Consider the following 57,671-nt stretch of genomic DNA (forward strand, 5'->3'; position numbering starts at 1 on the left):
CGGTTATAGCCCCAGTTTTTGCCAATGGTTAAGCACGATTCCCATGCTTTTTTTGATGATGGTGTTAAAGATTGCTCTGAAATCGAAAAATCGCCTAAACCATTTCCAATGCGGTTGTTTACCAAACAATTGGGTTGTAATTTATGAACAAGTGCTTTTAGTTCGGCACTTTCGCTTTTACTGATTAACTCTGGCGTATCAAACCAAAGTACGCCAATGGGACCATAATTATTCAATAGCTCTGTAATTTGCGGTTTAACCTTTCTTTCAAAATAACGGTTAAAAACCTTTCCGTCTTCATTCGGATAATCCCAGGTGTTGCTTCTTCCGGCCTTTACCGGCCAGTTGGTTGGTACATCAGGATCTTGCCAATCTCTGCCCAAAGAGTAATACAGGCAAAGCATTAAATTATATTTTTTGCAGGCTTTGGCCAGCTCTGCAACCGGGTCGCGTTTAAACGGACTCCGTTTTACAATATTGTAATCGCTGCTGGCCGAATTGTACATCGCAAAACCATCGTGGTGTTTTGCTGTAAACACAACATATTTCATTCCGGCAGCTTTAGCCTGTTTAACCCAGGCATCGGCATCGAATTTTATTGGATTGAATTGATTGGCAATAGTAGCATACTCGTTTACCGGAATACGCTCGTACAGCATAAAATGTTCACCTCCTTTTACGATATGGTTTTTCCAGTCGCCGGCAGTTTGGGCATACAATCCCCAATGCAGGAACATGCCAAATTTATAGGCCCTAAACTGATCAATCGGACCGGATTGTGCCAATAGTCTCAAGGTCTGGCACAACATGAATAAAGTAAACAGATATATTTTTTTCATTTGTAATATTTTACACTCCGGAAAACGCTTCCAGAGTGTAAGGTATTAAATTTTAATCTCTTAAAGTTGTCAAATCAGTTGCTGGTGCAGGTAATCCCAAGGCAGTTATTTCATCATATACAGACTGTGTTACTGGAAGCCCCCATTTCTTAAAAAAGTCGCTCAAATCCTTACCACTGATTGAACAGGCTTTCAACATAAAATAACGCATTTTTGCCGCATCAGTTGTTAGCGAAGGGTTTTCGGTACGGGTTTGTTTATGCAGGGCAATATAAAAACTATCGCCATAGGCCATCCATAACTGATAAAACATGCCCAGCCTCACATCATTGGCATTGGTAATGGTGCCGTTAAAATTACGGCTAGCCTGTGCAATAGCAAAATAATTATCAACAGAAGTCCATTTCCCATCGCGGTTCATCCGGGATGGCGTAACGGCAAAATACCTTTCAGCAGCCAAAGCATACAGGTTAACTGTAACCTCAGTTAAGCCGGTCCAGGTCCACGGGCCTTGTTGATGAATGTGCCCAACTTCGTGCCATAAGCCCCAGCCCGAAACACCACTTACATTGGCATTTTGCAAAATGCGGTAGGTTAAAGAACGGATGTAAAAAATACCGATTCCCGCTGCCATATAATCGCCCGGATTTGCCGGATCTTTAATGGTAATGAGGTATTTATAAGGTCCTTTAGTGTGCAATGCGGTCGATCCGTCTATACCGCTAAAGGCATCTTCGGCATCAACAACCTGGTCAATTTTGGTGCTCAACACCTGCTGATCGTCGGTTTTGTAGGTAATGGCATCGTCTCTTCGCGCCACTACAAGTGCACGGTCGGTTTCGATGATAACATCTGGTACATTACTCAAACTATCGAGCATGGTTAACCAATCGGCATGGCTGGTTACATTTTTCTTAAAATAAGGTACTGGTTTAAAACCTTTGCCAAAACTCAGGCTTGCCGAAGCAGCCGGAGTTGCACTGCTTACATATTTCACCCAGGCCATTCCGCCATATTGATCAGCTTTAATTTTATTTAAACCCACCTGCAAAGTATAATAGGTACGCACGGGCCTGATGTTATCTCTAAAAGGTGTACCCAATACCAGTTGAGGTAAACGGGTGCCGCTTACCTGAGCAACTGTAACATAAATAGAATCGTTTGCGGCAACATAATAACCGGTTGGCAGCATTTCGTTGTGGTTCGACTGGATTAACCGGTTAGCCACAGCCTGACTGCCTACATTTTCGGTATACGTTTGGGTTACGGGAGCCACCATACCCGATACCGGGCCAGTGGCTGAAATCTTATTTTTTAACGAAAATGTTTGACTATCGTTCTCTGTATTTGCCTTTTTGCAAGCCGCAACCAACAGTAAGAAAGCTAAGCTTAGTAAGCTTAAGGGATATATCTTTTTCATATCGGTTTAGTTTACAGGGCTATTACTTTAATTGATGAGGCTTTATCATTAAAGGTAGGCATATACCAAATTTGGGAGGTAACCTCATAGCTGCTACCGGTAAAATTGTCGCCATCGTACATAATTACCTTTACACCGAGACTAGCCTTTACTGATGAAACGGTATTATTACCAATACCCAAACTAATTAGATCGGCGGTGGTATAATTGCCAACTGGCAACGATACAGCAGTGCCGGTATAACTGGTATTCGGGAAAAAACTAGCCGATCCGTTAGCTCCTATTTGCGGTACACCGTTCAGGAACGAGAATAAATACGTTTGGGTTATCGTATTGCCGTTTTTTAGCAGCAATTTAGCTTTTAACTCATAAGTCTCATTATTTTTATAATAAAGTTCACTTAATGGCATAGATCCGGAAAGAGTTTGACTTGCCCCCGGGTTAAATCGCCAGGTTACTGCATTATAATCTTTATTGGTGCCTACCCCTTCGTTATTCACATTTGGATCGAGGTAAACTAATACATCACTAACCTCTTTATCGCTGGTAAAACTACCAGATAAGTTAATTGTTTGATTGGTACTGTTAAATGAAGCATTGGCACTAATTGTTGTGGTTGCAGCCTCATAAGGGATTTCGAGTGGCAATGGATCCTGGAAAATTTCGTTTCTGTTTAGGATTGCAGCATCAACTTCAGTTAAAAAAGTAGGCTGTCCTTTACTAAATGAAACATTACCCGACCCCATTAATGAAGTACCCAACGTTGGTTGTTCGGAAGCATATTTGGCGTGATCGTGTGGTAAGTTTAAACCATGTCCCAATTCGTGCAACATTCCACCTAGATAATTGGAGCTTGGATTTGGAATTTTATCGACTGCCATATTTGCATTATCAACGGCAAAACAGTTTTTGCCATAACCATAAAAGGGTTGATCACCGGCGGCAACATCTGTTCTTTGTGGCAATAGAATAAGTGTGTGGCTCGAATTTGAAAATTCTGATGCATGTGTAGCTTTGTAGGCCGCAATTTCGTTTAAGATTTTGGTTGCCGATACGCTCGAAGAATAAGGATAATCTGCCTGTGGGCCCGCTGCCGGGATTTCAATAAACCTGACCAATCCGGTCGAATCGATTTTAGATAGTCCCATGTACTTGTCGTATCCATACCTTAACATTTCGGTATGAAACCAGCTCTGAAAATGAACCATTAAACCGGTTAATCTGGTTTTGTAATCGGATAGTGCCGGATTATCTGTAGGCACGAACATTACAATGTTTAAATTTTTGGTATTGGTAACAAAGCTCGGCGGAGTGGTTCCCGAGCCTAATGCCAATGTGTTTGGTTTTGCCAGCGTTGTTGCTTGTGGTTCTGCAACAGGTGCTTTTTTGCAGCCGCTCATTAAAATGCCGCTCGAAGCAGTAAAGAGCAGGGCCAGGCAAATTTGTTTGGTGTTTTTCATTGTTTAAGTGGTTTAGGTTATGGATTATTTAGTTGTATTTCATTCGTAATTGTTTTAATAATTCCTAAAAAGTAAATTTTAATACCCGTCCCATCTTTTCTCCCTGTTTGTAATGCTTTACGACTCAACGGTAAAGCTTTTTCCAATGTATTGTTTATTCAAAAGCATTGTTTCCATATTCCAATTGCTTTCGTAAGCAATGACGGTGGACTTTAACCTATACGTTGTTGCACACACGTCATTGCGAACTAAAAACTGAGTAAATAGGTTAACTGTTTAATTGTTGCAATTGGTTAATTGTAAACGACTCGACAATTGTTAATTATCAACTTAAAACTGCTAACTGAAAACCGATCCCTTACCAACCCGGGTTTTGGATCAGCACCGCACTTTTATTAATCTCTGATTGTGGAATGGGGAAATAATACATTTGAGGATTTGTAAATCTTCTGGTTTCGAAAGAAAAACGGGCACCGGTAACAGTCGATCCGCTACGCGTCCACCTCATGCCGCCAGCTGGACCGTTTATTAAAGTTTCTGCCAGTTTCCATCTTTTGATATCGAAGAACCTGATTGCTTCTTCGTAGGTTAGCTCTACCCTTCTTTCATTTCTAATTACCTCTCTCATTTGCTCTTTAGTAAGTCCTAAAGGCAATTGAAACGGAACTAAACCAGCTCTTTCCCTAATTTGCTCTACAGCCTGATATACTTCTGTACCCGGCCCGCTAAATTCGTTAAGTGCTTCGGCATAGCTGAGTAGTATTTCGGCGTATCTGATGGCAACCAAACCAATGTTATTGGATATACCAAAATTGCCACCAGCACCTTCGTGACAGAATTTGCGGTATAAATAGCCGGTTTTAGTAGAACCCGAAGTCCCTAAACCATCGCCAGGGGCATTGGCATATAAATTCACTACAGTTTTGGTATTAGTGGTGTTGTTTAACCACAAACTGCCATCGTATAATATAGAGTAATAAAAACGGGGATCTCTGTCTTTATACATATCTGCTTCTACATAACCCGATCCAGCTTCTTTAATGTTTTTGCCATTTTTCATTGGATAAGTGTCAACCAACTCTTGCGTTGGATAGGAATAAGCCTGTCCGCCGCGGGAAACCGGAAGCAGAAAACCTTCGTACCATCTGTTTGTCGATTTCATTACCTGAAATATATGTTCAGGCGTATTTCTGGTAATCATCATCTGATAATAGCCATAACCCGGAGCAGTGGTATTATCTTTAACTAAGCTGTAAATCCCCATATCCATTACTGCTTTTGCAGCATCGGCAGCGAGTTTCCACCTGTTGTTATCTAAATTATCGTAACCTGCCAGGCTTTTATTGGTACCAGTACCCGGATTTTGCCCATTAAACAGCGGACTTGCAGCCAGAAGTAAAACTTTTGATTTTAAACCCAATGCAGCACCCTTGGTTGGGCGTCCGAAATCTTCAATTTTTGTGGTTACAGGTAAAGCAGCACAAGCATCCAGTTCGCTAACAATGTAATTTACCGTTTCAGCAAATGTAGATCTGGCCAAACCGAAATCATCTGTAATTGCATACACTTTATCACCAATAACCGGAACACCGCTATAATTACGTAGCAAATGCCAGTAATAATAAGCCCTCAAAAACCTGGCTTCTAACTTCAGCGTTGCCCTTCTGGCTGCCGAAATTGGAGATCTATCTACATTTGCAAGAAAAACATTCGCACGCCTGATGTTGTTGTAACAGTTGTTCCAGTGATTTTTGAACCGGCTAAAATCGGCCTGACTTTGAAAGGTTGCCGAATTAAATGCAGGCGCTATTTGTGCAGTAGCGCCGCTCCATACGATATCCGAATCGTCGGATGCATCGCTGTACGACCATAAGCCGCCACCGGTTAAGCCATTATCCAGGTAATATGTTCCTGCCAGGCCGGTGTAAATACCTGTTAAAAAGCGGAATGTTAATAAACTATCTGCAAATACGGTAGCCTCATTAAGCTGCCCCACATCTGTTTTATCCAAAAAACTACTGCTATCAGTTTTTTTGCAGGCAGCAGCCCCCATGGCCAATAAGCCTACAAACATTAGGGTTTTTAAATAATTAATATTTTTCATTTTCTTATGATTAAAATGTTACCTGTAAGCCGAGGTTTACAATTTTTTGTTGAGGATAAGATGAGTAAGCCTCTACTGTTCCTGTAGAATTTATAGACTCAGGGTCTACATCATAAATTTTCAGTTTAAACCAGGTAATCAGGTTTGCCGCGCTTCCGTAAATCCTTGCGCTTGATAAACCGATTTTACTTACCAGTTTATTATCAAAGTTATAACCCAGTTCAACGTTCTTAAGCCTGATATAATCCGTTGGACGTAACCAAAACGTAGACTGATCGAAATTGGCACCACCTAAACGTGGCAACAGTGCGGTTTCTTTGGTTTCGGGTGTCCATCTGCTTAAATGTATTTCGGATGGGGTACCATTAACATTTCCTATCTGGAACATGGTTGAAGCACTTAAACTTCCCTTTGCAGCGCCTTGAAAAAGCACAGATATATCAAAGCCTTTGTAGCTTGTTCCCAAAGAAAAACCATAATTTATTTGAGGAATATTGGGATTACCAATTGGACCAATATCGCTCTGATCGATCTTTCCGTCGTTATTGATATCGGCATATTTCAAATCGCCTGGCTTAACTGCCCTACCAACAGATGTTGGACTATTGGCGATATCGGCAGCATCGTTGTAGAAACCAATGTTTGTATAGCCATAAATCTGACCAATAGGCCTGCCGGTACGCATCAGCAATGGATTACCCTGGTTGTAAGGTTCATCGCGATAAATGATTTTGTTCTTATAGATGGAAATGTTCCCTTTAACAAAATAAGAGAAGTTTTCTGATAGCTTATTTTGGTAAGAAAGATCGAGTTCAAAACCTTTATTATTTACGATACCCAAATTTACCGGAGGCAATGTAATACCAGAGAAATTAGGAACCGTTTCCCTAACTGTTAAAATATCGTACCTCTTGTGATTAAAATAATCGAAGGTTATCCCTAGTTTACTATTCAGCAATTTAATATCGGTACCAATATCCAGCTTACGCTCCTGTTCCCACCTTACATCTTCGTTTGCGAGGGCACCAGGCGTAATTCCATACTGCAGGGTATTATTCTCGCCAAACCAATAAGAGTTTGCAGCTGTTGACGGGGCATTATAAATTTCTTCGTAGATATAGCGGTAAGTATTCGGAAAATCATCCGAACCAACAGTACCCAACGAGCTTCTGAATTTCATGTAGTTGATAAATGGAAGCGCTTTTTTAAAGAAAGGTTCTTCGCTAATGTTCCAGGCAACACTTACCGCTGGAAACAAGCCATTTCTTTTATTGGCTTTAAACCTATCGGTACCATTATATGCGCCGTTTAATTCGAAAATATACTTCGATTTGTAATTGTATCCTACCCTTGCAGAATACCCTCTGAAATTTGCAGGAATGTTTGATCCCGAAATATCAGCCAACTGGTTATAAACAATCAGACCGTATAAATTATGGTCTCCGAACTGGCGGTTATAATCTAAAATACCTTGTGCATTGATTTTGCGAAGCGGATAAGCAGATACATTGGCATCGAATGCAGTAGACGCAGTTAAAGGGTCTAACCTGCTTAACTCAGGAAAAACAGGATCTAAAACATCAGAACCTGGCAGGTACGCATAAGTTGGGAAACGTCCTCTTGTTAACGAGCGGTTAAACTCTACATTATTGGTGTAGGCTAAAATTACCCTTGCAGCAAGGCCTTTGGTTAAAAAATCTAAATTCTGATTGGCCTTTAAGTTTAAGTTAAGGTTATTACTGTATCTTCTGTTATAACCTGCATATTGTAAAATACCAACTGGATTTAATGTAGCAGATTTTCTACCTCCATAGCTTCCATCTTCATTTTTTACAGGATAGTTCCATGGGTTTAAAAGCCCGCTACTTAATCTTCTCCAAATAGAAATAGCACCGCCGGCAAGAACATCTGGCAGGTTTGGTTCATTAATTTCATTAAACCTGGCCGAAAGATCTAACTTTAATGTTAGTGTTTTGGTTACATTTAAATCAACATTCGATCTGATATTGTATCTTTTTAAATAATAGTTACTGTTAAAGTTTTCGTCTTTTTGGATCTCTTTTAAAATACCGTTTTGATTAAGGTTGCCCAATGCCACGAAATACTTTAAATTTTGTGTACCCCCAACGATATCAATATTATTGCTTTGCTGCAAAGCACTTTTGCGCATTACTTCATCGTACCATTTTACACTCGGATAGCGATATGGGTCATCGCCCAATTTAAAATGATTCAAGGCTTCGTCGGTAACCAGACCGGGATAGGTGAGGTTAGGATCTCTTCCTTCATTTACCTCTTGTTCTTTTAATAAGGTTAATGCGTTGTAAGAATCGAGCGGTTTTCTTCTTATAGTTGGCATTTGCAAACCAAAATCACTTCTAAACGTAATTTTCGGAGCAGAAAATGTACCTCTTCTTGTCGTAATCGCAATTACTCCATTAGCACCCTTAATACCGTATATAGCTGTTGAAGAGGCATCTTTTAAAATGGAAACCGTTTCGATTTCATTAGAACTTAACTGGCTTAACTGCTCGTAAGGATATTCTACATCATCGACAATGACCAAAGGTCTGTTAGAAGCACCCGTATAAGTACTTACCCCACGAATGTAAATATTAGCTGCATCGGCACCTGGCTGACCGCTGGTTTGCTGTTGGAATAAACCGGGTAGTCTACCTGCCAGTGCATTTTGAAAACTTGCGGTTGGGCTCTGCCTTAATTCTTTACCAGATACGGTACTGGTTGCCCCGGCATTGGTTATCTTCTTTTGTGGTGTAAAACCAACCACAACCACTTCATTTAAATTTGAATTATCTTCTTTTAAAACAATATTTAATGGTTGGTTGGTAATGGTAACCACTTTTTTAATGTAACCTATAGAACTTATAATTAACCTGGTACTGTTTGCGCCAACTTTTATGTTAAAAGCGCCACTGGTATTGGTGATTACGATGTTCTTCGGGTTTGCTTCTTCGGTAACTGTTGTGGCAATTAGTGTTGTACCCTTATCATCTACAACAACACCCCGTACAACTTTCGTTTGGGCATAAACTAAATTAGTTATCAGCACAAGCAATATTATATTCAGTATTTTTTTCATCTGTATATAGTTTCTTTTTTATCGGCGATGAAGCCATCATGATTTTATTTCATCTATACGATTCGAAAAAATCGTGATGGTTCCATTATTTTTTAATGATGCTCCTTACTAATTAGACCATCCTGGATTTTGAACCATTTTGTTATTGCTTAATATTTCGGCCTGTGGTATAGGGTACCAATACATTTTAGTATCGAAAACAGCATTGGCAGCATTGAAATAGCTGTAAGATAAGGCCGTTCCGTTTTTGATAATCTGCACACCTCTAACTGGTTTATTTAATTCAATTTCAGCAAGCTTCCACCTTCTCAAATCCCAGGTTCTATGCTCTTCAAAAGCAAATTCTATACGGCGCTCGTTTTGAATTATTTTACGCAATTCGTCTTTGCTCAGTGTGAGCGATAAGCCGTAAAGATTATTGCTACCTGGAAGAATACCTGCTCTTTTTCTAATTAAAACCAGGTTGTTAACGATATCTGCAACCGGGCCACCCGACTCATTTAAAGCTTCTGCGTGGTTTAATAAAATTTCGGCATACCTGAATAAGATTACATGGTGTGCCTGGTTGGTGTATGTGGTAGAAGTTTCAAATTTCCCCATGAATTTTCTGAGGTAATAACCGGTTCTGGTTTGCGTTCTGTTTCCTCCGGGCTTATCTTGTCCACCCTCAAATGTTTCAACTGGTCTGCTCAGCCAATTTTTGCCATTATGCATAATGGTTGCCGTTAACCTTGGATCTCTGTTTAGATAAGGGTTGTTCTGATCGTATGTCGATCCTGCATCAGAAATCGCCTTTCCATCAAGCATCAAAAACGCATCTACCAGGTTTTGCGACGGACTGGTTAATCCAACACCCTGTAAATATCCTATTGGCCCATTATTGATTTCGATATTTGTATTTAATGCGTTCTGTTTAATAAAAATAAACTCGGTATTTTTAGTGGCATTGAAATTGGCAATCCAATCGGTTACCAGGGTATAACCTAATGCTTTAACATCCGCAGCTGCCTGTGCGGCCAAAGTCCATTTCTGCGTATTATTTGTTGGATTGCTTAAAGGGCTGGCAGCATACAAAAGCACTCTCGATTTTAGTGCCATTGCAGCTCCTATATTCGCCCTGCCCCAATCTCCATCGGTAATGCCGTATGGCAACAGATCGTTTTTTATGGCGTCTAACTCAGCAACGATATAGGCATAACATTCATCCAGGGTATTTCTTGGCACATTTATATTGTCATTAATGGTATATACCTTATCGCCAATTAAAGGTACACCGCCCCAACGCTTAACCATTTCGAAGTAAAAATAGGCCCTCAAAAATCTTGCTTCAGCTTTAAATTGTGTTTTTAGCACCGCAGTAGTTGGTACTACATCAATTTTGCTTAAAAAAAGATTAGCTCTTCTTATGCCCAGATAATTCCTACTCCAAACATCATCAGGAAGTGTTGTAGATGATATTCTGCCGGTACGATAAAACTCGGCCTGTGTACCAATCCTCGAAGGCACCGCATCGTCTGTTCCGGCATCTAAAAAGCTGCCATCTATCCTGTTATACCAATCGGGTAACAAGAGATAGGTTCCGTTTAAAAATTGTTTTGCATAGTCGGCATTTTTATCAACCGGATCAAAAATTAAATCCCCTGTTATCCGGTCTAAAGGCTCTGCTTCGAATCTTTTCGAACAGCCAAAAGCAAATAACAAGCAGATTATAGCGAAGTATTTTTTATAATTATTCATAATCAAGATTTAAAACTGAATGTTAACACCAAAATTGAATATCCGCTGATTGGGCACATTTCCAATCAACACTTCCGGATCTACCCCATCTAAATTTGTCGAGGTTAACAGATTAAGTCCATTGGCAAATAACCTGACATTGGTAAGTCCGATTACTTTGATTAAGCTACCAGGCAAACTATAACCTACTTCTACATTCCTTAACCTTAGGTAGTTGCCATTTTTAACCCAAAAAGAAGATATTTGATTGTTATTTGGGTTAATCCCCACACTTAAACGTGGATATTGTGCCTGCAACGCCGTAGCTGGTGTCCATCTTTGTAAACTGCTTTCTAGCGCTTGTCCGTAGCCGGCACCCGCACCTGTAGATGCAAAATTGACGAAATTGTAATACACGTTTCTATTTGCAGTACCGTTTAAGGTAAACGAGAAATCAAATCCTTTGAAATTAAAGCCCCCTGTTACACCATAGTAAAAAACGGGTTTAGTACTGCCAATTGCAGTCATATCATAGGTATTAATGATACCGTCGTTATTTAAATCTTTATATTTTAAATCGCCGGGAACCGGAAGATAGCCATCAACCTTTGGGCCGTTGTTAATTTCGCTGGTATTATTATAAAAACCATCTGCTATGTAACCAAAGGTTTGCCCTACAGGTTGTCCGGTTCTATATTCGTAAGCATTTTTTCTAAAAGGCTCATCGTTAAATATTACCTTACTAGCATTCCAACTACCATTTGCAGAAATAAAATACTTAAAGCTGTTTATTTGATCCTGATATCCAACACCAAGCTCAACTCCCGAATATTGGTTTTTCCCAATATTTTCTTGCGGTAAAACAGCTCCTATTACAGCACTTGCATTTGTTCTCCTGATTTGCAACAAATCGTAGTAATTATTTTTATAATAATCTGCAGTAAACCATACTTTATCTTTTAGCAAGGAAACATCAATACCAACGTTAAGTTTCTTTGCTTTCTCCCAGGTAATATTTGGGTTAGCCAGTGTTCCTTCATCCTTTGTATTAGAACTTGTTAGCGGATTTCTACTGTAAAATGTATCGCCATTATCAAAATTTTGCAGGTATTGAAAATAACCAGCAGCTGCATTTGTGGCTGTTAAACCATAAGAAGCTCTCAATTTTAAAGTATTAATGGTGTTTTTTAAATTAGCAAAGAAATTTTCGTTGGCCATATTCCAGCCTAAACCAACTGAAGGAAAAAGACCCCACTGATCTCCTTTTTTATACCGGTCGTAACCCATGTACGATGTGGCAATTTCGAGCAAATACTTATTGTCGTAATCGTAGTTAAAACGCCCGCCTACCGATTGATTAACCTGCGATAAATTACCGCCTAAAACGTAACTATCTCTAATGAATAATAGCTGGCCCTTGAAAGTATTTTTATCAATTATTTTATCATAACCCAGATCAAAACGCGAAAATATTTGTTGGTTTAAATCTGTAGGAGAAGAACTATTAGATTGCGTACCGTCGCCACCTATTGCTTTATAAGTAGTTTGGTTTGTTACCGGGTTTACTACCGGAGAATATACTGCAAAAGATTTGCTCCTGTTTATATTTTCGTTGTAGTACGAATTGAAAGATATTGCACCACTTGCATATAAGCCTGGTAAAAAGGTATCGAGCTTTTGCATTAATGAGATATCTGCCCCTAAATTTCTATTTACCGATGGTCTATAGCCCGATTTGATGGCCATACCATACAGGTTATTCTGAAATTCGGTATTTCCACCTAGCGAACCATTTTCATTAAATTTCGGATAGGCATTATTAGGTGTAGTTAATAGCGCACTATAAATGCTGGCTACCGTAGCGCCTGGTTGATTACTGTTTCTTATTCTACCAAATAAGCTTACGCTAAGTGTTGTACTATTGGTTAAATCTACATCGATGTTACTCCTGAAAGAGAAGCGCTTGAAACTATTGTTTGTTTCATAAGTATTTATGGATGGATCTGTAGCCAAAAAACCACTTTGGCTCAAATAGTCGAGGTCTACAAAATACCTTACCTTTTTAGTACCCCCTCTTAAATTAAGATTTTGCCTGCTTACAGGTGCTGTTGCCTTTAAAATCTCATCGGTCCAGTTTACATTCGGGTGCGTAAACGGGCTCGTACCATTTTTATACTTATCCAAATCAGACGCCGTATAAATGGCTTGCCGGCCATCATTTGCTAATGCCTCATTAAATAAAGTGGCATAATTAAAAGCATCCAAAAATTTAGGCCTATCTATTTGCTGCTGAATACCATATTGACTGGTAAAGGTTATTTGTTTAGGCATATTTGCACCACGTTTTGTGGTTATCAATAACACCCCATCAGCAGCCTTCATGCCATACAATCCAGTCCCTAAAGCATCCTTTATTACGGAAATGCTTTCTATTTGTTCCGGATCAATACTTAAATACGAGCGTGGAACACCATCAATAACCACCAAAGGAGATCTTCCTCTTAACGATAGAATTGGCTCATCAGACCCTAATTGGAAATTATTTTGCACTACGTACAAGCCGGGCAATTTTCCGTAAAGCATTAAACCAACCTGCGGCGTAGGAAAACTCTTAAGTTCTTCCCCGCTTATCGTTGCCGAAGATTGAATCTTCTTTACATTTTTTTGTGTTCCAAATAAGACCGGAACATCGCTATCAGGCAAGGTTACATCTATAGAATTCTTTAATCTAGTTCTTAAAGAATCTCTTAATTTCGATAATGAATCGTTGGGAATTTGTTTATTTTTCTTCGCGGTCGCTAACGGCACCTGAAATTTCTTATTTCCTAAAGAATTAGCAAGACTTGGAAATGCCAAAACATCAGCGCTGTTTGCAAAAAATAATATCACTCCAAACAGAGTCATCCGTTTTATAATCAAAGTATATGTTCTGTTCATTTAAAATAAATTTATTTTATTGATCAATTTAATTTTGCCCTGCAAGAGTACGCCCAGGCGTAAATTCTGCTAGCCTAATTATTTGTCAGTATTTACTGTTGTATGAATTCTAGCTATGCTTAAGGCATACGAATCAGCAGATTTGATTCTGTTCTTGTAAATAGCAGATTGAAAGTGCGGGTATATGCAAATCGGCATAATCCCCTGATCAGGGTTAAATTTCATTAGTTGGTTGAATTTGGTTTGTTGATATTGGGTATCATTTTTAAAGTCGTGATTCGACTTTATTGGTTAGTCTCTTTAGTTAGTTTTTGTGCATAAATTTATTTTGGTTAGCAAATTGGTTGTTAAGCTTGCGCAGCGTTTGCCAAATAAGATCATTTACAAAGCATTCCGATTTGACAATTGGGCGCTCTGTTTTTTCAAATAAAATCTATATGGTTCTACGTGCTTTTGGTTAAATCAAAACTGGAGTATTATCTGATTAAAAAAGATGAAAATTGTAAACAAAAAGGTAGAAAAAACATAAACAAGCCCCTTTTTGAAGCCTTTCAGCTAAAAAACCATGAAAACCATCTGGTTGGGGTGCATGATTACTTAAGAGGAAAATTTCGCATTTTACTTGAATCTTTTTCGGAGATATGAGTCGGTAAGAAAAGGCCATATTAACAACCTATGTCTTGCCCTAATCAGTAACGAGTAAACTTTTGAAGTGAAAATTCGGTACACAAAATGATAATGTTACCTTTGCGCCAAATGATTTTATACAAAACAGACGAACAGGTAGAACTGATGCGAATCAGTGCCTTATTGGTGAGCCAAACACTTACAGAAGTTGCTAAAGTTTTAAAAGCAGGCATGAGTACGCTTGAAATTGATAAACTGGCTAATGAATTTATTCTTGATAATGGTGCTGTTCCGTCATTCTATAATTATAATGGTTTTCCGGCCCATATTATCACCTCTATTAACGATGTGGTAGTACATGGTATTCCGGGCAAAGAAGAACTGCGCGATGGTGATATTATTTCGGTCGATGTGGGTACCATTAAAAATGGCTGGCATGGCGACCACGCTTATACCTTTATTATTGGTGAGGTTAAGCCTGAGATCTTAAAACTGGTTAAAACAACCAAAGAATCGCTTTACGAAGGCATTAAAGAGGCTATTGTAGGCAAGCGACTTGGCGATATCGGATTTGCCATTCAAAACTATAATGAAAAGCAAGGTTATGGCGTAGTGAGGGATCTGGTTGGACATGGCCTTGGCCAGAGTATGCACGAAGATCCACAAGTGGCGAACTACGGCCGCAAAGGTAGCGGAACCATGTTAAGAGAAAATCTGGTAATGGCTATTGAGCCTATGATTAACATGGGTACCAAAGATGTATTTCTGGATAAAGATGGCTGGGCGATCAGAACTGCTGACGGACAACCCTCTGTTCATTTCGAACATGATGTTTGCGTTAAAAAAGGTACAGCCTTAATTCTTTCTGATTATACGATTATAGAAGCCGCCGAGAAAGCGAATGCGAACCTGAATACTTCTTACTATTAAGAGACCTTAAAGGTGTTAAAATAATATAGGGAGAGATGCTAAAATAAATTCAACATGTCGTACGTTGGTTTCCCCTAACATTTGCCATAAAAAAGCCCGGCAATTCTTGCCGGGCCTAAAACCAATTCTTAAATATTATATTGCTATTTCGCTTCTTCCAGTTTTAATACTACACTGGTTCTGTTGTTGTTCAAATTCGGGTTGAAACCCACTTTCATCAGAAAATCGCCTGTGTAAGTTTTGGTACTATCAATGGTTGATTTTTTACCCGGAAAAAGGTTAATTTCTTTAATCTGGTATTTTTTAGCAGCATCTAATCCAGCCAGTTTAATAGGGTACTTACTTCCCTCCTCATAGCGGTAATTTACCAGGTAATTAAAAATCACAGCTTCTGTTTTTTGTTCATTTACATACAACATCGATGCTACGCTACCTGTGCGTGGGTTGGCTAAACGGTATTGTTCGCCATGCCAGATAATCGGTTTCACTTCGTTATAGTTTTTGATAGCCTCCTGACAGAACTGAAGTTCCTCATGTGGTAATTTACTCACTACAATATCAAAGCCCAGTTTCCCCATCATGGCTACATCGGTACGAAATTTTATTGGCTGTTTACCCCAATCGGTTACATGGTTAGAACTGCTGATGGCCGGGTAAAAATAAGAGTACTCCCATTGCATAAAAATGCGCTCTAAAGGATCGGTATTATCACTCGGCCAAAACTCGGTAAAGTATTGTAAAGCACCATAATCTACCCTACCACCACCGCCAGAGCACAACATCATCGGAATAGTTGGATATTTAGCCCGGATGCGCTGCAACACGCTGTACAATCCCCTTACATAATCAATGTAAAAATGCGATTGATTTTTTAAGTGTGCAGAATAGGCATTATAAATTACGGCATTACAATCCCATTTAATGTAAGCCAGTTTCGGGTTTTTGGTCATGAGATCATCAACCACACCGAAAACGAAATCCTGAACTTTTGGGTTCGACAAATCGAGTTCTAACTGGTGCCTGAAATAATATTCGGGACGTTTAGGTTGTTTCACTACCCAATCAGGGTGTTTTTCGTACAATTCGCTTTTTGGGCTTACCATTTCAGGTTCAATCCAGATCCCGAAGCGGGTACCTGCCTGATCGGCCTCCTTAATTAAGGAACTGATACCATTTGGAAGTTTTTGCTTGTTCTCCTGCCAATCGCCTAATGCGGCGGTATCGCTGTTGCGCGGATATTTGTTTCCAAACCAACCGTCATCCAGCAGGAAAAAATCGACCCCCAATTTTTTGGTATCTTTTAATAATTCGGCCAGTTTTTGTTCATTAAAATCGAAATAAGTAGCTTCCCAATTGTTTAAGAGGGTTAACCGATCTCCCTTTCCATCCAATATTTTATAGTTGCGTGCCCAGTTCTGCAATTTTCTACTGGCCGCCCCTTTACCCTGATCGGAAAAAGTGTATAAAAATGCAGGTGTTGCAAAAATTTCTCCCGGCTTTAAGCTATAAGGCGAAGCATAATTGTTCATCCCGGCAATAATGCGGAGGTTATCCTGATAATCCAGCTCGAGATCAATTTTGAAATTTCCACTCCACTCTAAGGCACCATATAAAACACTCCCTTCGTTTTCCTCTGCAGGTTTATCTAACGAAATCATAAAAACCGATGGCTGAAACAGGTTGGCCCTCGTTCCCAATTTACTATCCAATGTTTTAATGCCATGGGTAATTTCGCTTTGCTCTGGCTGCATTTCCTTTGCCCAATCGCCATGATATTGGTTTAACCAGAAATGTGGCGATTTTAAGTGCAGGTTGGCTGAAGCATATTTATGCAATACCACTGCTCCCTTTTCGCTGTGTTTAATTTCGGTCCATTGTTCTATTACATCCTGCTTATAAAACGATTTGTAAAACAAGGTAACTTCGAAATTGTAAACCGGATCTTTTAGCCTGATTTTCAGCAAGCTTACATTATCATCAACAGCAGTTACGGTATGATCGACATATTTAAGATCGAGCGAATTATTGCCGTCGGCATGGGTAACTGTAATGGCAGGTTCTACCAGGTTACGAGATCCTGATGGTGTGTAAACCGAATTTAACTGACCAGTATAATCGGACGTTTGCTTATACTGACCGGCAACTTGCGTGTATTCTTGCTTATTGGCAAGTTTTTTCCCGAAGAAAATGGTATTCACATCTTTATTTGCACCGGCTTGTAATACTAAGGCATTGTTTGCCGTTTCTATGGGAATGATGGTTTGGGCATTTAAATTGCCAAAGCCCAGGCAAAGGGCAATGGCCAGAACCCCTGGTTTAAAGTAATTTGAAAATTGATCTGTTTTTTTCATTTGTGGTTAAAATATAGGCTAATGTTTTAGATAGGTTTTTATTTTTTTAAGATTATTTTGAAAATCAGTGCATCTTTTGCAGCCAGTTTTAATAAATGATTATCCTGAATGGAAGCTGTTTTTTGAGTAATGAGATCAGTAGCGTTGTATTTTTCGCTGGTTTTTAACCCAATACGGGAAAAGTCGAGGTTGATTTTTTGTTCAGCATTGCTGTAATTGAATATGGCCAGATAAGTCACATTTCCAACCTGTTTTACAAAAAGCGGCGAGGCCGATTTGCCTTTGTTCCCTTCTACCGGTACAAATGCTTTTCCATCCTGCAAAATTTTAAGGATTTCGGTGTTATTCAATAAGCGTTGTGCCCTGTTTGTCCATTTACCCTGGCGGGAAAAATCATCGCCTGTAATGCAGGTACCTGTAACAATGGCTGATAAAAAGCGGGCAGTATTTTCTGAGTCGGATTGATCGCCAAACACCACATGGTCGGCATCAATAAAATCGTACAAATAGGTTTGCCACCACCCGTTGCTTACACCATTTAAAGTATATTCGGTATCGTGTATCGATTTAAAGGCATCGCAGGCAATCCGGCGCACATGTACATACCTACCAGAAGCCAAACTGGGCGAAATAGCAGCATAAACCAACATTTTATCATCGAGCTGTTTAAGCAAAAATTCCATACCAGCCTGGTAAGCCTGCATGCCCGTGCTAATTTTAGGATCGTAAAAATGTTCCGATTCGATTGCAGCATGACCTAAAAAGTCGATTTTAATCATTTCAAAACCGCATTCCTTAAACTTATTAATTACAGTTGCAATGCGTTGTTGGGTTCCCGGATGTGTGGGATCTAAAGCACGTGTACCATCAATATCGTGATAACCCGATCCAACTTTGGTCCACATTTCGCCAAAAGTATAATTGGTTCCCTCGGCCCTGCGGTTGCTGCCACCTGCAAAACCCCAATCTACAAAAGGTGCCCAGTAGATCCCGGGTTTTAAACCTCTTGCTCTCGCATGGTCGGCAAAAGCTTTGAGTTTTGAATAATCACCGGTTAAACCTCCTTTAAGTAAATTATCCCAGTACGAATCGAGGTCGATATAAGCTACCCCTTCACTCCTGAATGATTTAAGGCTATCGGCAAAAAAATCGACTACCTGATTGGCTTTTTCTAAGGTAATTTTCTCCTGCATGGCTCCCCAACTATTCCAACCCACTGGCGTAGGGCTTTTCCACTTAAAAATTACAGGTGGCTCGGCTATTCGGTTTGCTTTAGCATAAGTTTCCATCCCTGAACGCCAATCGCTAAAACTGCCAAAAAATATACTGGCCGAAGCCACTGTATTTCCTTTCAGATAACCGTGCGCTATTTTATCGCGGGTAATGCTTTCGTTGGTGTAACCGCAAATGGCCTCAACAGTTATTTCTTTAGCAGCATCCATTGTAGTGATGACTCCGGTTTTCCAGTTGCGATGCTCAACAGAGCCTATCACATAACCCTTTCGCGATGGATTATAGTATAAAGCCGTAACCTCGGCACTCGGATTGGTAACATTGGCTTGAAATGGAACGGCCTGATAAGAAATAAAGGTATCGTTATCAAAAGGCACAAATAAGCTGGTGGCTTCATCCTTCATCTGGCTATCCATCAGATTTCCCTTTAAAGGTACCATTCGGTTTGTGGCCAGATTACTGCCTGTTATGCTTACAGAAATGAAGAAGTAATCGCGCTGGGCATAGGTATAAATGATTTGCTGCATGTTGGGCAAGCCATCTTGTTTTAATAAAAAGGTATGCTTGATTCCCTGTCCAAAAGCATCTTTTACTGCCCTTTTTGTATAAGTAATTTGCGTGTAGTTTTTGGAGCTAAGCGTTTTATTTTGATAGCCCACTTCCGAAAAGCCCTGGGCCAGCAGCAAAACCTCTCCGTTAAAAACAGTAAAAGTACCAGTTTTAAGGTTATAATCTATTTTGCCTGCTTTACCATATGGAATAACGGTTGCCGACACCGGTTTGAAAGTCGACAGCAGCACAAAAAAAACAAACAAATACCTGAATTTAAATGCATTACAAACAACCATATCAGTTTTAAAGTTTGGTTGAAGTTATTTGGTTCAATATACCGTTTATTTTAAGTTTTACTTTTTGCGGTTTTGGCGAGGCAATGCGGTAATGGGTAATCTTACCATCTCTCCAGCTCATATCAACTGTAAAATTGCCACGGGCTTTTAGTCCTTTAATTTCGCCAAATGCTTTCCACGCGTCGGGTATAGCGGGCAACAATTCGATAAAGCCATCGTGACTCTGAATGAGCATTTCGGCAATACCTGCTGCAGCACCAAAGTTTCCATCAATCTGGAATGGTGGTCCGGCCGATAACATATTTGGATAAACCCCGCCACCGGCACCGTAATTCATATCGGTACGCAAGGTAGGTTTTAAAATTTCCCTTAAAAGCTTAAAAGCACGGTTTCCATCCAGTAAACGGGCCCAGAACAACTGTTTGTAGGCAATCGACCAGCTTGGTCCATCGTCACCGCGCACTTCCAGTGTTTTTTTAGCAGCCTCGGCCAAAGCAGGCGTAGTTACCGGCGTAATTAAACCAGCCGGATAAACGCCGTATAAATGTGAAATATGGCGATGTTGCGGATCGGTTTCCTTGTAATCTTCCAGCCACTCTTGTATGCGGCCATCTTTGCTGATTAGTCCAACCGGCGGGATGGATTTTAGTTTTTCCTCTAGTGAAGCACTGAACGTGGCATCGGTTTTAAGCAATTTGGCTGCAGTAATTACATGGTTAAAAAGCTCGCGTACAATCTGGTTATCAATGGTTGGTCCCATCGAAATGCTGGCCGTTTTTCCATTCGGCAGATAAAAAGTATTCTCGGGCGAAACCGATGGTGAAGTAACCAGCCAGCCTGTTTTCGGGTCTTTAACCAGGGCACTTTTATAAAATTCGGCCGAACCTTTTAGTACTGGATAAATGCTTTTCAGGTAATTTAAATCCTGACTAAAGGCGAAATGATCCCAAAGGTTACTGCATAACCAGCCTGAACCTGCATTGGAGGCACCCCATGAGGCACTTTCTCCCGGTTCTGTACATCCCCATACATTGGTAATTACATGGGCAATCCATCCGTTTGCATTGTAATAAGCTTTTGCGGTTTTTGCGCCCGGTATGGTTAAGCTCCTCACCAGTTCTGCCAGGGGCAGATTAAGTTCCGAAAGGTTAGCTTGTTCAATAGCGAAATGGTTCATTTGCACGTTCACATCCAGGTGGTAGTCGCCATTCCATGGGGTATTGATCTGGTTGGCCCACAAACCCTGCAAATTGGGTGGCAAAAGTCCGACCCGGGTACTGCTGATGCTTAAATAGCGGCTAAATTGAAAAAACAGGGCAGCTAGCGAAACATCGTTTTGGTAGTCTTTGTAGAAATGCTCGAGCCTTATATCGGTAGGTAGTTTAGCGGCTTCGCCTTCGCCCAAATTGATTTTTAAACGGTTAAAAAGCTTCGCAAAATTAGCATTGTGTTTGGCCAGTTCAACTGCATAGGCCGTTTTTTTGGCCTGTTGCAAAGTATTCTTAACACGTGCCTCAAAATCAGCATGTTTAAAATTGGTTTCTGCTGCAACGTAAATCAGTATTTCGGTAGCATTTTTTATCTGAATGATATTATCTGTGGTAATTACCGAGCCACCTTTAATACTTGTACTTACCCGGCTCTGGTATTTCATGCCTTTGCCATCGGTGCCATTATCCAGCTGACCAAACATCAACAGGTCCTTACCTTCGCTGGCCAAAGTCGCTTTTTCGGGCCTGCTTATGGAAATATTGCAATTTAGCTTTCCGGGCTGATCAGCCGTAAGGCGAATAACATTTATATCATTATTAAAACTGCAGAAATATGCTCTTTTATATTTTACGCCGTTGAGGGTAAATTCGGTTGTAGCCACTGCCTTATCCAACGATAAAGTTCTTTTGTAAAACGCTGGTTTTACGTCTTTTTCACCAGGATACGTATAATCAAGCTGCAAATTACCCAGGGTTTGGTATTTTCCCCAGATTGCACCGCCCGAGCCTGGTCCTTTACAAACAAAATCGCGGTTTACGAGTGCCTGGGCCTCATCGTTTTTGCCTTCCAGTATCAGTTGTCTGATTTTAGGAAGACTTTTGTAAGCTTCGTAGTTGTTGGCATCCTGCTTGCCCCCACTCCATAAAGTAATATCGTTCAGTACAATCTGCTCTCTCGTTATTCCCCGTCAGGGGTCATGCCCAGCTTGCCATTACCAAGTGGTAGTGTTTCTTCCCAAATTTTGGCAGGTTTATCATACCAAAGGCTTAGGGGCTTTTGCTGGGCTGTGGCATTTTTACCAATGAGAAGCGAAAAGCACGCAATAACAGTAAGTTGTTTTAAATACATTAGTTTCATTTGTGTGTTGTTGATCATACAAACAATCGTCATTTCGAGCGGAGTGTAGCGAAACCAAGAAATCTATTAAAGATCTCTCCGTTCCACTGCGTTCCAGTCGAGATGACGACCGCTTAAGAGGTTTACTGCTTGTTCCAGAACCTGATTTCACTCATATTGCTATAGTTACCATCGCCTGTGGTTACATGTTTAATCCGGATGCGAATATAACGAATCGGTTTGCCTCCATTATCCAATTCAGATGTAAAAGGATTTTTACCATCGTCTGATCTGGTAATGTCTTTTAAAAGTACCCAACCTTTACTGGTTGCTTCGGCCGGCCATCCGCTGTTACTGGCCGATAAGCTAGTAGTTGCATTGGTTAAATCGGCAGTTCCCCAAACTTCGAAACGATCGGGATTATTACAGCAATCGCGGCCGGTTTCCTCTATCCGCGATAAATTGGTGTAAACCTTGCCCAAATCGAAAGTAATTACATGTGGCATACCACTGTTGCCTGCGCTGTGGAAAATATTGGGATAACCTTGTGGCCCAACACTTCCATCCCACAACTTACTAATACTGGTTCCCGATTCGTAAGTTGGGGCATCACCCGGTAAACGCACTTCGCTAAATAACGACCTGTCGCATAGTACATAAGTAAAGATTTTAGGGAAGGTCGAAAAATCTGATACCGTAAATATATCCAGCGAACCTTTACCGGGGATAAAAGCTGATTTGTAAAGAATATCTGTCCCGGCTTTATAATCAGTAAGGGTAATAGCAGTATCTTTTGGTAAAAGCGTTTTATCTACGCTGGCTCCGGCATTATTGGTGTAACGCACAATGGTATTCACATTAATGGTGTCGGGTGTATTAAAATTGAGCTGAACCGAACCATTGCTGTTTACCACATAAGGGTTGGTAGCGTTGTAAGGCCTGTTTAACAATCCCGATTGGTAAAGCGGACCAAAAACCCGCACATTTCTGGCCTCAATTGGGATAGACCTGTGCCCTTGCGCGTCGTAAGAGTAAACCGTAAAAGTATAGGTATATTCTTTCAGGTTCGAAAGGATTACTTTAACGGTATCGAGCGGATTATGCGTGGTCGAATTCACCACCGCCGAATCGCCGTTGTTGTTCCAGTATACCACGTATTTGGTTACACTTGGGTCGGGACTTGGGTTCCACCAGAGTGCAGTGCGCAAGTTGCCCGGTTTGGTAATGATGTTTGCCACACGACCGGGATAAACCATCTCGCCATCTTTTAAAAATTCTTTAAAAGCAAGATCATCTTTGGTACAGCTGATGATCAGGGTTACCAGCAGCAGCAACAAACCACTTATTTTATATATACTTTTCATATCTGAAAATTTATCTTCTTTTGTTAATCAATAACTATCTCGGATCGCCGTAAAAGGCCATTTCCATGGCATGTGCAAACGTACCGCTCGACCATGTTGTGCTTACCGATAAACGGATATAACGCACTTTAGGGTTAGTTAAGGGGAAATTGAAACTTACACCTGCTTTTACAAAATCGTTATCTGCAGTGGTATGCGCTACCGGAGTGGCACCAGACGGCGGATTAGGATAATTGTAATTGCCCATGTTAATCCAGTCGCCGATAACCGTTCCTTCGGGTGCCGATAAAGGCAATTGCGCATCGCGTGGGGCAGCTACATCAGAACCCCATACCGAAAACACCTTTGGATTTCCGTGACCAAATGCAAATTTATCGCCACCATCGGGTCTTTCCCATAAAATAAAGCGGCTTAATTTAGCGCTTATGCCTAAACCAAAAGTCGCAATTGCAGGCATTGCACCACCTGGCGCGGTGTGCCAGCCATTAGAGTTCCCATCGGTTTTTCCATCCCACAGATAAGGTAAATCCCAGCCATATGCAATAACTCCATCAGATGGTAGTCTGTACTGAAAGAATTTCCCCCTATCCAAAAGGGTTTCGAAAAATGGGGTAATGGTTTTGTAGGTGGTATCAGAAATGTTCCCAAAGTTATCGGTAACGTAGTAACCAATTTTTTTGGCCACAGGTGCATAGCCCCTAACCGAATAACTGATTACATCTGTTTTGCCATAATGCTGATCGATCACATCAGAACTGTTGTTATCGTTTACCGAAAGCAAAATAACACCGAGATTACTTTTTGCAGGGTTGGTTCCGGTAACTTTAATTCCACCGAAATCTGGCTCAGCATTGATACTGGGTTTGGCCAATAAATAAGGTGGGGTATCGGGATTAACCTTAACCACAATCGGATCTGATTTAACCTCTGCCCTGCTTACCGCATACAGGGTAACATCGTAACCTTGTTTTTTAGCAAAACCATCAACCATAATCGAATCAGAATAATAGCTCGATTTAGTTTCGCGAGTGGTTACCCCGTTTATTTTATACTGCGCCAACACATACAAAAGATTTTTAGAATTGGGCAAAGAATAGGTAATGTAAGCTCCGCCATTAAAATTATCGACTTTAACGTTGGTTACCACTCCCGGCTTGGTCATATCTGAAGAAGCAGGATCGTTATAGCTTTCCATTTTTTTGCAGGCTGCAAGGCTTGCCAAAACAGCAGCAATAAGCGCCAGGTAAATACTATGTTTAATATTTTTCATGTTGTTTAATTTAAACTACCAATAAGGATTTTGAACAAGGTTTGGATTCACTACCAGATCGGAACTCCTGATAGGCCACAGGTAATCTTTCAGGCCAAAAACAGGAATGAACTGGGTAGTTGGCCGGTAATAGTTTACGGCATCAGCATTGTTAATGCTCCAACCCTGTATCGGGCTGCTTAGCACGGCCTGCAATTCTTTCCACCTTCTTAAATCCCATCCGCTCTGGCCTTCAAAACACAACTCAATTCTTCTTTCCTGATGGATAATTTGCCTTAAACCATCTTTGGTATTAAACTTATTCGGACTTTTTGAAAAGTTTGTCCACGAAATTTGTACCCCTGTAAACCAGCCCTTTGACGCACTTTATCGATGTAAGTAAACACATCTGCAGTTGGTCCGTTAACTTCGTTTAAAGCTTCGGCATATAAAAGGTATAAACCCGCTAAACGGATTAATGGCATACGGAATGGCGACGACTGAAAACCATCATCATAAACTGAGGCATAGCTCACCAGTTTTTTAGGCCAGTAACCGGTGATGTTCAACCTGATATTATCGCTTGGGGCGGCAAAACCACTTCCCCTGGCCGAAACATAGTATAAAGGTGCACTGGGGCTATCCTGAAAGTTACGGCCATTGCCAAACCAGATACCGCCATCGAAAGCCATATCGGCATAAAAACGGGTTTCGCGGGCAAAGTGACCTTTAATGGTTTCGTAGCCTTGCTGAATATAATAACGACTGGCATTATCGCCCGCTTTAATCGTGTTCCTGCCAGCATAGTCCCAGGTCTTATCCTCCGCAATCGGTACGCCATTTACGGTATAAAAAAGTTCCTGTGTTGCAATCGGAGCAGAAAAAGTAGAGGGATTAGAGAAAATATTTACCGCCGATTTCGCTGTAAGCCTCGGTGTAGAAAAACCCTGATAGTTAAACTCGGGGTTGGAAGCCCATATAATTTCAGAATTGAGTTCCCATCTTTCGGCAACAGCATTCTGCACATCCAGTTCTCTTTTCAACGAATCGGATAATTTACCAACGGTTGAGGGTGCACTAAAAGTATATAATTTAATGCCTTGTGCTTCGGCAGCTGTGATGGCTATTTTAGCCGCATCGGCAGCTTTTTTCCATTTTTGCGCATCGTAGGCAGCCGGGAAAAGGCTTATCCCGTCTTTATCTTTAAAACCTGCATAATCCGGATTGCCGTTAAACAACGGACTTGCAGCCGTGGCCAGCACATCGGCTTTAACCGAAAGGGCAATTACACTGGTAATGCGGCCCAGCTCTGTAGCCTGACTGCTAATCACTGCAGGTAAATCTGCCGCAGCTTCGTCTAAAAGTGATACAATGTAATCAACAGTTTCATCAACAGGTACTCTTTTTACCCGCACTTCGTCGGTTGAGCTGTTGATGGCCAGGTTGGTTTTAATTAAAGGGATTGGCCCGTACATTTTAAATAAAACGTAATGGTAATAAGCTTTTAAGAATTTGGTTTCTGCAATCCAGCGTTTCTTTTCAGCAGCCCCAAGGTCAATTGGTTTGTCGATGTTTTCGAGCATGATATTACAGATCCTGATCGAACGCCAAAGACTGTAACTGCCTTCCTGCCCATCCCAGGTATTTAAACCGGGTCTCGCAGCAGTTTGTGTTCCGCGCAACAGGTTAAAACCTGTAGGATTAAAACCCTGAAAATTATCGAGCGTATTCGAATAAATTAACTCTGATGAAGTGGTAAAGCCAGGATTGGTAGCCATATCATTCATGCGCTGCAAATAGGCATAGCAAGAATACAGGTAGTTCTCGGCCTCGTTCCGGTTCCTGAATGCATAATCTAATGTACCAATGTCATCGGGGGTAACATCGAGGTATTTTTTACAGGATGCAAAAGTGCAAAGCATTAAAAGGATGCAACTGTATTTGAAATATGTTTTTATCGTTTTCATTATAAGGTTACGTTAAGACCAACATTGAACACCTTTTGTATTGGATAGGCAAAACCGTTTCCGCCCTGCTCGGCATCCCATAATTTGAATGGGCTCCAGGTAAGCAAGTTTAAGCCGTTGAAATAAATGCGGCAGGAGTTTAACTTAATTTTGCTAGAAATGCGTTGTGGAAGCGTATAACCCAGCTCTACCGATTTAAGGCGTAACAAACGTCCGTTTCTCATCCACCAGGTACTGGTTTGTGCATTATTTTCCAAATCGACAGCATTTACAGCCAGTCGTGGGTAAAGCGCATACAGGTTCTGGTTTTCCGGCGACCAGTGGTTATCGGCAAAATCTTTCAGCAATTGTGTATTGCCCAGTATATATTGCTGATTACTTGGCACAAATGGACTAACCTTAGTCGGATCGATAAAGAAAGTCATGCGGTCTTGTCCGGTAAAAAATGCCGAAAGATCGAAACCTTTGTATGATGAGCTGAAACCAAAACCATATACGATCTCAGGCGATTGTGGAAAACCGATATAAGCTTTATCGGCCTCATCAATTCTACCATCGTTGTTTAAATCGCGGTATTTAATATCTCCTGCTCTTGGTGGTTTGCCATTGGGCGAGAAAATCTGCGTTGGCGAATTCTGTACTTCTTTATCATCCACAAATAAACGTTCGGCAATGTAACCAAAGTTGCGGTTAATGGCTTGTCCGGTGGTATAACGGTAAGCTTCTGCCCACTGCGGCTCTTCGTAATTGATGTATTTGTTTTTGGCAAAAGTAAAGTTAGAACGTACGGCAAATGAAAAATCGTTCACCCTGAATTTATAATCGAGCGATAAATCCATACCTCTCGAGCGCGCCTCACCTACGTTTGCACCAATGCCCGATTCCAGTCCTAATGTTGTAGGCAGGTTGGTACGCGGCATATAAATATTGTAGCGGTAGTTGTTGTAAAACTCGGCAATAAGGCTCAGATCTTTAAAAAATGTTGTTTCCAGCGCTACGTTGGTCTGTCTTGAAGTTTCCCAGGTTACATCCTTATTTTCGTAATTATTAATGAACACACCATTACGGTTAGATGCGCCATTAAATCCAAACTGGGCATAATTTCCGCCACCATTTAGGTTAACATCCGAAATATAGAAAAAGCGCTGCGCACCAATGGCATCATTACCTACAATACCGTAACTAGCCCTTAATTTTAAGCGGCTAATCACGTTGGCCAATCCACCTGTCCAGAATTTTTCGTTGGAAAGTACCCAGCCGGCACCAATGGTTGGGAAAAAACCGAAACGGTGGTTCTCAGAAAACCTTTCCGATCCGTTATAACCAAAGTTAGATTCGATAAAATAACGGCTCTTATACGAATAGGTTAAACGACCGGCCAAACCTAAATTGCGGTAAGGAAGCGAATTTTGCAAAGAGCTTGCATTGCTGTAAACCGATTGCTGGGCTGTACCAATTAAAGTACCGCTAACATTATGGCTACCAAAGGCTTTATCGTAATTTAATGAGGCCTGGGCATATAAAAAGGTATTGATATTGGTACCTCCCGGATAGTAAGACAAATATTCTTGCGCAATATTTGGTGCTCCACCTGTTACCGAAGAGTTAAGCCAGCTTAACACATAAGTATTGCTCTGTTTATCGTAAGAGCCAATGTTATAATAAAATGGCGAATAGGCACGCTGCGAATCAAAATATGAATAGCGGTTAGTGCTGAAAATCGTTTTAAACGAAAGTCCTTCGGTAAAGAAATCTAATTTCTGGTTGAGCTCAAACTGGGCCGACATGCGCGATTCGGACGAGTTTTTATGTCCGCGAAGCATAGCTGCATAAGGGTTATTATCTAAAATGCTGTTCTGCCCTGAGCCTCCCCTGTTGCCAAATAAAATGTGCTGTGCATTTTGGTTGGCAGCATCGGCGGGGTAAAATGCCGGAAAAGAAACCGGACTGGTATGAACGGCAATGTTGTACAAATCGGTAGAAAAACCACCATCAGTTGCCAGCGGACCGTTATACTCGCTAAAATTACCCGATAAGCGCACCACCATTTCAGTAGTCTTACTTAAATCGATATTGATGTTGGAGCGAAGCTGATAGTTACGGAACTTGATATTGTTATCGTTGTTATTGCGCGAATCTTCTTTAAGTACCCCATTATCTAAATTGTATGAACCCGCGATATAGTAACGGGCAACACCACCGCCACCGCTAATACCCAAATTTGCCCGCTGTGTGCTGGTGCGCTTTTTAAAGAGCATATCCAGCCAGTCAACCGCCGGGTAAACGTATTCGTTATAGCCCGGGCTTTTATTTACCGTCGCCTGCGTATTGATGATCTGGTTTGGCGTAAACATGGGATCCATCCCCCTGCCAATCGATGCTTCGTTAAAAAGCCTCATGTAGGTAATCGGATCGGCCAGTTCTAAATTCTGCACCGATTGAGAAGCCGATTGCTCCAGCCTGAAATTGATTTTAGCCTTCCCTTCTTTACCCGATTTGGTAGCAACCAGAATTACGCCGTTTGCCCCCCTGGCGCCATATAAGGCAGTGGCACTCGCATCTTTTAATATCGAAAAGCTTTCAATATCATCAACCTGAAGGCGTGCCAGATCAGAACTGGTTAGCTCTACGTTGTCAATCAGAATTAACGGATCTCTTTTATACCCGAAAGTAGTTACCCCGCGGATAAAAAACTGCGAATTGTCTTGCCCTGGCTGCCCGCTGCGCTGGTAACCAATTACACCGGCTATCTGTCCGGAAAGGGCATTGGTTAAATTGCTCGATGGAATTTTAAGGTTACCTACCTTTACGGTGGTAACCGAGCCTACCAATGCTTCTTTACGTTGTTTCTGACCAAGGGCGGTAATAACCACCTCTTCCGAGAGCATATTCTCTTCGGCCAGTTTTACGTTAATTACATTGGCAGCGCCAACAATTACACGGTGCTCGCGATAGCCCACATAAGAAAAACGCAGTTGCTCGCCCGGAGTTACATCGAGTACATACTTACCATTGTTGTCGGTTTGCGTACCCACATTTACTTTATTAACTACCGCTACAGTAACACCCGGAAGGCCTACCCCGAGCGTATCGGTAACTTTACCTGTAATGGTTTTCTTTCCTGCCTGCGAAAAACCCTTTACAGGCATAAAAACCAGAAAAAACACAAAGATTGAACCCGTCAATAACAGTGCGTTTTTTAATTTGCTAGGTACCCGAGAGTACCCGCACAAAAATAATTGCTTCATTTGCCAATTAGCTTTTAATGAGTAAATCAAATAAGATTATAATAGGTAAAAGATGAATGCGACGCACTCCTAACTGCCTGTTGCCATGGGCCACATTCGAGTTTCAGCGATAGCAGAATGATCTGCTTTAGAATAAGTTGTAAATTTCCTCATATATTTTGGTTGGTTTGGTTAGCGGAAACCAGGAGCTAGAAAAAGAATCAGACGACTATTGAATTGCTGTTTATCATGGATAAGCGGTTAGGCCCCTCCATGCTGGAATATAAACAAATTTCTATCCTATCCTATACTATCCTATTTTTTCCGAATACAATGATAAACAAAAAAATCTATATTCCAAATGTGTAGGTGAAATTTCAATTTATAAGTTCATTGGCCATTAGTTCATTAGTCCCAGCCATAGCGCTTGCGCAAATCCCGTCTGATAATTGTTTATTGAACATTGGTTATTAGTTCATTTGTCCCACACATAGCCAATCCGTCATTTCGAGCGAAGCATAGCACAGCCGAGAACCATATAGTGCTCAGCGAAGCTAAATCTATTTATGATAATTAAACATTAGTTATTACGAGTTGCAAACCAACTATGCTAGCATGTAAGCAGAGAAAATAAAAAACACAAAAGCCATTAAGACAATTAAAACCATATGATAATGCTTTCCCCCGTTTCTCCATATAAAGCTGATACAAATTCAAGAGAAACAAAGTGCTCGAACTGTTTAAGCCGGCATTAAAGGTGTGAAGCACCAATTTTTAAAATAAGAAATGGTTGCTGCCAGAACCGTAAACAAGATGAAACTGATAATCATTGTCGTTCCCAGGCCTGTGCTGCTAAAGTGAGTTTCTTCTGATCAGTTTATTTTCCATTATATGCTTAACCGGATTTAAGCTAAGTACAAACTCGGCCGCTAATCGTCCCATTTCTGCAAAATCAATTGAAAAGGTGGTAATGCCATCAAAAATAATCTCTTTCACGTTGTCGTCGTTGTGCGAAAGGATGCCTAAATCTTTCCCTACTTTTAAACCCTTTACTTTGGTATCTTTCAGCATTTCCCAAAGTTCAAGGTTGTGGATGGTAAAGTACACCTTATCCGGTGCAATGCTTCCGGATTCGTAATGGTTTTTGATTACACCATTAATATTAAATTCTTTTATAAAACGCTTAAATGAGATCAGCACTTCATTGGGTTCGGCTGATGAAGGTTTAAAAAAGAAAACAAATTCAGAAAATGCTTTAATGCGGGGTGCCAGTTGTATGAAAGCATTGTACGATGCATTTTCAAACTCCTGTACTATGTAAGAGTACTCCCCTTTTAATGCTACGTAGCGATCTACGATCAGCAGTTTTTCTTTCGGCAACTGTTCCAGTACTTCTTTGGCTTCATTACTTTCTATCGGGCAATTACATACAAACCATACTGACCTTTATTGCTGTTAATAATGGATTCGAAAACACCGAAGTTATTGTGGTGGAAATAGACATCTACCTGAATGTTTTCACCCAGGTGGTCGCGGAAATTCTGATAAAAGGTTTCCTGAAAAGTATCGAAAGCGTAAATTAACAAACATACCTTTAGGTGCTGCTCCGTATCGTCGGTAGCTACAAAATAGCCCCGCCTGTTTTTCGACTCTACAATCCCCCTACTAATCAGCTCTTTATAGGCTTTACCAATGGTTTCTTTGGCATAACCGGTTTCGCGCATCATTTCATTAACCGAAGGCAGAATATCGCCTTTGGATATGTATTTATGGTTTAAGCCATTAATAATACTCTGTACCAACTGTTCATGTTTCGAAAAAGCATTAATGATGCTTAAATCCTTGATTTCGTTGAACAGTTTTTCCTTATTCATGCAGCGTTATGCGGTTAGTAATCGTTTTAGTGAAGATAATTTTGCTCGAAATATAAAAATTTAATGGTGATTATGGATAAATTTTAATTTATCGTAACGTAGCAGCTATGCCAGAGATAGATGTAAAGCGCTGAAAAATCGGGTAATTATTTTCAAATCCGTTATGTTGATCTGATAACAATCAGACTTATTTCAGCAGCTCTATTTTAATTACCTGACAGATGTTGAAACAAGTATAGTATATTTGAAATGCATGAAAAAGAAAACATTTAAGATTCCGCACAAAGTAATATGGCTGAGTTCTTTTTTTCTGGGTGTACTCACTTCCATTCCCAAAATTGCCCAACACCGTTTTAATTTATACGAAGCCCTTGCCGATGCAGCCGTAACCTTTCTTTTTGCCGTATTAATCTGGTATTATAATGTATTTACCCTTCCTGCTTACACCTCACGCGATGTAGCCAGCGGTTTTTCGATGATTCGGCTCATTAAAGGTCTTTTCTTCGGTATACTTTTAATGTTTTTACTTTCATGCCTGCAACAATATTTGCTCAGTTCCATTCATTTTGGCCCCGTAATGCTCATGTTTGAGGTAAGGGGAATACTGGTAAATATTACATTCTACATGTTCCTGAACCTCCTGTACCAGAACTACCAAAACCAGCAGGTAGGTATCGAACTCGAAAGAACAAAATCTGATAATCTGGGAGCGCAATACGAACTCTTAAAACAACAGGTTAATCCGCACTTCCTTTTCAACAGCCTCAATACGCTGAAGTATATGGTAGAAAGTAACGATAAACATAGCGTAGAATTTATCCTTAAACTTTCAGATTTTTACCGTTTTACGCTGGAAAGCCGCAAGCACGACCTGATTAAACTAGCCGAAGAACTGGATATTTTAGAAGCTTATCTCTTTTTGTTAAAGGCCCGTTTTGAAGAAGGCATTGATCTTTCTATTGATATTGATAAAAGTTATCAGCAATCGCTCATTCCACCTTTTACGCTCCAGCTTCTGATTGAAAACTGCATTAAACACAACGTCCTCTCGATCCACAAGCCCCTGCAAATCAGGCTATATATGGATGGTAATTTTATTGTAGTAGAGAATAAAATCCAGCCTAAGCGTACCCCTGAGGCCTCAACCGGAATTGGTCTCGAAAACATTAACCAGCGCTACAGCCATTTACTGAACAAAGAGATCATCATTACCAAAACAGACACCCATTTTAGTATAAAACTTCCCCTTATACATGAAGATTATCATCATTGAAGACGAGCTGAAGGCTGCCAAGTCTTTATCAAGCCTTATTAATAAAATACGTCCGAAAGCACAAGTTGTAGCTAACCTGCAAAGTATTGACGATGCTGTGCATTATTTTTCAGAAAACGAGCAACCCGATCTGATTTTTATGGATATCCAGCTGTCGGACGGCCTTTCCTTTGAAATTTTTCAATCGGTAAAAATCAGTTGTCCGGTAATTTTTTGTACTGCTTATGGCGAGTACGCGATGGATGCCATTAAAGCCAATGGTATTGATTATCTGCTAAAACCTTTTTCGCAGGAAGACCTGCAAAAGGCCTTTGAAAAGGTAGATCAGTTTCAGAATTTTTTTCAGCAAAATAAGCTCCCGGATATGGATGAGCTGATTAAACGAATTGGGCCAAATGAAGGGAAAAAGAGTTTTCTGGTGTTCAAACACAATAAATATACAACGGTTCCTACCGAGCAGATTGCTTTTATCTACATCCGCAACGACTCGCCAACCATTATGACCTTGAAAGAGGAAGAATATACCCTGAACCAATCGCTGGATACCATACAAGGGCAGCTTTCTGCTTTGCAGTTTTTTAGGCTTAACCGCCAGTACATTGTTAATTTTAGCGCGATCAAGGAAGTAGAGCACTATTTCGACCGTAAGCTATTTGTTAAACTGGTTATCCCCTCGCCCGAAAAACTGCTGATTGGAAAAGAAAAAACAACTGCATTTTTAAACTGGCTGGAGAACAGGTAAGCTAACCGGAAAATTGTTGTTCGAGAATGTGCCTGATTTCCTCACGCACTTCCTTATGTCCGGCTGTTTCATTATCAATTACTGGCAGCTGGAGCAACCCTGGCTTGGTGCAAATATCCGACATTACAATCGATAAGGCGGCCATACAGCATAAGGTAACGTCAGGGGTTAAAGTTAAACTGATCATCATCTGATAAAAAAGCGGAGACAGATTTAAACATCTGCTTCCGCGGTTAAATTGATTATACTAAATTAATTTCGACAGGGATATTGCCTTTGGTAGCTTTTGAATACGGACAGGTTTGGTGTGCAGTATCGGTTAGCAACCTGGCTTCCTCAGTAGATAAGCCGGGTAGGCTTACATTTAACCTGGTTTGCAAACTGTAAGCGCCATCAGTTACACAAAGATCAACCTCAGCATCAACCGCAAGACCGGCAGGTAAAGCTATTTTGTACTTTGCAGCGGCCAGGCCGATTGCGCCAATAAAACATGCCGACCAACCCGCAGCAAACAGTTGCTCAGGGTTTGTGCCTTTACCGTTTGAACCTGGCGAAGAAAGTGCAATTTCTAATTTTCCATCAGTACTTTTTGAGTTGCCATCTCTACCGCCTGTAGTGTGTGTTTTTCCTGTATATAATACTTTTGTGCTTAAATCCATTGTAGGATTTCCGTTTTGATTATTTTCCATTGTATTATGATTTTTAAATTTTTTATTCAAAATTATTGCTTAAACAGCGGGCTAACGACCATAATCTGGTGAGTCAGGCAGATTACCCGCTAAGCCGGACATTTTCCGGGTTGAGTTTTTTATCAGTTTTTATTCTTCTCCATCAGGGAGGAAGCCACTTTTCTTTTTCCTTGTAATTTCCATCACCATTTCGCATTGCTGAACATTTCGTTCGAACGGCGGACTAAGCAGAAATAACATGGAGAGCATTGAAACTAGTGTAACCATAAATTTGCTGTAGCCTTTTTTGATTGTATTTTCCATGGCTGTAAAGGTTTAATGATGTAAGCTGGCATTGTTTTTTTGTTCAAATTGGGTCGCTTTGGTAGCGGCGATGAGCTTACCGGTGTTTTGGTTTTGCAGCAAACCAATAATTTCCCAGTCTTTTTCGTTGTAGCCTTTGGGCAATGAAACCGAAACGGCTCCGATTCCCTCAGCACTGATCTTTTCGCTTTGCAACTTCCGTACAATCTGCACATGCGACAGGGTTCTGCCTTCGTTTTCACCTCTGGCTACTTGGGTACTGGCAGCTTTTTGTACAACAGCAATTAACAGTTTACTGCCCTTTGCTTCGCCCGAAGCCTGATAATGTACTTTAAAGTCCTGATCAGTTTGGTGCCATTGAAGCTTAACCTCTGCGCTTGCTTTGGTACCCAGCTGGGTCGAAATGGCATTGCGAATGCTGGCTTCTTCCGAACCGATAAATTCGTTTGCACCGTTAACAATTACCTGTGGGGTATAAATTTGTGGCAAGCCTAACCACTGCCCATACTGCGCCTGCCTTTTCGAATATTCCGGATTCCCGAAAGTGTCTTTCCAACCTAAGCGATCAAAATAATCGACATGATAAGCAAGCACAAACAAATCTTTTCCGGCTGATTCTTTTTCCAGCCTGGCTAAAAGTTCATCGGCAGGCGGGCAGCTCGAGCAACCTTCCGAAGTAAACAATTCGACCACAGCAAAACCTTTTCCGGACGTTTTAACGGGAGTATCTTTTCCCGGGGTTTTATACATTGACGCAAAGGCCGTAATGGAAAGGGTAATGACAATGAAGAAATTAGCCAACCATAAAATTTTCGTTATTTTCATGTTTCTGTGTTTTTTGTTGCTCAAAACTATCTCAAAAAACCCTCCTGCCAAGGTGCAAAATGGCCAGACTAGGCATATTAAGGCATGAAATGGTAAGTAGGTATACTCAACCGGACAGTAGAATTTGGAAATTATCAAACTCATCCCCCTCCCCCTAACCGTCATGCTGAACTTGTTTCAGCATCTCCCCTGTTACACCGTAATCTTTAATCGCGCTCTGAAATACAAAATCTCATCCCCCTGCCCCCTTCAAAGGGGGACGAGATCATCCTTATTCAATAAATTCTGACTTTTTTCGTTTTAATGTTTTGTGATGCAAACTCCAAAGACTGTAACAACAAGAAGCTAAAGCCGTCTAAAACTTTTAACTACCTCAAAATGTTTAACTAAAAAACAAAAAAAACGACATGGGAATTTTAAAAACAGCAATTATTGGTGCTGCGGTTTACGCAGGCGTAAAATATATCACGAAGAAGGACCCAATTACGGGCCAATCGATAGTAGACGAATTAATGGATAAAGCACCGCAATGGGCTGATAAGGCAAAAAATTATACACAGGATTTGAAATCAAAGCTGAGTAATGCTGCCGAAGATTTTGCCAGATGAATACCCATTAACAATAAACAGGCAGATCAATCGAGATACCTGTTTCTGTAAAATTTAGCAACAAAAAAAGCGCTCCGATTTAAAATCGGAGCGCTTTTTCTTTGTAAACCATTGGTCAAACACCAGTGAGGTTTTAAGTTTTAAAAAGCATCAAACCAGAGTTTTGTTGTTAATAAATCGGCTCCCTGACTGCTAACAGCATTTTTATAATTCTGTCCGTTTAGCGATTGCTCAGTACCCGGATAAATAAAACGCACAGGGATTTTACCATTTAACACCGTATTTACCGAAGCCGTTAACTGCGGATAATCCAGTCTACGCTGCTCTGCCCAGGCTTCCAGTCCTTGCCCAAATAATGCAATCCATTTCTGCTCACCGATTGATTTCTTAAAGTTTGCGGCATCATAAACTACAGCGGTCTGACTGATGTAACTATCAACTGCGGTTCCGCTGATATTATACTGTGCAAACGATGCCCGGATAGCCTGCTTATATAAATCCTCAGCATTTTCTGTCGTGAAACCACGTGCAGCCGCCTCAGCGCGATCGAAAAGCAATTCGGCATAGCTAAAAATTACAGCTGGCGCTTTGGCATCCAGAAAATAAGTACCTGGTTTAGATGAATTAGCTAAACCAATAGCACTGGCTTCGGAGTTGGTAGAACCATTTGGAATGCCTACATAGGTTTGGGGCGTAGTATTTTCGGTTCTACTCGCATATACCGATAATCTTGGATCGCTAAGCGAAAAAAGTTTATCTACAATGGTTTTACTGATCCGGTAATCGTTACGGGTTTCGAATGATGCTGCAACCGGATTCTGTTGTGGCGAAACATCATATTTTAGTATTGCATTTTCTGCATTACTGCTGATGTAAGCACCACCTTCGGCCTGTATTTCGTCTATTACCTGTTTGGCCTTAGTTGCATCTTTATCCGCAATACGCAAAGCGATACGGAGGCGCAGTGCATTGGCAAACTTTTTCCACGAAGCAATATTATTGCCGTAAATTACATCACCGGCAATGGTTTTTCCCGAAGCAGGATCGAGTGCTACTTGAGCAGATTTCAAATCGTTTAAAATACCGTAATATACATCCTTCTGTTTATCGTAAACAGGTGTAACAAATTGTTTTATTTTTCCGGCCTGCGAATATGGAATATCGCCATAAGCATCGGTAAGCAATAAAAATACCCACGACCTCAATACCAATGCTACACCTTTATAATTGGTGTTGCCTTGCGCATCGCCCAGTTCGATAATTTTATTAAAGCCTGCAATACTTTGCGCATAACCGGTAGACCATAGCGAGGTAAAACTGCTGTTCGAAAAGATAAAACGATCTTCTTCTGTGTATTGCACTTTAGCCCAGTGCTGCGCAAAAAGCAGGCTCGAATTCATGTTATTGGTTACGCCCCAATAGGTATCTACAGTGGTTTTGGTCGTTCCTGTAAGTAAATAATCGGGTTGCGCAACTTCAGGAGCATTGGGGTTAATGTTCACCTCATCGAGCTCTTTTTTGCAAGATGAAAAGGCAAGGGCCAAAATGGCGAATATATAGAGTTTCTTATTTTTCATGATGGGAATATTTAAAATTTAACATTCAGGTTAATACCATAACTGCGGGTACTTGGGTTAGAAAGACTTTCTAAGCCCTGACCATTGCCGGTATTAAAAGCTACTTCAGGATCAATATCAACCGTATTGCGGTGAATAATCCACAGGTTACGGCCAACAAGCGATACCGAAACACCCTGTAAACTTAGCGAGCGCAACCATTTCGTTGGCAGGTTATAACTTAGTTTCACTTCGCGGAGTTTAACATAAGAAGCACTGAAAATATTGGCTTCATCGATATTCCTGAACGATTTGTAATACTGCTGGGCAGGTAATATTTTTTCGTTGCGTTTGCCATCAGCAGTTACCCCGTCAAAAATAACCCCGTCATCGTAAACAGTTTCACCAGCCGGAGCTGCTCCGTTTAACCGTACAGTTCCTTTGGTTTTATCGTTACCCGGATAATAGTAAGCAATGCCGCCATACTCTGCAGCCCTGCCTGGTAAAGTTGAGGCTAACACGCCGGTATAAGTACCTGTAGCATATGTACCGTTGTAAATAGAGCCGCCAATGCTGGCATCAACCAACACGCCTAAACTAATGCCCTTATAGCTAAAGGTGTTGTACACACCACCAATCCAATCCGGAGTATATTTACCCAATACCTGCTTGGTTGGGTTGGTAGCCGGAGCGCCGGTTGCATTTACAATAATATTGCCGTTGCCATCTCTTAAAAACGCGGTACCAAATAACGATCCATAAGGTTGACCCACAGTAGCAATTACCTGTGCTGAGTTAGAAGCTACAACATAATTGGTTAATAATTTTTCGGCATCCAGCTCAATTACCCTGCTCCTGTTTGCGGCAAAGTTTAGATCGATATCCCAGGTAAAAGCCTTTTTAATTGGCGTAATGCCCAACTGCGCCTCTATACCTTTATTGTTGATTTTTCCGGCGTTCAACAATTTTGAACTAAAACCGGTACTCTGGCTCACATCTGCCGCTAAAATCTGGTTATAACTATTGGTATTGTAAGCACTTAAATCGAAACGCAATCTTTTGTTAAAGAATACCGCCTCAACACCCAATTCGGTTGATGTGGTGGTTTCAGGTTTCAGGTTAGGATTAAGATCAATAGATCCTGTATTCAGCTGTGGATTTCCATAAAACGGAGCGCTAAAAACATAGGTATTAATCAAACGGTAAGGATCTGCATCTTTACCTACTTTAGACCAGCCACCACGTATTTTTAAATAGTTAAGGGCATCGCTTTTAATATCCAAAGCTTCGGTAGCTACAAAACTTCCATTAAACGAGGGGTAAAAATACGACCTGTTTTGAGCAGGCAAGGTAGACGACCAATCGTTACGGGCAGTAATGTTGGCAAAAAGGTAATTTCTGAAACCAAGTTGCCCTGAAGCATACACACTATACGATTTTAAACGTGACAGGTTATTTGATGATACCAATGGATCGCGTGAGTTTTTAAGCGTATAAAGTCCAGCAATGGCCAGTTTAGGTGCACTTTGGTCGTTTTGTTCGATATACTGCCTGCGGATATTCCCCCCACCCAGCAATTCGAGGCTAAAATCATCGTTTAGCTGTTTGTTAAAGTTTAAGGTTGCATCGGTATTGTTTTCGTTTACCGTAAAAGCACTTTCGGTGTACGATCCAAATGGTGTTCCGTTGGTACCATAAGCAATCCGTACTTTACGCCTGTCGTTATAATAATCCGTTCCTGATCTGAAATTTAAATCAAGCCCGTCTATGATTTTATAATTCAACGCTAAACTTCCGATTATGCGGTTCCTGTTTTGCGATACCGTATTCTCGTAAGCTACCCAATATGGATTGCTGTAATAGCTGTTATTCCAGTTAAACGTTTTTCCATTCTCATCCAAATAATTTTTCAACTGGTTAATATCAACCTGACGACCAAACCAGGTAAACTGCAACATGGTACTCGTAGAGCGCGAACCACCTGTACCCGGTAAGTTATCCGAATTAAGTTTACTGTAATTGGCATTAGCCGTTAAAGTTAATTTCGGGGTTATTTTAAGGCTGGTATTCAGCACAAACGAATTTTTCCCCTGTCCCGAATTAGGCACAATACCTACCTGTTTTAAATTGTTGTAAGAGATCCTGTAATCGTATTTTTCTCCGGCATCTGCAATCGATACACCGTTATTTAAGGAATAACCGGTTTGGAAAAAATCGCGAACATTATCCGGATGCGCTTCAAAAGGAACAGCTACACCTTTAGAGAAAAACTGCGGAATTAGCCTGCCATCCAGTTTCGGTCCCCAGCTCTCATCAACCCCGTCATTTAAACCTTTACCAGCACCATCCACATAGCTAAATTTACCTTCAGAACCTTGTCCAAAAGCATTTTGATATACCGGAAGGGTAAGCAGGCTTTCTAAAACCGCGTTCGAGTTAACGGCAATTCCCAATCCTTTTTTCGATTTACCGGTTTTGGTTTTGATGAGGATTACGCCTGCTGCAGCCCGCGATCCGTACAATGCGGCTGCATTTGGGCCTTTAAGCACACTCATTGATTCAATATCTTCAGGATTGATATCCGAAATGGTATTGGCATAATCCCGGGCACCGGCCGAGTTTAACTGCGAGTTATCAACCGGAATTCCATCTACCACAAACAGTGGCTGGTTGTTACCGGCAATGGAAGTTTCACCCCTGATTACCACGCGCGACGACCCCATACTTCCCTGGCTATTGGTTACCCTTACACCGGCAATTTTACCAGCCAGGGCATTAACCAGGTTCGATTCTTTAGCTTCGGCCAAATCCTGCCCCTTTAATTCCTGAACGGCATAACCCAGCGATTTCTTTTGGCGCGATATACCTAAAGCAGTAACTACAACCTCATCAAGCGACTGATCGCTCGATTGCAATACCACAGCGATAGGACTACCTTTAACAACAGGTATTTCCTGGGTTTTAAAGCCAATGTATGAGAATATAAGGGTAGCTTTTTCGGGTGCGTTAATGCTAAAAACCCCTTTACCATCGGTAGTGGTAGCTTGTTTGGTTTCTTTGATCAAAACAGAAACACCCGGCAGGGTTTCGCCCTCGGCCGATTTTACCGTACCTGTAACAGGTACATTTTGCGCAAGTAACTGCTGCGCCGTAAAGAGCAGCAAAATAAACGCTATTGATTTAATTTTTTTGAACATCTTGTGTTGTAATAATTAGTTAATGGAGACAATAATTTGGGCAATACCTTTCCACCACGGCTATAAACCGTATTTTTTGTTTAAAAAATGAAAGGATTGGTTAGCTTAAAAGCCCGTTAAAATGAATGCATCTTAACAGGGCATACGCATTCGGAAATACCTCGTTTGGTTTAAATAAATAGATTTTAGTACGTCTGTTTTTTTCATCTGGAAATGATCATTAGTAAATAAGTTACTTTCAAAAAAGCCCGGGTACAAAAAAAGCACCTCAACCAAAAGTCAGAAGTGCTCCATATTAATAAGGATAACGCAAACTGCTGACTTAACTACCCCAGATTCATCCGGGATGGAATTAGCACCATTTCTAAAACTTAGATGGTTGCTAAGGCTTCACAGGGCCATTCCCTCCGCCTTTCTTGATAAGCATTTTTAAATAACTGGGGCAAAGGTATAATTAAATCCAGTAATTCTATAGTTTTTATATATTTTTTATCTGAAAATTTTTTCTTGCCAAATACGAGCCGTATATTTGTCGACCAATTTAGTCGATTAAAACACATCCCAATGAATCTGAAATCAATTTTCACAGCCGTTTTGACCATATCAACTACCATATCCTTTGCACAAGATCAAACCGTATTGGCCAATCATACAGGGGTAAAAGCCCATAAAGAAAAGTCTAATGCCTTTGTAGCACTCGGCAGCTGGCGCGGAGTTGCCAAAGTAAAAGAAGGATTGGAAATCCCTTTCAACTTTGATATCAACGAAAAAAATGGTCAGCAGAAATTATATTTCCGCAATGCCGAAGAAAGTTTTGAAGGCGGTTTAGTTAAACAAACTGCCGATTCGCTTTTTGTCAAACTCGATCAGTTTGATAACGAACTGGCATTTGCCATAACTGGCGATCAGCTTACCGGCACATTAAGAAAACAAGGCCAGACCGGTAAACCTTTGGCCATTGTAGCCGAGCGTAAAAACTACCGTTTCGAAACAGACGGTAAACCTGTAACAGCCAATTACTCCGGAAGCTACGATGTGGTTTTCAAATCGCCAAATGGCAAGGACGAAAAAACAGTAGGTTTATTTAAGCAAACAGGCAACAAACTTACCGGTACTTTTTTACGTGTAACCGGCGATTCGCGCTACCTGGAAGGCGTGGTAGAAGGTAACGAATTTCAGTTATCAAGCTTTATTGGCTCCTCTCCTGCTTACTACAAAGGCACTTTCCAGTCCAATGGCACTTTAAGCGGTGAAATCTTAGGTGCAAGAGGAAGTCAGCCTTTTACAGGTGTTAAGAATGCCAACGCTGCCCTGCCCGATGCCTACAAACTCACCTACCTGAAACCGGGTTATAAAACCCTCGATTTTAGTTTCGCAGATGTTAATGGAAAAAAGATTTCGTTAAAAGATGAAAAATACAAAAACAAGGTAGTTGTTTTAACCATCACTGGCAGCTGGTGCCCCAATTGTGTAGATGAAGCTACCTTTATTGCCCCTTGGTATAAAGAAAACAAGAAACGTGGTGTAGAGGTTATTGCCTTACATTACGAACGCTCTACTGAGCCAGAATATGCTAAAAAAGTAATGAGCCGTTTCCGAGAGCGCTTTGGTATCGAATACGATCAGGTTATTGCCGGTACAGCCGATAAACAAGTGGTAGCCGAATCCTTACCTGCATTAGATTCGTTTGTATCTTTCCCTACTACCATTATTATCGATAAACAGGGAAATGTTGCCCAAATACACACCGGCTTTAATGGTCCGGCTACAGGCAAATTTTACGACGAATTTAAAAAAGAGTTTAATACCGAGATTGATGCTTTATTGAAGAAGTAAATGCAATCTAAACCTTTGTTCCCTGGTTAATTAAAAGTACTAAGCCGTAGCCACCATCTTTTTGTAATCGCGTGGGGTTACACCTTTGGCTTCTTTAAAAAACCGGTTAAAATTAGACAGACTATTAAAACCACATTCGTAAGCCAGGTTACCGATTTGCCTTTCGCCATCGGTAATCAGCTTGCAGGCATGGCCAATACGTACTTCATTTACAAACTCAACAAAAGTTTTTTGGGTGCGGCTTTTAAAATAACGGCAAAAAGCCTGTTTATTCATGTTAATCAACGCGGCAACATCGTCCAGTTGCATATCGGTAGCAAAGTTTTCAAACACATACTTAAATACCTTATCCATCCTGTCGTTATCTTTTAGCTGGTAGGTATTGGTATAACCCTGACTGGCCAGTAAATCGTACTCTTTGGTATGGCTCAATACCTCGAGTATTTTAAACAGCGAAATCATTTTCGGAAAATCTTCTTCCTCTTTTACCAGCTGTACCAGGAGTTTTTTTAACTGCGATTTGGTTTCCCCATAAAACTTCATTCCCCGACCGGCTATCTGCAATACCGCTTTCATTTTCTGCATATTACCCAGCTGTGCCAGCAATTCGATCAGCTTATCCGGATTAAAAAATACCGAAATAGAACGCGCGTGTTTCTGGTTTACCTTATCGTCAAAATAGGCTTCGCGGTTGTACCAAACATGCGGAATATTGGAGCCAAGAAAAATCAGCTCACCTTTTTCAAAATTTTCTATACTATCGCCAATAATGCGTTTGCCTTCACTTTCAACCATGTAGGTAATCTGACATTCGACATGAAAATGAAAAGCTGTAGAAAAGTAAGGCTGATCTATTACCTTCGTTTTAAAGATCTCATTATCCAAACCTTCCAGTATTTTAGCAAAAACCGGTTTCATAAGGGCATTTTTATATAGTTTATATTTGGTTAGGTCAATACCACGCCAAACACTGCTTAAGTGAGCAGATCCTATTTGGAGATAACAACCTTGAGTCAAATATACGCTACATTATCAAAATAAAGCAAACAAAGTATAATACTTGCTAAAATAACATCAAAAATAGCAAACAGAGCTTTAGAATTTAGTCTTTCTTCGGCCTAACTTTGAGTAATTACCCATACTAACCAAATCAATAAAATGAATCCGTAACCCGACAAGGTTAAAAATTAAGGATATAAAATGAACCAAAATTTACATCAAAAAGTAATCCTGTTAACGGGCGGCGCCGATGGTATTGGCTGGGAATGTGCCAAAGCCTACAGTAATGCAGGTGCCATTGTTTGTATAGCAGATAAACACCCCATTACTGAACAAAAATTAAGCGAACTGGCTAAACCTAATACTTTTATCCAATGCGATGTAAGCCAGGAAGCAGCAGTACAGGCTGCAATAGAAGCAGTGATTACCAAATACAACCGTTTAGATGCCATCCACAACAATGCAGCTATTGCCAGTCCTTCAAAACCTTTACATCAAACCAGCGATAGTGAGTGGGATTTGTTAATGAACATTAACCTGAAAAGCATTTTATTTACCACCCGCCACGGGCTGCCACATTTAAAAGCCTCAAAAGGAAACATCCTCAGCACCAGTTCGCTGGTGGGCAGTATTGGTCAGGAAAACCATGCCGCTTACGTGGCTACCAAAGGCGCTGTAAATGCCTTAACCAAAGCCATGGCTTTAGATTATGCTCCCTTTCAGGTGCGGGTAAATGCCGTTTCACCTGCAGCCATCAATACGCCAACACTACAAGCCTGGAGCAACGAACAGCCCAACAAAACAGATTTAGAACAATACCTTAACAAATTACAACCCTTAGGTAACATGCCCTATGGAGATGTAATTGCCGATGCCTGCGTATTCCTGCTGAGTGATGCAGCACGCTTTATAACCGGTACCATTTTGCCGGTAAGCGGTGGTGCAGAATTAGGTTACAGAACCATTATTTAAAATATGATCCATAAAATTAATATACTCGACAAAAGATTTGAACTGGCTACAGGTGCTGGTAGTGATGCTATACATAAAGATCCGCAATACTCTTATGCGATAGCTCAACTGGGCGATGATAGTGGCCTTACCGGTAATGGCCTGGCTTTTACTTTAGGCGAAGGCAACGACCTGGTTTGTAAAGCAGCTTCCTTTTACGCCGATAAAATAAAAGGTAGCGATATTGAAGAGCTGATGGCCGGTTTTGGCCAAACATTTAAAACCCTCTCAAACGAGCAGCAATTTAGATGGCTAGGTCCGCATAAAGGAGTGGTACATTTGGGCTTAGCCGCTGTTACCAACGCGTGTTACGATTTGTGGGCCAAAAAACGTGGTGTGCCGCTTTGGAAATTATTGATTGATTTAACACCCGAACAAATTGTAAACACGCTCGATTTATCGTACCTGGAAGATGTATTGACCAAAGACGAAGCAATTGAGCTTTTGCAGTCCCAAGTCGATTCGAAGAAAGACCGTGAGGGCATTTTAGCAACGGGTTATACCGGTTACGATACCTCAGTTGGCTGGTTTAATTACGACGACGAAAAAGTACGCGAAAACTGTAAGAAAGCTATTGATAATGGTTTTACCGCCATGAAATTAAAGGTGGGTTCTGCCGATCCGCAAAGAGACATACGCCGAGCCAATATTGTGCGCGAGGTAGCGGGCGAAACCTCGAAGGTAATGCTCGATGCCAACCAGCAATGGACTTTACCCCAGGCCATTTCTATTTGCAACGAGCTCAAAAACATGAATCCTTATTGGGTAGAAGAACCTACCCATCCCGATGATGTTTTAGCACACCAAACGCTTGCCAAAGCCATTGCACCAATAAAACTGGCATTGGGCGAACATGTACCTAACCGCATCATCTTTAAAAACTACCTGCAAACTGGCTGCACAGGTTTCGCCCAGGTTGATGCCGTGCGTGTAGGTGGAGTTAGCGAGTTTATTACCATTAGCTTAATGGCTAAAAAATTCGGTATTCCGGTGGTGCCGCATGTTGGCGATATGGGTCAGCTGCACCAACACCTGGTACTGTTTAACCACATTGCCATGGGACACGAAGCTTTATTTTTAGAGCATATCCCACACCTTAAAGCACACTTTGTTAATCCGATTAAAATTGAAAACGGCGTCTATGTTACCCCTCAGGAAGCCGGATCGAGTTGCGATTTAAAATAAACAGCCCATGATTAGTACTATAGATATTGTTATTACCATTGCCTATATCCTGTTTATTGTAACCATAGGTTTATGGAGCGGACGCCGGAAAAAGGAAAAGACAGAAAGTTCATCCAACGATTACTTTTTGGCTGGCAAAACCCTAAAATGGCCTATGATTGGCCTGGCCTTATTTGCCACCAATATTTCTTGTTTGCATTTGGTTAGTCTGGCTCAAAGCGGTTTCGACAGTGGTTTGCTGAATGGTAATTTCGAATGGATGGCTGCCTTTACACTCATACTGCTGGCTTTGTTCTTTATTCCTTTCTACATCCGATCGGGCGTAACTACCCTACCCGATTTTTTAGAAAGGCGTTATAATAAAGCTTGTCGCGATTGGCTGGCCTTTGTTTCCATTATTTCGGCCATTATTATTCACATTGCATTTTCTTTTTTAGCAGGTGGTATTGTACTCGAAACACTTTTCGGCATCAATATGTACACCAGCATTGTGGTTATTGCCGCACTTACCGGGCTCTACACCATTATTGGTGGTTTGCGTGCAGTGGTGGTTACCGAATCCATCCAAAGCGTAGTACTAATCGCGGGGGCACTTATTATTACCTGGTTCGCGTGGAACAAGGTTGGCAGTTGGGATCATTTAACCACCGTTTTGCAAAACAATCAGGCTGCTGATAAATTAAGTATGATAAGGTCTGTAGGCGATAAAAGTGGCCTGTCATGGGTGGCCGTATTTTTAGGTTATCCTATTCTGGGCATCTGGTACTGGTGTGCCGATCAAACCATTGTACAACGGGCTTTAGGTGCAAAAGATGAAAACCACGCCAAAGCCGGAGCACTTTTTTGCGGCTTCATTAAAATTTTACCCGTTTTTATTTTCGTATTGCCCGGTTTGTTTGCCTACGTATTATACAAAAGCAATGCAATAGATTTAAGCAGCTTACAGCAAACTGGCGCCAACGGTGCACAAACCTTAAACACCAAAGGCATTTATACCTTAATGATTACCCAGTTACTGCCTAAAGGTTTGGTAGGTATTTTGGTAGCGGCCTTATTATCGGGTTTAATGAGCCAGATTGCCGGAGCATTAAATTCGATTGCCACGCTAAGCAGTTTCGATCTGTATAAAAGATATCAACCCAATGCGAGTGATGCCAAACTGGTAACTGTAGGGCGCTTATCCGCTGCTATTGCTCTACTTGTTTCGTTTGTTCTGCTGCGATTTCTTAACCAATATACCAGTTTATTCGAAGGCATTAATGATGTAATTGCACACATTGCCCCTCCCATTACCTGTGTATTTTTATTGGGTGTTTTCTGGAAAAAAGCCTCAGCAAAGTCGGCACAATACACTTTATGGTTGGGTTCGCTGCTTGGAGTTGCTGTTTTTGCGGTCAACAAGTTAAATCCGGAGACCATTATCGGCCAAATTCCCTTTATGATGATGGCTTTTTACCTGTTTTGCGCCTGCGTAGTTATGCAGGTATCATTCTCATACATCTACCCTGTTCAACATACAGCTGAAAGCAGTAAGCTCTACTGGAAATCGTTTTGGGAACCTTTACAGGTAAAAGGCTGGAGCGGTATTGGCAATTATAAAACCTTATCCGCTTTATTGCTGGGCATTATGGCGGTATTATACTGGGTTTTCAGATAGTTTAAAACCTAAATTGATTGATAACACAAAACCAAATAAACCACATGAAACAAACTAAATTTATTTACCTTCTGCTATTTGGCCTGCTGAGCAATCTGGCCTATGCACAAACCAAAACAAACCCGGCCGTAATGAAAGATTTTATGGATAAGCGTTTCGGCATGTTTATCCATTGGGGGCCGGTAAGTTTACGCGGCACCGAAATTGGCTGGTCGAGAGATAAACAGGTCGAGAAAACCGATTACGATAACCTGTACAAGGAGTTCGATCCTACGCTGTTTAACGCCGATGATATTGTTAAAACGGCTAAAGATGCAGGCATGAAATACCTCACCATTACTGCCCGTCACCACGATGGTTTTTGTTTATGGCCATCTAAATTTACCGAGTACGACATTGCCCACACACCCTATAAAAAAGATATTGTAGGCGCTTTAAACGAAGCCTGTAAAAAACAGGGCATCAAATTTTGCATTTACTATTCGGTACTCGATTGGTACCATCCCGATTACCCGATTCATTCCTCTGCCAGCCAAACTATCGACCCTAAAGCCGATATGACCAAATACGTCAGCTACATGAAAAACCAGCTGAAAGAACTCATTACCAATTACGATCCATACATGCTTTGGTTTGATGGCCAATGGGAAAAACCATGGACAGATGAAATGGGTAAGGATTTATACAGTTACTTAAAAAAATTAAAACCTGATGTGATTATCAATAACCGCTTAGGAAAAGAATTTGCGGCTATGGAAAACAAAAAAATCGATCATTCGAAAATGGTGGGCGATTATGATACCCCTGAGCAAACCGTTGGTCATTTGAATATGGATACACCATGGGAAAGCTGTTTTACCATTTGTAACCAATGGGCATGGAAACCGAATGATAAAATGAAATCGTTGAAAGATTGCTTAACCATCCTTTCCAAAACGGCTGGCGGTAACGGAAACTTATTGCTAAACGTAGGTCCTATGCCCGATGGCCGCATTGAAGCCCGGCAAATTACCCGCCTCAAAGAAATTGGCCAGTGGCTAAAAACCAATAGCGAGGCGGTTTACGGTACTTTCGGCGGTCCCTACCAACCTACCGATGCCTATGCAACTACCAGAAAAGGAAACAAACTTTTTGTGCATGTACTTAAAACCGATGCTGATGCCATCAGCTTAAAAAATATTCCAGCACGGAAAGCAGTAAAGGCCAATATTTTAGGCGGAGAAAAAGTTTCGGTTGAACAAGGCGCAACTGATTTTAAAATCAGCCTGCCTAAAAACCAGGCGGGCGCTTTACAATATGTTATTGCAATCGAAATGGATGGCGATATTGAAAAAACAGCAGTGATTAACTAATATAAAACGGCTATGAAAAATTTCAAACAAGGTTTTTTGATCATTTCAATAGGTTTAATGCTCTTAACCGCCTGCAATCAGTCGAAAACAACCGAAACAATTGCAACGGCAGAAACACCTAAAAACATCAGGCGTTTTGGTTCGGTAACAGGTTTAAAACCCGAAAAAATAGTCTACTATAAAAAACTACATGCTGCTATTTGGCCAGGCGTTAAACAAAAAATCGCCGACTGCAACATTCGCAACTATTCCATTTACCTAAAGGAAATTGACCAAAAGTATTACCTCTTTAGTTATTTCGAATATGTTGGAAAAGATTTTGAAGCCGATATGAAAAAGATGGCTGCAGATACCACTACCCAGCGCTGGTGGAAAGAAACTGCACCTACTCAAATTCCGCTACCCGATGCAGCTGCCAAAAATGAAACATGGAGCAGCATGGAAGAAGTTTTTCACCAGAATTAAACCCAACAATAAACTATAACAATGCAAACCGGGCCTGGAGTAATCCAGCTCCGGTTTTTTACATAAATTAAGGTCTAAGTTGTACGACTTAACAAGGCAGCATAAGCCAAAATAACAATACATACAAACGAAGCAATAGTCCTGATCCGTTGAAACATGTTCCAGGCAGGCTCGAATTTATTTCTCAATGCACTTAATTCGTGTGCATCCATTTTATCTAAACTGGCACCATCCAAAAGATTATTTAAAGGTACATTGCCTACCATGGTTACCATAAAAACCCCACCAGCATACAATAGTGTAGCTGCCAGAAGCAAATAAAAAACCAAAGTCATACTCCTATTGTAAAAAAGCCAGGTACAAACGGGTAACAATATCAAAGTTCCCATAAAGCTGATAAAAAAAAGTGGATTTAAAATTGCACGGTTAATGGATTGCATAGCCTTTAAAAACGAAAGATCAGATAAACGGGTAAGACCCGGTAAAACAGAACAGGAATAAGCATAAAAAAGACCGCCAATAAGCGCAGTAGATACTGTACTGAGTAAAAGTACCAGGTTTTTCAGAGTCATAAGAATGTTTTTTAATGGTAGATAGCGTGTAGCCATTCGAATTTAAACAATTATGGCTAAAATATATGTTCAATTCGGAGCGTAATTTTAAAGCAAGAAACCCGGCGTGGGAAAAAACCCGCTAATACCATATCTAATTAAGAGCGTTAATTTAGATATGGAAGAGCGTTAATCAGATAAAAGACAGGTATAGGTAGATGTATTAAAATGAACGGGAAGATTGTTTTGTATAAGTAAATTGCTTTATTTATTACATTACATACCGAAGGTCGCATTCGTAAACGACTTTACAAACCAGGTTACACAGATCGGTCTGTTTTCGTTATGAATAGGTGCTATTACAGGTTGAGGGCTGAAGTAATTACCACAATATCCGTAGCACGGCACCCACTATTCCCCTTTTCCAGATTAAATTTAACCTTTGTTCCTACTATTAATAAAGGCCTAAATAGCCCTTTTAACTGCTGATTATCTGCATAAATCATTTCCGTGCAGCCATCGGCAGCGATAAACCCGAACCCACGTACCGGATTATACCACTTAACTACTCCTGTATAAATCATAAGGCATGTTTTTACAATAATTTAGTCAACTTTAACACAATCTAAAAGAAAACTGTATGAATAGTTAGATTTTCGTGATGAAAAGGTGTAATTTCGTTATGTATACAAATGATAGATTAGGAGATGATTAAGTGTATAGCTATAGATGACCAGCAGAGCTCAATTGCGGGACTGGAAAAGTACATCGAAGAGACACCAAATATGCGATTAATAGGAAGTTACACCGATCCGCTAACAGCTTTAAGGGAATTGAAGAAGTTAGATCAGGTTGATGTGATTTTTATGGATATCCAAATGCCCCAGATTTCGGGTCTCGAACTTTCTAAAGCTGTACGTGCGAAAACCAGAAAACTGATTTTCACAACTTCGCATACCGAATATGCCTTTGAGGCTTTCGAAGCCGATGCAGATGCTTATTTACTAAAGCCTTATGGTTATGCCAAATTTGCCCTTACTTTGAGCCGCCTTTTCGGTGAAGAAATGGAAAATGGCAGTGAGGAAGCTTATTTTCTGGTCAAAAATAAATCGGAAGAGCACAAAGCCGTTATGGTTCGCTATGCAGACATTATCTGTTTTGAAAGTTTTCACAATTACATTAAGATACACACTAACGATAAGGTAATTATTGCCTACCTCAGCTTAAAAGATGTAAAAGAGCAGCTGAGTATTAAGAAAGGTTTTATACAGTTACACAGAGGTTATATCATTGCTATCGATCATATTTTGCACATTGATGGCACACGGGTAACCCTGAGTAACCACACCAGTTTTACCGTTGGTGATATTTATTATAACGATTTTAAAGCGTTTTTTACAGATAGATTAATCATCAGCAGCCGTAAAAAATAACGGCTGCTGATGATTAAAAGTTACGGCAAAACTATACCAGAGGTAGACCCCGTGGTTGTTTGAGTCGGATCGGTAAGTGGCTGTTGTAAACTACCATTACTGAAAGTGTTTTTTTTGAATTTAAATAGTGTTCTTCGGATTAATTTTGGTGTTTTCATATTGTTTTTTTTTTCGAAAACTAGCGTCGAAAACACCCTGTAACACTAAGGATTATATAGATGGTAAGATTATCATGGCAGATAGGTTAAATTGGAAAAATAGCCGCATATGGAACTTTTTAATACATTACAAACCACATATGATGATGTGGGCTGTTTTTATTTTTTGGGAGTCTATTGTAGTCGGCATCTATTCTGGTTACATCGGAACTTTTGGCAACTATGCCATACACTATCTGCTTAATATTTCGATCTTCTATTTACATGTCTGGTTATTAGAAAAGGCTACGGTTTTTCCACGTAACGCCCCTTTAAAAATAACGGCACTGGTATTGGCCGAAATTTCCATGTATATCATTGTGGTTTACTGGGTAGACAGCTTACTTTTTGCTTATACGAACATCATAACAGGCGAATTGGCCGATTTTAAAACGAGAGTTTTTAGGCTTTTGCACAGAGGTTCAATGTTTATGCTCTTTTCTACCGGTTATTTCTTTTTAAAGCGCTACTTAAGTGAAAAATCGGAAAAGGAACGTATTGAAAAACAACGTTTTCAAATGCTGATTGAAAGGGAAAAAGCAGATAAGGAGCTTGCTATGTCGAAAAATGCTTTCCTTAAAGCTCAGATCAATCCGCATTTACTTTTTAATACTTTTGAATTTATCCATCAAAAAATAAGACAGCATGATCCGGCCGATGCGCAGATTATGATCCATCTATCGGATATGATGCGTTTCGCGGCAACCACTGAGCATAATCGGGATTATATTAAGCTCCATGAAGAAATTACTCAGTGCCAGAATTTGATCAAATTACATGAATTTACCCAACAACAGGTTTACATTGAATTCGCTTATTCTCCTGATGTTTTGGAAGTCAGGCTAATCCCACTGGTATTATTAACCATGCTTGAAAATATGTTTAAACACGGACAGCTTTCAGATCCATACAACAAAGCAACGGTCGATATTTATAGGATAGATGAAGTATTAAAAATAGAGAGTCGAAATCTTCCTGGTTTGATAAAAAGCAATATTGGCTTTGGCTCAGGACTGGATAACATCAAAACAAGATTAGATTATGCCTATGGCAACAGTGCTCAAATGGAAAGCCTCATTGATGAGGATGGTTTTTACTGTTTGTCTATTTCCATTGAAGAAGATGTATTGACCACCGCATTTGACGAAAAGATGAAAGATATAGTTGCTGCTTCTTAGCACCACAAATTTTAAGCATATTAAACCTATATACACCATAATGATAAACAGTTTAAACTTGAAAAACAGCAATTTTAAGCATTGGTTAATTAACTATAAGGTTCATCTCATAGTCTGGTTAATATTTATTACATGGGAAACCATAGTTGTGCTTTCTATTGGTCAATCCATGGGTAAGTTTGTCAATTTTGTAGTTCATTACCCCATCAATATATTTTTATTTTATATAAATGTTTGGGTATTAGAAAAAGCTACAGCTTTTTCTAATCAATCGTTCTGGAAAGTCATATTGTTTGTTACCCTCGAAATCTTCATCTATGTAACATTTGTTTTAGGCCTGGATAACATGTTAAATGCTTATACCAGTATTATGCCTGGCCCCCTGCTCGAATTTAAAATAAGGTTATTTAAGTTAATCAATAGAGGTTCTTACTTTATGATTTTTTCGACAAGCTATTTTTTCTTAAAACGGTATATTACCGAAAAAGCAGAGAAACAACGTATAGAAAAACAGCGTTTCCAAATGCTAATTGATAAAGAACGAATGGATAAGGAGCTGGTAATGGCTAAAAATGCGTTCCTGAAAGCCCAGATTAACCCGCACCTGCTCTTTAATACTTTTGAATTTATTCACCAGAAAATAAGGCAGCATTCGCCCGAAGATGCACAGGTAATGGTTTACCTTTCGGATATGATGCGCTTTGCGGCAGCAACCGAACACAACGAAGGTTACGTTAAACTGAGTGATGAAATAACCCAATGCCAGAACCTGATTAAACTCCATCAGCTTACACAGGGACAGGTTTTTATTGAAGTGGCTTTCTCCCCTGATGTTTTAGAATTAAGGTTAATCCCGCTCGTACTCTTAACCCTGCTCGAAAATATGTTTAAGCACGGGCACCTGTTCGATCAGGATAACAAAGCAACCATTGATGCGTATATGGTTGATGGAATATTAAGAATTGAAAGCAGAAACCTGCCCGGATTGGTTAAAAGTAATATTGGTTTCGGGTCTGGCTTAGACAATATCCGTACACGCTTAGATTACACCTATGGTAATGGAGCCGAAATGAATGCTTTTATGGATGAAGATGGTTTTTATTGCCTTTCTATCGCTATCCGGGAGAAAGCGCTTGCCGCAGCTTTCGATACCCAGCAGCAGGATCTGGCCATCAATTATCCCGTATAGTAAGTAAAAAAGTACCGGAACTAATATGCTCCGGTACAAATCGAGACGGGTATTGATTTAAAATTATACTATTGGCAGGTTGGTAAAGTAGTAGACCAATCGGTACTCTCCATGTTGGTTAAAGTAGCTGTATGCCCCTTCCCGGTAGCATCGGCAGCAGTAGTGCCACTGGCTTCATTAAATTTCCAGTAAGCTTCCAAACCTGTGCTATTCGTAGCCACCGTACATTTATTGTTTTGGATCTGTGTTTGCGTTAATGCCGTTTTCCAAACCCTTAGCTCATCAAACAGGCCATTAAATCCACGGTTGGCATCGTAACTTCTCGAGATTTGAAAGGTTCCGCTGGCCGAGATGGTGCCCGTAGCCGATAAACTGGCATCGAGCACGCCATTGATGTAGATTTTCATTGTTGTGCCATCGTAAGTAGCGGCCACATGGTACCAGGTATTGGCACTTAACGTTGTTGCCGAATTGAGTTTTTTAGGTGTGGTTCCACCAGTATTTAATACAAACTGAAGTTTATTGTTGGCTAAAGAAGCATCGCCCAGGCGCAGCAAAGCTACATTGGCATCGCTTACCTCTATCCCCATAATGGTAGAAATATATGGCGAAGCACTTTTAAAACCATTAGGTCTTATCCAGCCCTCTAAAGTTAATCCTGTACCAGCCAGGTTAAAACTGTTCGAATTTAAGTACTCGTTGGTACCATCAAACAACAAAGAAGTATTGCCGTTTGCAGGCGGTGTTGTACCATTGCCATCAATACAATTGGGCTTAACTGCCGTTGCCGAGCTATACAACGAATTAGAAATAGACGAAAGTTTGGTTTGCGAATTATTGGCTACGTTATACACCATAGCACTGGCCAGACCGTTATTTTTAACGTAATTGGCTACTGCCGTTTGGTCGCTATTTCCCAAATCGGTTCCTAAACCCAGTTTAGCTTTGGGTACACCTGCATTAATATAAGGCTGTAACCTGCTGGCATAATTGGTAGAAAAATAGGTTTGCTCAAAAACATAATCAAGTATATCGCCTAGTTTTTGTCCGTTATAAGTGCTATTAAAATAATTGGCCTGGTTAAATGCGGCCATGGTAATGAGTTTTGTACTGCCTAACCTGGCCCTCAAAGCCGCAGCGGCAAGCACCAACGAGCCATCATTTGCAGTACAGGTAGAATATTCATCGTCAATATCGATGCCATCCAAACCATATTGTTGCACAGCATTGGCACATTGAAGGGCAAAAGCATCGGCCTGTGCATAAGTAGTAAAACAGCCCCAGCCCGCATCTTGATGGTTGCCCAGCACATCAAGCAATACATTTATGCCCAGCGATTGCAGGTAGGCTACTTTACCCGAATTAAGCACATCCTGCACCTGTGGATTAAAACTCAATGTAGGTACCCCATTAACAGAATTGATATTCGCTGCAAAAATTACCGAGATTCCGAATAGCTGTTTGGCAGGCGCACCATAAGTGTAACAACCCGGATTTACAAAGTTGTTGCTGTTAACCTCTACATAGGCGGTAACAAAAGGCCCCGAATTCAAGGCTGATGCATTGGTGAGCGCCTTTAAATCTTTTTTAGCACTAAAAGTACTGGTTTCGTCATTTTGGGTGTTTCCTTTTTTACAGGCGTAAAAAATGGTGAAAACGGCTAGAAGTGCCACTCCCATGGTCATTAATTTTCTCATAATTTTTGATGTTTTTGGTTAGAAATTGTTTTTATTGGTTATAAAAAGAAAAGGCAGATAGGGTTTTAAATCCTACCTGCCTGCTCCTTAAAAATTAGCTTTATTTACATCCCACCATAATCTGGTTCCTCCGTTATCTGGTCCGCCAAGTAAAGTAACTGCTTTGCGTACCTCATCTTTGTTGCCATTGCCATACTCTGCTGTTGGATAAGGTAACCTGCGGATTTGGGTTTGTGTATTTATTGTTCCGCCACTGTAGTTATTGGCTACAGTAAATAATTTAGGATAGCCTGTTCTGCGGAAATCGGCCCATGCCTCTGCCCCATCAGGAAAAATAGCGATCCATTTTTGTGTAATAATCCGTTCTAATTTAACTTCGTTCGATGCTGCTCCATCCCATTTAACAGTAATAGTGCTTACTACTGCTGCATTATTGGCTGGGTTTTTCGGATCTACATAAGCGGTTGGTTTGCTTACTGCATCGGCCAGGTAGCTGCCTGCAGCAACATTCCATTGTTGCATAGAAGTAGTTATACCCGTTTCATAATTGGCTTGCGCATCACCAGCGCCTGTCCAGCCACGTAAAGCTGCTTCGGCTTTTAAAAACCATACTTCGGCAGCTGTCATTAAAATTTGCGGTGCTTTTTGGCCAATTGGTGCTTTTGCATTATCAGGCGTAGTCGCATTCAAACTCGAGTAGGTTTTATAACCGGCTTTACCTAAACCATTAAAAGAGGTATTAGCTCCTGAGCGGATACCGATATACTGACCAGCAAACAAAGGATCGGTTGCAGGAGTACAATATATAGGTAAGCGCGGATCTGAATAACCTACCAGGTACGATTGTAAGGCTGCGCCCATGGCATTATCGCCTTCGTAGTTTACCGTTACATTCCAAAGGTCGTTATTTCTGTTACCCGATTGTGCTACCGCAGCATTGTCGCTGGCAACAGTCATTAAGCCACCCGTTGCAGCCATTGCTTTTTCTGCCTGTAATTTTGCCGTAGCCGGATCAACTTTAACAATACGCACAGCTAAACGCAATCTTAATGAGTTGGCCAATTTAAGCCATTTTACAGCATCACCACCATAAACCAGGTCACCAGAATCAAAATAAGCTTTTTTACCCGGATTGGCAGTTATAAATGCCTGCAGGTTATTTGCTGCTGTATCAATCTGTTTAAAAAACTCGGTGTAAATTGTTTTCTGATCGTCGTAAGCTTGCGAAATCAGCGATTTACCAGCTTGCGTATATGGAATTGGCCCAAATTTATCAGTTACCCGATCCATGGCAATTACCTGTACCAAAAGTGAAATCCCCACGATTCGGGCGCCGTTGTTTTTAAAGGTGATATGGCAATTTTAGAAATTGGCGCCATCACATTGGTATACTGATCGTTAAAACCAGCTTCGTTCCAGCCATTGTTAAGCGCATAGTTCATGTTATTAATACCGCCACCAAATGGTGTTGGCGCCATCATATAACCACTATAAGCATCTGAACTTAAGTTCTGTGCAATCTGGTAATTGGAAAATATATTCTGTTGAATCGGGCCTATTGCCGATTTTAACAAAGCTAAACTCTGCTCAGTTGTAGGTAAATTATCGTTGGTATTAAAACTTTCGAAGTTCTTTTTACAACCCGAGTTCAGGGCTGCTGTAGCCAATAAAACTAAAGATAAACCTTTAATTTTATGGTATGCTGGATGATATATCGATTTCATTTTTGTACTGATTAAAATAAAACATTAAGGTTAAAACCAAAGCTTCTGGTTACAGGCTGGTTAAATACATCTATACCCGATAAACCATTACCGGTTGACATGGTAACCTCTGGATCGTAAGGAGCTTTTTTGTAGAAATAGAATAAGTTTCTACCGATTAGCGATAAGCGCATGCTTTTAAAGGTTCCTTTTAAAGGTAGGTTATAGCCCAACGAAGCTTCGCGTAAACGCACAACCGTTGCACTGTAAACATATTCGCCGGTTACACCGTTTCTATCACCTAAGAAAGAATAATAGCTTTGCGGGTTAATCGTAGCAGAAACTGCTTTTCCGCTGGCATCAACGCCGTCAATTTTAACGCCGCCCTGTGCCCTGGCATCGCCGGTTACTTTTGATGCACCAGCCTGGTCCATAAGCGCTTCAGTTAATG

44 protein-coding genes and 1 riboswitch (2 of these 45 running past the window's edge) are annotated in these 57,671 nt (G+C 40.7%); of the genes, 13 read left to right on the forward strand and 31 right to left on the reverse strand.

Annotated features, from left to right (window positions below; genetic code table 11):
• From G7074_RS24945 to G7074_RS24975, 7 genes are all read right to left on the reverse strand, one after another.
• Positions 1 to 839: the 5' portion of an alpha-L-fucosidase gene (locus tag G7074_RS24945; RefSeq protein WP_166211909.1), read on the reverse strand. Its footprint begins 550 nt before the window's first position; only the first 839 of its 1,389 coding nucleotides appear in the window; its start codon is at positions 837 to 839; its stop codon lies off the left edge, out of view.
• 52 nt (positions 840 to 891) lie between these two features.
• A complete protein-coding gene (locus tag G7074_RS24950; protein ID WP_166211912.1) occupies positions 892 to 2,259 on the reverse strand; it encodes a M60 family metallopeptidase in 1,368 nt (455 codons plus the stop codon).
• A gap of 11 nt (positions 2,260 to 2,270) precedes the next feature.
• Positions 2,271 to 3,719, reverse strand: coding sequence for a hypothetical protein (locus G7074_RS24955; protein WP_124559869.1), 1,449 nt, complete (start codon positions 3,717 to 3,719; stop codon positions 2,271 to 2,273).
• Between the two features lie 358 nt (positions 3,720 to 4,077).
• Positions 4,078 to 5,823 (reverse strand): RagB/SusD family nutrient uptake outer membrane protein, encoded by a 1,746-nt coding sequence (locus tag G7074_RS24960; RefSeq protein ID WP_124559868.1) that lies wholly within the window; start codon positions 5,821 to 5,823, stop codon positions 4,078 to 4,080.
• Positions 5,824 to 5,833: 10 nt separating this feature from the next.
• Positions 5,834 to 8,923, reverse strand: a complete 3,090-nt coding sequence (locus G7074_RS24965) for a TonB-dependent receptor (protein ID WP_124559867.1) — start codon at positions 8,921 to 8,923, stop codon at positions 5,834 to 5,836.
• Positions 8,924 to 9,031: 108 nt separating this feature from the next.
• Positions 9,032 to 10,660 carry a RagB/SusD family nutrient uptake outer membrane protein gene (locus G7074_RS24970; protein WP_166211914.1) on the reverse strand — a complete coding sequence of 543 codons (1,629 nt, stop codon included), beginning with the start codon at positions 10,658 to 10,660 and terminating at the stop codon, positions 9,032 to 9,034.
• Between the two features lie 9 nt (positions 10,661 to 10,669).
• Positions 10,670 to 13,576 carry a SusC/RagA family TonB-linked outer membrane protein gene (locus G7074_RS24975; protein ID WP_166211917.1) on the reverse strand — a complete coding sequence of 969 codons (2,907 nt, stop codon included), beginning with the start codon at positions 13,574 to 13,576 and terminating at the stop codon, positions 10,670 to 10,672.
• Positions 13,577 to 14,332: 756 nt separating this feature from the next.
• Here G7074_RS24975 and map point away from each other — a divergent pair.
• Positions 14,333 to 15,133: a type I methionyl aminopeptidase gene (map, locus tag G7074_RS24980; RefSeq protein ID WP_124559864.1), complete on the forward strand. Its 801-nt coding sequence runs from the start codon at positions 14,333 to 14,335 to the stop codon at positions 15,131 to 15,133.
• A 143-nt stretch (positions 15,134 to 15,276) separates the two neighbouring features.
• Here the strand turns inward: map and G7074_RS24985 are convergent, their stop codons facing one another.
• The 11 genes from G7074_RS24985 to G7074_RS26835 all read right to left on the reverse strand — a co-directional run bounded on the left by G7074_RS24985 (position 15,277) and on the right by G7074_RS26835 (position 31,574).
• Positions 15,277 to 17,484 carry an alpha-galactosidase gene (locus G7074_RS24985; protein WP_124559863.1) on the reverse strand — a complete coding sequence of 736 codons (2,208 nt, stop codon included), beginning with the start codon at positions 17,482 to 17,484 and terminating at the stop codon, positions 15,277 to 15,279.
• A gap of 38 nt (positions 17,485 to 17,522) precedes the next feature.
• Positions 17,523 to 19,493 carry an alpha-galactosidase gene (locus G7074_RS24990; RefSeq protein ID WP_166211920.1) on the reverse strand — a complete coding sequence of 657 codons (1,971 nt, stop codon included), beginning with the start codon at positions 19,491 to 19,493 and terminating at the stop codon, positions 17,523 to 17,525.
• Between the two features lie 79 nt (positions 19,494 to 19,572).
• A complete protein-coding gene (locus tag G7074_RS24995) occupies positions 19,573 to 21,738 on the reverse strand; it encodes a glycoside hydrolase N-terminal domain-containing protein (protein WP_370526657.1) in 2,166 nt (721 codons plus the stop codon).
• The gene (locus tag G7074_RS28040; protein WP_370526571.1) at positions 21,735 to 21,914 is read right to left on the reverse strand and encodes a glycoside hydrolase N-terminal domain-containing protein; all 180 of its coding nucleotides are present in this window, start codon (positions 21,912 to 21,914) and stop codon (positions 21,735 to 21,737) included. Before G7074_RS28040 ends, G7074_RS24995 begins: the two co-directional genes overlap by 4 nt.
• Before the next feature lie 122 nt (positions 21,915 to 22,036).
• Complete coding sequence (locus G7074_RS25000; RefSeq protein WP_166211923.1) at positions 22,037 to 23,257, reverse strand: DUF4998 domain-containing protein; 1,221 nt, start codon at positions 23,255 to 23,257, stop codon at positions 22,037 to 22,039.
• Positions 23,258 to 23,291: 34 nt separating this feature from the next.
• Positions 23,292 to 24,527, reverse strand: a complete 1,236-nt coding sequence (locus G7074_RS25005) for a DUF5000 domain-containing lipoprotein (RefSeq protein ID WP_166211926.1) — start codon at positions 24,525 to 24,527, stop codon at positions 23,292 to 23,294.
• A gap of 15 nt (positions 24,528 to 24,542) precedes the next feature.
• On the reverse strand, positions 24,543 to 24,770 hold the full coding sequence (locus tag G7074_RS27755) for a RagB/SusD family nutrient uptake outer membrane protein (protein WP_370526573.1): 228 nt from the start codon (positions 24,768 to 24,770) through the stop codon (positions 24,543 to 24,545).
• 32 nt (positions 24,771 to 24,802) lie between these two features.
• A complete protein-coding gene (locus tag G7074_RS25010) occupies positions 24,803 to 26,473 on the reverse strand; it encodes a RagB/SusD family nutrient uptake outer membrane protein (RefSeq protein WP_255456757.1) in 1,671 nt (556 codons plus the stop codon).
• Positions 26,473 to 29,622, reverse strand: a complete 3,150-nt coding sequence (locus G7074_RS25015) for a TonB-dependent receptor (protein WP_240916410.1) — start codon at positions 29,620 to 29,622, stop codon at positions 26,473 to 26,475. Before G7074_RS25015 ends, G7074_RS25010 begins: the two co-directional genes overlap by 1 nt.
• Before the next feature lie 930 nt (positions 29,623 to 30,552).
• Positions 30,553 to 31,080 (reverse strand): substrate-binding domain-containing protein, encoded by a 528-nt coding sequence (locus G7074_RS26830; protein ID WP_205944121.1) that lies wholly within the window; start codon positions 31,078 to 31,080, stop codon positions 30,553 to 30,555.
• A gap of 32 nt (positions 31,081 to 31,112) precedes the next feature.
• Positions 31,113 to 31,574 (reverse strand): winged helix-turn-helix domain-containing protein, encoded by a 462-nt coding sequence (locus tag G7074_RS26835; protein WP_205944122.1) that lies wholly within the window; start codon positions 31,572 to 31,574, stop codon positions 31,113 to 31,115.
• Between the two features lie 253 nt (positions 31,575 to 31,827).
• Here G7074_RS26835 and G7074_RS25025 point away from each other — a divergent pair, with 253 nt between their 5' ends.
• The gene (locus G7074_RS25025; RefSeq protein ID WP_166211932.1) at positions 31,828 to 32,847 is read left to right on the forward strand and encodes a sensor histidine kinase; all 1,020 of its coding nucleotides are present in this window, start codon (positions 31,828 to 31,830) and stop codon (positions 32,845 to 32,847) included.
• Positions 32,828 to 33,589, forward strand: coding sequence for a LytTR family DNA-binding domain-containing protein (locus G7074_RS25030; RefSeq protein WP_124559856.1), 762 nt, complete (start codon positions 32,828 to 32,830; stop codon positions 33,587 to 33,589). The genes G7074_RS25025 and G7074_RS25030 overlap by 20 nt, the downstream gene beginning before the upstream one ends.
• Before the next feature lies 1 nt (position 33,590).
• On the opposite strand, the gene G7074_RS25035 is transcribed toward G7074_RS25030, so the two are convergent.
• The 4 genes from G7074_RS25035 to G7074_RS25050 all read right to left on the reverse strand — a co-directional run bounded on the left by G7074_RS25035 (position 33,591) and on the right by G7074_RS25050 (position 35,406).
• Entirely contained in the window at positions 33,591 to 33,779 is a 189-nt protein-coding gene (locus tag G7074_RS25035; protein ID WP_124559855.1) for a hypothetical protein, read from the reverse strand.
• A gap of 52 nt (positions 33,780 to 33,831) precedes the next feature.
• Positions 33,832 to 34,278, reverse strand: coding sequence for an organic hydroperoxide resistance protein (locus tag G7074_RS25040; RefSeq protein WP_240916411.1), 447 nt, complete (start codon positions 34,276 to 34,278; stop codon positions 33,832 to 33,834).
• 129 nt (positions 34,279 to 34,407) lie between these two features.
• Positions 34,408 to 34,581, reverse strand: coding sequence for a hypothetical protein (locus tag G7074_RS25045; RefSeq protein WP_158674033.1), 174 nt, complete (start codon positions 34,579 to 34,581; stop codon positions 34,408 to 34,410).
• A 12-nt stretch (positions 34,582 to 34,593) separates the two neighbouring features.
• Positions 34,594 to 35,406, reverse strand: a complete 813-nt coding sequence (locus tag G7074_RS25050) for a thioredoxin family protein (protein WP_166211935.1) — start codon at positions 35,404 to 35,406, stop codon at positions 34,594 to 34,596.
• A gap of 407 nt (positions 35,407 to 35,813) precedes the next feature.
• On the opposite strand from G7074_RS25050, the gene G7074_RS25055 reads away from it, so the two are divergent.
• Positions 35,814 to 36,014: a YtxH domain-containing protein gene (locus tag G7074_RS25055; RefSeq protein WP_124559853.1), complete on the forward strand. Its 201-nt coding sequence runs from the start codon at positions 35,814 to 35,816 to the stop codon at positions 36,012 to 36,014.
• Positions 36,015 to 36,154: 140 nt separating this feature from the next.
• On the opposite strand, the gene G7074_RS25060 is transcribed toward G7074_RS25055, so the two are convergent.
• Both G7074_RS25060 and G7074_RS25065 read right to left on the reverse strand, forming a co-directional pair.
• Positions 36,155 to 37,591, reverse strand: a complete 1,437-nt coding sequence (locus G7074_RS25060) for a SusD/RagB family nutrient-binding outer membrane lipoprotein (RefSeq protein WP_166211938.1) — start codon at positions 37,589 to 37,591, stop codon at positions 36,155 to 36,157.
• A gap of 11 nt (positions 37,592 to 37,602) precedes the next feature.
• The gene (locus G7074_RS25065; RefSeq protein WP_166211941.1) at positions 37,603 to 40,767 is read right to left on the reverse strand and encodes a SusC/RagA family TonB-linked outer membrane protein; all 3,165 of its coding nucleotides are present in this window, start codon (positions 40,765 to 40,767) and stop codon (positions 37,603 to 37,605) included.
• Positions 40,768 to 41,086: 319 nt separating this feature from the next.
• Positions 41,087 to 41,193, reverse strand: a riboswitch (SAM riboswitch).
• A 138-nt stretch (positions 41,194 to 41,331) separates the two neighbouring features.
• Here G7074_RS25065 and G7074_RS25070 point away from each other — a divergent pair.
• Positions 41,332 to 42,603, forward strand: coding sequence for a peroxiredoxin (locus G7074_RS25070; RefSeq protein ID WP_166211944.1), 1,272 nt, complete (start codon positions 41,332 to 41,334; stop codon positions 42,601 to 42,603).
• Between the two features lie 39 nt (positions 42,604 to 42,642).
• On the opposite strand, the gene G7074_RS25075 is transcribed toward G7074_RS25070, so the two are convergent.
• Positions 42,643 to 43,521, reverse strand: a complete 879-nt coding sequence (locus tag G7074_RS25075; protein ID WP_166211947.1) for an AraC family transcriptional regulator — start codon at positions 43,519 to 43,521, stop codon at positions 42,643 to 42,645.
• 282 nt (positions 43,522 to 43,803) lie between these two features.
• On the opposite strand from G7074_RS25075, the gene G7074_RS25080 reads away from it, so the two are divergent.
• The 5 genes from G7074_RS25080 to G7074_RS25100 are packed head-to-tail and all read left to right on the forward strand — an operon-like array spanning position 43,804 to position 49,272.
• Positions 43,804 to 44,574, forward strand: coding sequence for an SDR family NAD(P)-dependent oxidoreductase (locus tag G7074_RS25080; protein ID WP_166211950.1), 771 nt, complete (start codon positions 43,804 to 43,806; stop codon positions 44,572 to 44,574).
• A 3-nt stretch (positions 44,575 to 44,577) separates the two neighbouring features.
• The gene (locus G7074_RS25085; protein ID WP_166211953.1) at positions 44,578 to 45,798 is read left to right on the forward strand and encodes an enolase C-terminal domain-like protein; all 1,221 of its coding nucleotides are present in this window, start codon (positions 44,578 to 44,580) and stop codon (positions 45,796 to 45,798) included.
• Positions 45,799 to 45,805: 7 nt separating this feature from the next.
• Positions 45,806 to 47,455, forward strand: coding sequence for a sodium:solute symporter (locus G7074_RS25090; RefSeq protein ID WP_166211956.1), 1,650 nt, complete (start codon positions 45,806 to 45,808; stop codon positions 47,453 to 47,455).
• 44 nt (positions 47,456 to 47,499) lie between these two features.
• Positions 47,500 to 48,807, forward strand: a complete 1,308-nt coding sequence (locus G7074_RS25095; RefSeq protein WP_124559845.1) for an alpha-L-fucosidase — start codon at positions 47,500 to 47,502, stop codon at positions 48,805 to 48,807.
• A gap of 12 nt (positions 48,808 to 48,819) precedes the next feature.
• Positions 48,820 to 49,272 carry an L-rhamnose mutarotase gene (locus G7074_RS25100; RefSeq protein WP_240916412.1) on the forward strand — a complete coding sequence of 151 codons (453 nt, stop codon included), beginning with the start codon at positions 48,820 to 48,822 and terminating at the stop codon, positions 49,270 to 49,272.
• Positions 49,273 to 49,346: 74 nt separating this feature from the next.
• On the opposite strand, the gene G7074_RS25105 is transcribed toward G7074_RS25100, so the two are convergent.
• Together G7074_RS25105 and G7074_RS25110 are read right to left on the reverse strand one after the other, a co-directional pair.
• Complete coding sequence (locus G7074_RS25105) at positions 49,347 to 49,844, reverse strand: DUF1772 domain-containing protein (protein ID WP_124559844.1); 498 nt, start codon at positions 49,842 to 49,844, stop codon at positions 49,347 to 49,349.
• A gap of 338 nt (positions 49,845 to 50,182) precedes the next feature.
• Positions 50,183 to 50,407, reverse strand: a complete 225-nt coding sequence (locus G7074_RS25110; RefSeq protein WP_124559843.1) for a cold shock domain-containing protein — start codon at positions 50,405 to 50,407, stop codon at positions 50,183 to 50,185.
• 123 nt (positions 50,408 to 50,530) lie between these two features.
• On the opposite strand from G7074_RS25110, the gene G7074_RS25115 reads away from it, so the two are divergent.
• The 3 genes from G7074_RS25115 to G7074_RS25125 all read left to right on the forward strand — a co-directional run bounded on the left by G7074_RS25115 (position 50,531) and on the right by G7074_RS25125 (position 53,820).
• Positions 50,531 to 51,256 (forward strand): LytTR family DNA-binding domain-containing protein, encoded by a 726-nt coding sequence (locus tag G7074_RS25115; protein WP_124559842.1) that lies wholly within the window; start codon positions 50,531 to 50,533, stop codon positions 51,254 to 51,256.
• Between the two features lie 232 nt (positions 51,257 to 51,488).
• Positions 51,489 to 52,631, forward strand: a complete 1,143-nt coding sequence (locus tag G7074_RS25120) for a sensor histidine kinase (protein ID WP_124559841.1) — start codon at positions 51,489 to 51,491, stop codon at positions 52,629 to 52,631.
• 58 nt (positions 52,632 to 52,689) lie between these two features.
• Complete coding sequence (locus G7074_RS25125; RefSeq protein WP_166211959.1) at positions 52,690 to 53,820, forward strand: histidine kinase; 1,131 nt, start codon at positions 52,690 to 52,692, stop codon at positions 53,818 to 53,820.
• A gap of 68 nt (positions 53,821 to 53,888) precedes the next feature.
• Here the strand turns inward: G7074_RS25125 and G7074_RS25130 are convergent, their stop codons facing one another.
• The 4 genes from G7074_RS25130 to G7074_RS25140 form a co-directional block, all read right to left on the reverse strand.
• Positions 53,889 to 55,517, reverse strand: a complete 1,629-nt coding sequence (locus G7074_RS25130; RefSeq protein WP_166211962.1) for a LamG-like jellyroll fold domain-containing protein — start codon at positions 55,515 to 55,517, stop codon at positions 53,889 to 53,891.
• A gap of 87 nt (positions 55,518 to 55,604) precedes the next feature.
• The gene (locus G7074_RS25135) at positions 55,605 to 56,840 is read right to left on the reverse strand and encodes a SusD/RagB family nutrient-binding outer membrane lipoprotein (protein WP_255456758.1); all 1,236 of its coding nucleotides are present in this window, start codon (positions 56,838 to 56,840) and stop codon (positions 55,605 to 55,607) included.
• Positions 56,813 to 57,241 (reverse strand): SusD/RagB family nutrient-binding outer membrane lipoprotein, encoded by a 429-nt coding sequence (locus tag G7074_RS27760; protein ID WP_255456759.1) that lies wholly within the window; start codon positions 57,239 to 57,241, stop codon positions 56,813 to 56,815. The genes G7074_RS25135 and G7074_RS27760 overlap by 28 nt, the downstream gene beginning before the upstream one ends.
• A gap of 11 nt (positions 57,242 to 57,252) precedes the next feature.
• Positions 57,253 to 57,671, reverse strand: partial view of a SusC/RagA family TonB-linked outer membrane protein gene (locus G7074_RS25140; RefSeq protein ID WP_166211965.1) — the end only. Its footprint extends 2,692 nt past the window's final position; 419 of the gene's 3,111 nt are visible here — the last part of the coding sequence; its start codon lies off the right edge, out of view — the gene reads right to left on this strand; the stop codon is at positions 57,253 to 57,255.

The organism is Pedobacter sp. HDW13 (assembly GCF_011303555.1).
Taxonomy (GTDB): Bacteria; Bacteroidota; Bacteroidia; order Sphingobacteriales; family Sphingobacteriaceae; genus Pedobacter.

Bases quoted from the DNA above. Each gene is read 5' to 3' on its own strand.
- G7074_RS24950 (WP_166211912.1), bottom strand. From the start codon at position 2,259: ATGAAAAAGATATATCCCTTAAGCTTACTAAGCTTAGCTTTCTTACTG.
- G7074_RS24955 (WP_124559869.1), bottom strand. From the start codon at position 3,719: ATGAAAAACACCAAACAAATTTGCCTGGCCCTGCTCTTTACTGCTTCG.
- G7074_RS24960 (WP_124559868.1), bottom strand. From the start codon at position 5,823: ATGAAAAATATTAATTATTTAAAAACCCTAATGTTTGTAGGCTTATTG.
- G7074_RS24965 (WP_124559867.1), bottom strand. From the start codon at position 8,923: ATGAAAAAAATACTGAATATAATATTGCTTGTGCTGATAACTAATTTA.
- G7074_RS24970 (WP_166211914.1), bottom strand. From the start codon at position 10,660: ATGAATAATTATAAAAAATACTTCGCTATAATCTGCTTGTTATTTGCT.
- G7074_RS24975 (WP_166211917.1), bottom strand. From the start codon at position 13,576: ATGAACAGAACATATACTTTGATTATAAAACGGATGACTCTGTTTGGA.
- map (WP_124559864.1), top strand. From the start codon at position 14,333: ATGATTTTATACAAAACAGACGAACAGGTAGAACTGATGCGAATCAGT.
- G7074_RS24985 (WP_124559863.1), bottom strand. From the start codon at position 17,484: ATGAAAAAAACAGATCAATTTTCAAATTACTTTAAACCAGGGGTTCTG.
- G7074_RS28040 (WP_370526571.1), bottom strand. From the start codon at position 21,914: ATGAAACTAATGTATTTAAAACAACTTACTGTTATTGCGTGCTTTTCG.
- G7074_RS25000 (WP_166211923.1), bottom strand. From the start codon at position 23,257: ATGAAAAGTATATATAAAATAAGTGGTTTGTTGCTGCTGCTGGTAACC.
- G7074_RS25005 (WP_166211926.1), bottom strand. From the start codon at position 24,527: ATGAAAAATATTAAACATAGTATTTACCTGGCGCTTATTGCTGCTGTT.
- G7074_RS25010 (WP_255456757.1), bottom strand. From the start codon at position 26,473: ATGAAAACGATAAAAACATATTTCAAATACAGTTGCATCCTTTTAATG.
- G7074_RS25015 (WP_240916410.1), bottom strand. From the start codon at position 29,622: ATGCCTGTAAAGGGTTTTTCGCAGGCAGGAAAGAAAACCATTACAGGT.
- G7074_RS26835 (WP_205944122.1), bottom strand. From the start codon at position 31,574: ATGAATAAGGAAAAACTGTTCAACGAAATCAAGGATTTAAGCATCATT.
- G7074_RS25025 (WP_166211932.1), top strand. From the start codon at position 31,828: ATGAAAAAGAAAACATTTAAGATTCCGCACAAAGTAATATGGCTGAGT.
- G7074_RS25030 (WP_124559856.1), top strand. From the start codon at position 32,828: ATGAAGATTATCATCATTGAAGACGAGCTGAAGGCTGCCAAGTCTTTA.
- G7074_RS25035 (WP_124559855.1), bottom strand. From the start codon at position 33,779: ATGATGATCAGTTTAACTTTAACCCCTGACGTTACCTTATGCTGTATG.
- G7074_RS25040 (WP_240916411.1), bottom strand. From the start codon at position 34,278: ATGGAAAATAATCAAAACGGAAATCCTACAATGGATTTAAGCACAAAA.
- G7074_RS25045 (WP_158674033.1), bottom strand. From the start codon at position 34,581: ATGGAAAATACAATCAAAAAAGGCTACAGCAAATTTATGGTTACACTA.
- G7074_RS25050 (WP_166211935.1), bottom strand. From the start codon at position 35,406: ATGAAAATAACGAAAATTTTATGGTTGGCTAATTTCTTCATTGTCATT.
- G7074_RS25055 (WP_124559853.1), top strand. From the start codon at position 35,814: ATGGGAATTTTAAAAACAGCAATTATTGGTGCTGCGGTTTACGCAGGC.
- G7074_RS25060 (WP_166211938.1), bottom strand. From the start codon at position 37,591: ATGAAAAATAAGAAACTCTATATATTCGCCATTTTGGCCCTTGCCTTT.
- G7074_RS25065 (WP_166211941.1), bottom strand. From the start codon at position 40,767: ATGTTCAAAAAAATTAAATCAATAGCGTTTATTTTGCTGCTCTTTACG.
- G7074_RS25070 (WP_166211944.1), top strand. From the start codon at position 41,332: ATGAATCTGAAATCAATTTTCACAGCCGTTTTGACCATATCAACTACC.
- G7074_RS25075 (WP_166211947.1), bottom strand. From the start codon at position 43,521: ATGAAACCGGTTTTTGCTAAAATACTGGAAGGTTTGGATAATGAGATC.
- G7074_RS25080 (WP_166211950.1), top strand. From the start codon at position 43,804: ATGAACCAAAATTTACATCAAAAAGTAATCCTGTTAACGGGCGGCGCC.
- G7074_RS25085 (WP_166211953.1), top strand. From the start codon at position 44,578: ATGATCCATAAAATTAATATACTCGACAAAAGATTTGAACTGGCTACA.
- G7074_RS25090 (WP_166211956.1), top strand. From the start codon at position 45,806: ATGATTAGTACTATAGATATTGTTATTACCATTGCCTATATCCTGTTT.
- G7074_RS25095 (WP_124559845.1), top strand. From the start codon at position 47,500: ATGAAACAAACTAAATTTATTTACCTTCTGCTATTTGGCCTGCTGAGC.
- G7074_RS25100 (WP_240916412.1), top strand. From the start codon at position 48,820: ATGAAAAATTTCAAACAAGGTTTTTTGATCATTTCAATAGGTTTAATG.
- G7074_RS25105 (WP_124559844.1), bottom strand. From the start codon at position 49,844: ATGACTCTGAAAAACCTGGTACTTTTACTCAGTACAGTATCTACTGCG.
- G7074_RS25110 (WP_124559843.1), bottom strand. From the start codon at position 50,407: ATGATTTATACAGGAGTAGTTAAGTGGTATAATCCGGTACGTGGGTTC.
- G7074_RS25115 (WP_124559842.1), top strand. From the start codon at position 50,531: ATGATTAAGTGTATAGCTATAGATGACCAGCAGAGCTCAATTGCGGGA.
- G7074_RS25120 (WP_124559841.1), top strand. From the start codon at position 51,489: ATGGCAGATAGGTTAAATTGGAAAAATAGCCGCATATGGAACTTTTTA.
- G7074_RS25130 (WP_166211962.1), bottom strand. From the start codon at position 55,517: ATGAGAAAATTAATGACCATGGGAGTGGCACTTCTAGCCGTTTTCACC.
- G7074_RS27760 (WP_255456759.1), bottom strand. From the start codon at position 57,241: ATGAAATCGATATATCATCCAGCATACCATAAAATTAAAGGTTTATCT.